The sequence below is a fragment of the Pseudomonas sp. GW823-FHT05G12 genome, from assembly GCF_058795575.1.
This window is the reverse complement of the sequence record NZ_CM179501.1, coordinates 1426958-1482365: the sequence shown is the minus strand read 5'-3', so window position 1 is coordinate 1482365 and position 55408 is coordinate 1426958. Positions and strand designations below refer to the sequence as shown.

Here is a 55408-nt window from a genome sequence, read left to right as displayed (position 1 = left end):
CCACCTGGTGCGCCTGGAAGGCGACGACGAAAGCGAAGCCTGCGCTGAAACCTATACCGGCCGCCCTGCTGCCGTCGCTTCCTGATCTTTTACGCAAGGGACAAGCCCATGAAACAGATTCACGTCATAGATTCCCACACGGGTGGCGAACCGACCCGCCTGGTGATGAAGGGCTTTCCGCAACTGCACGGCCGCAGCATGGCCGAACAGCGCGACGAACTGCGCGAGCTGCACGACCCATGGCGCCGTGCCTGCCTGCTGGAGCCACGCGGCAACGATGTGCTGGTCGGCGCGCTGTACTGCCCGCCGGTATCGGCCGACGCTACCTGCGGGGTGATCTTCTTCAACAACGCCGGCTACCTGAACATGTGCGGTCACGGCACCATCGGCCTGGTCGCCTCGCTACAGCACCTGGGCCTGATCACACCGGGTGTGCACAAGATCGACACGCCAGTCGGCCAGGTCAGCGCCACCTTGCATGACGACGGCGCCATCACCATCGGCAACGTGCCCTCCTACCGCTACCGCCAACAGGTTGCGGTGGACGTGCCCGGCCATGGCGTGGTGCACGGCGACATCGCCTGGGGCGGCAACTGGTTCTTCCTCGTTGCCGAACACGGCCAGCGCATCGAGCTGGATAACCGCGAGGTGTTGACCGAGTACACCTGGGCCATGCTCAAGGCCCTGGAAGCCCAGGGCATCACCGGCGAAAACGGCGCGCCCATCGACCACATCGAACTGTTCGCCGACGACCCCAACGCCGACAGCCGCAACTTCGTGATGTGCCCCGGCAAGGCCTACGACCGCTCGCCGTGCGGCACAGGCACCAGCGCCAAGCTGGCCTGCCTGGCCGCCGACGGCAAGCTTGCCGAAGGCCAGACCTGGGTGCAGGCCAGCATCACCGGCAGCCAGTTTCACGGCCGTTACGAGCGCGACGGCGAGCGTATTCGACCGTTCATCACCGGCCGTGCCCACATGACCGCCGACAGCACCCTGCTGATCGACGAACAGGACCCGTTCGCCTGGGGCATCTGACCCCGGTCTTTTCCCGACTGAACTTTGCCAGGAGTGACAACAATGAATGACAACATCTTCACCGGCACCATGCCCGCCCTGATGACCCCGTGCACCGCCGAGCGCAAACCGGACTTCGACGCCTTGGTGCGCAAGGGCCGCCAACTGATCGAAGCCGGCATGAGCGCGGTGGTGTACTGCGGCTCGATGGGTGACTGGCCGCTGCTGACCGAGGCCGAGCGCCAGGAAGGCGTGGCGCGCCTGGTGGCGGCCGGTATCCCGACCATCGTCGGCACGGGCGCAGTCAACACCCGTGAGGCAGTGTCGCATGCCGCCCACGCCGCCAAGGTCGGTGCCGCCGGCCTGATGGTCATCCCTCGCGTGCTCAGCCGCGGCGCCTCGCTGATCGCCCAGAAGCACCATTTCTCGGCGATCCTCGCTGCCGCACCGAAACTGCCGGCGGTGATCTACAACAGCCCTTACTACGGCTTTGCCACCCGCGCCGACCTGTTCTTCGAACTGCGCAGCCAGTTCCCCAACCTGATCGGCTTCAAGGAGTTCGGCGGTGGCGCCGACCTGCGCTACGCCGCCGAGCACATCACCTCCAAGGATGACGATGTCACCCTGATGGTCGGTGTCGACACCCAGGTGGTGCATGGCTTCGTCAACTGCAACGCCACCGGCGCCATCACCGGCATCGGCAATGCGCTGCCGCGCGAAGTGCTGCAACTGGTGAGCCTGAGCAAACAGGCCGCCAAAGGCGACGCCCGTGCCCGCCGCCTGGCGCGCGAGCTGGAAGCGGCGCTGGCGGTGCTGTCGTCGTTCGATGAAGGCTGCGACCTGGTGTTGTATTACAAGCACTTGATGGTGCTCAACGGCGACACCGAGTACAGCCTGCACTTCAACGAGACCGACGTCCTGACCGACGCCCAGCGCAACTATGCCGAACAGCAGTACGCGCTGTTCCGCAGCTGGTACGCCAGCTGGTCGGCTGAGCAGAACATCGCCTGAGCAGCCACTGCTCCCGCTGTGGGAGCGGGCGTGCCCGCGAATCAGGCAACCCGGTGCATGGCACCGGCTTCGCCGGTGTTCGCGGGTGAACCCGCTCCTACAGGGGTCGTAATCCCCCCATGCATCTGCATTAGATTTCCAAGGAGGCTACATGCCCCTCACAGGCAACCTGCTGATCGGCCAAAGGCCGGTAACCGGCAGCCGCGACGCCATCCGTGCCATCGACCCAGCCACCGGTCAGACGTTGGAGCCGGCCTACCTCGGCGGCACCGGCGAACACGTGACCCAGGCCTGCGCGCTGGCCTGGGCGGCATTCGATGCGTACCGCGAAACCTCGCTCGAACAACGAGCAGAGTTCCTTGAAGCCATCGCCACACAGATCGAGGCCCTCGGCGATGCCCTGATCGACCGCGCCGTGATCGAAACCGGCCTGCCCAAGGCGCGCATTCAGGGCGAGCGTGGCCGTACCTGCACCCAGCTACGCACCTTTGCCCGTACAGTGCGGGCCGGCGAATGGCTGGACGTGCGGGTCGACAGCGCCCTGCCTGAGCGCCAGCCCCTCCCCCGCGCTGATCTGCGCCAGCGCCAGGTGGCCCTGGGGCCAGTCGCCGTGTTCGGCGCCAGCAATTTCCCGCTGGCCTTCTCGGTGGCCGGTGGTGACACCGCGTCGGCATTGGCCGCTGGCTGCCCCGTGGTGGTCAAGGCCCACAGTGCCCACCCCGGCACCAGTGAGCTGGTCGGCCAGGCAGTGGCGCAAGCGGTGAAGCAGTGCGGCTTACCGGAGGGTGTGTTCTCGCTGCTTTATGGCTCGGGCCGTGAAGTGGGCATTGCCCTGGTCAGCGACCCACGTATCAAGGCCGTTGGTTTCACCGGCTCGCGCAGCGGTGGCATGGCGTTGTGCCAAGCTGCCCAGGCGCGCCCGGAGCCCATCCCGGTGTATGCCGAAATGAGTTCGATCAACCCGGTGTTCCTGTTCGACGCCGCCCTGCAAGCCCGTGCCGAAGCACTGGCACAAGGTTTCGTCGCCTCGCTGACCCAGGGCGCTGGTCAGTTCTGCACCAACCCTGGCCTGGTAATCGCCCGGCAGGGGCCGGCACTGCAGCGGTTCATCACCGCAGCCGCCGGGTACGTGCAGCAGGCCGCCGCCCAAACCATGCTCACCCCTGGCATTTTCAGTGCCTACCAGGCCGGTATCGCAGCCCTGGCAGACAACCCCTGTGCCCAGGCCATCGCCAGTGGCCAAGCCGGTCAGGGCCCCAACCAGTGCCAGGCACAGTTGTTCGTGACCCAGGCCGAAGCGTTTCTCGCCGACCCGGCGTTGCAGGCTGAAGTGTTCGGTGCAGCATCGCTGGTCGTTGCCTGCACCGACGATGAGCAGGTCCGCCAGGTAGCCGAACACCTGGAAGGTCAGCTGACCGCCACCCTGCAACTGGACGAGGCCGACATCGACAGCGCTCGCGCCCTGCTCCCCACCCTTGAGCGCAAGGCCGGGCGCATTCTGGTCAATGGCTGGCCAACGGGCGTCGAGGTGTGCGATGCCATGGTCCACGGCGGGCCGTTCCCGGCCACTTCCGATGCCCGTACCACCTCGGTGGGCACGGCGGCGATCCTGCGATTCCTGCGCCCGGTTTGCTATCAGGACGTCCCCGATGCGCTGCTGCCGCAGGCATTGAAACACGGCAACCCGCTGCAACTGCGGCGCCTGCTTGATGGTAAACGGGAAGACTGAGCATGGTCGAAACCGCTGAAACCGATATCGCCGTGGTGGGCGCCGGCATTGTCGGCGTCGCCTGTGCCCTGCAACTGGCCCGCCAGGGCCATCGGGTAACCCTGGTCGACCGCCAGGCGCCCGGCCTGGGCGCGTCCTTCGGCAATGCCGGGCACCTGGCAACCGAGCAAGTGTTCCCGATTGCCGACCTGTCGATCCTCAAGCGCCTGCCTCGCATGCTGCTCGATCCGATGGGCCCGCTGCGCCTGGACTGGAAGTACCTGCCCAAGGCCATGCCGTGGTTCACCCGGCTGCTGCTCAACCTGCGCCCGGCGCCGTTCCAGCGCAGCGTGGCGGGCATCCGCACGCTGAACGAAGGCAGCCTGGGCGCCTGGCAACGGCTGTTGGGCTCGATCGGGCGCAGCGAGTTGTTTCAAGAGGATGGTTCGTTGCTGGTGTTCGAGAAGCCTGAGTCACGCCAGGCGTTGGAGGCGTTGCGCACACGCATGCAACAGCAGGCGGTGCCGGTGGATTTCTGGACGGCCGAAACCGTGCGCGAAGCGGCGCCGCAACTCAGCCCGTCACTGTTAGGCGGCCTGTTCTTCCCGTGCACCGGGCACTTCATCGACCCTTATCGGGTGGTGTGCGAATTGTTCGAAGCGGCCAAGGCCAGTGGGGTGCGCTTTGTCCAGGCGCAGGTCGATGGCGGGCAGTTGCACAGTGCCGGCGTGAGCCTTGCCAGCGACCAAGGCATGCTCAATGCCCGCCAGGTGCTTGTCAGCTGTGGCGCCCATTCTGCAAAACTGACTGCCGCGCTGACAGGCACGCGGGTGCCGCTGGATACCGAACGCGGCTACCACCTGATGTTGCCGGGTGAGCACCAGCGCCTGCCGTTTGCAGTCACCTCGCTTGAGCGCAAATTCATCATGACGCCCATGGCCGAAGGCTTGCGCCTGGCGGGCACAGTGGAGTTTGCCGGGCTGCAGGCACCGCCGAGCATGCAGCGGGCATGGCAGTTGCACCGGTTGAGCAAGGGCTTGTTCCGGCACGACTTGAGCGCCGAAGGGGCAACGCCGTGGATGGGTTTCAGGCCTTCGTTACCGGACTCATTGCCCGTGATCGACAGGGTGTGCGATGGGCGGGTGCTGTTGGCGTTTGGGCATCAGCACCTGGGGTTGACCCAGGCGGCGGTGACGGCGGAATGGGTGGGGCGGTTGGCTGAGCAGGCTGGTGGGCCTGAGATGGGCGCATACCGACTGGACCGGTTTTAGCCTCTACCGGCCCATTCGCGGGCAAGCCCACTCCCACAGAGAGGGTGCAGTATCTGAAACCTGCGGTGTCTCTGTGGGAGTGGGCTTGCCCGCGAATGGGCTGCAAAGCAGCCCCTCCAAGCCTCAGCGGTAACGCTCGAGCCAGTGCGCATAAGGCGCCGGCAAGGTCCAGGACGCTTTTTCCACCCCCAGCTCCTTGGCCGCAAAGTAAGCCCAGTGCGGGTCGGCCAGGTGCGCGCGCCCTACCGAAACCAGATCCAGCTGGTTGGCCTGCAATGCGGCCTCCGCCAACTGCGGCGTACCAAAGCCCCACGCCGACGTCACGGGCAGCTTCGCTTCGCGGCGCACGCGCTCGGCAATCGGCCCCATGAACGCTGGCCCCCAGGGGATGTGGGTGTCGGGAATGGTGAAGCCGACACTCACGCTCAGCAGGTCGAGCCCACCGGCCTTGAAGCGGCGGGCCAGTTCGATCGACTCTTCCAGGGTCTGCTCATCGCGGCCATCGTATTCCAACACACCAAAGCGCGCGGTCAGCGGCAGGTTCTCCGGCCACACTTCGCGCACGGCGGCCAGTGTTTCCAGCAGGAAGCGGCTGCGGTTGTCGAAGCTGCCACCGTAGGCATCGGTGCGCTTGTTGGAGTGCTCGGAGAAGAAGCTCTGGCCCAGGTAGCCATGGGCGAAATGCAGTTCTATCCACTCGAAGCCGGCATCACGCGCACGGCGGGCGGCATCGACGAAGTCCTGCTTGACCCGGGCGATATCGTCCAGCGTCATTTCGCGTGGCACTTTCGGCAGATGCGCGCCAAAGGCAATCGCAGACGGGGCAATGGTCTCCCAGCCGCGCGCGTCGTCGGCGGCAATGTGGTCGTCACCCTCCCACGGGCGGTTGGCGCTGGCCTTGCGCCCGGCGTGGGCGATCTGGATACCCGGCACCGAACCGGCAGCCTTGATGGCCTGCACCACCGGTACGAACGCCTGAGCGTGGGCATCGCTCCAGATACCGGCGCAACCGGGGGTGATACGCCCTTCCGGCGCCACAGCAGTGGCTTCGACCACCAGCAAGCCGGCACCACCACGGGCCAGGCCGGCCAGGTGTACGTGGTGCCAGTCGTTGATCATGCCGTCTTCGGCCATGTACTGGCACATCGGCGGAATGGCGATACGGTTACGCAGGGTGACGTCTTTGAGGGTGTAGGGTTCGAACAGTGCGGACATGGGAAACTCCGGGTTCAGTTGAATACTGTTGTTCGATCATAATCGAACTATGGCAATTAATGAAACCCCCGTTATCATGTCAACCATGCGAGCCTATAAACATCCCAACCCCGAAGACCTCATCCTTGAACGCCTGCTCTATGCGCTCAGCGACCCCGTTCGCCTGGAAATCGTCCGCCACCTGGCCGGTGTGGCCGAGGCCAGCTGTGGCGAGCTGGACGGAGGCCGGCCGAAGTCGAGCATGTCCCACCACTTCCGTGTGTTGCGTGATGCAGGGCTGGTGCAAACCCGCAATGTGGGGACTACCCATATGAATTCGCTGCGTAGCGAGATGCTGGGCGAGCGGTTTCCCGGGCTGCTGGAGTGCATACTGCGCCAGCAGTGATACCTGTGCAGGCCTCTTCGCGGGTGAACCCGCTCCTACCAGGGATGGCGATAAGCCTGAGGGTTGCGCTGGGCTTGGCAACAAAAAAGCCACGAGGTCTCCCCCGTGGCTTTCTTTCACAACAATGGCCGATTACAGCGCCATGTCGTTCTCAGGCTTGCTCTCGACCGGCTTGCTTGCCGCGCCACCGAATTCAACGCTGGCGTCGATCACCGGCGGTTTACCCAGTTGCAGCACTTCAGCGGTGTAGTTCCACTCTTTCTGGGTGGCCGCTGCCGAATCGTTCAGCTTGGTGCCGTAGCTCGGCACGATTTCCTTGATCTTGGCCTGCCACTCTGGGGTAGCGACCTTCTCCTTGAACACCGTTTCCAGCACGTGCAGCATGATCGGCGCAGCGGTCGAAGCACCCGGCGATGCACCCAGCAGGCCCGCGATGGTGCGGTCTTCGGACGCCACCACTTCAGTGCCCAGCTTCAGCACGCCGCCCTTCTCGGCATCACGTTTGATGATTTGCACACGCTGGCCGGCCTGCCACAGGCGCCATTCTTCTTTCTTGGCGTTCGGGAAGTAGGTGCGCAGGGCTTCGAAGCGGTCATCGTCAGACAGCATCAGCTGGCCAGCGAGGTACTCGACCAGTGGGTACTGGTCGATACCGACTTTGGTCATCGGCCACACGTTGTGGGTGGTGGTGCTGCTCAGCAGGTCCAGGTACGAGCCGTTCTTCAGGAACTTGGTCGAGAAGGTAGCGAACGGGCCAAACAGGATGACGCGCTTGCCGTCCAGCACACGAGTGTCCAGGTGCGGGACCGACATGGGTGGCGCACCGGTCGAGGCGATACCGTAGGCCTTGGCCATGTGCTGCATGGCCACGGTCGGGTTCTCGGTCACCAGGAACGAACCGCCCACCGGGAAGCCTGCGTATTCCTTGGCTTCCGGAATACCCGACTTCTGCAGCAGCTTCAGCGCGCCGCCGCCGGCACCGATGAACAGGAACTTGGCGTCGGTGGCCGACTCGGTACCGTCCTTCAGGTTCTTGTATTCGACGTGCCAGGAGCCGTCCTTGTTGCGGGTGATGTCCTGCACTTCGCTGGACAGCTTCAGCTCGAAACCTTTCTGGGTCTGCAGGTGGCCAACGAACTGGCGGGTGATCTCACCAAAGTTGACGTCGGTGCCGATTGGCGTCCAGGTCACGGCCAGCTTCTGGTTCGGGTCGCGGCCCTCCATCATCAGCGGGACCCACTTGGCGATCTGCGCGTGGTCCTCGGAGTACTGCATCGGACGGAACAGCGGGCTGGCCTGCAGTGCGTCGTAGCGCTTCTTGAGGAACTTGATGTTGTCATCGCCCCACACGAAGCTCATGTGCGGGGTGGTGTTGATGAACGAGTGCGGGTTCTTCAATACGCCCTGGCGTACTTGCCACGACCAGAACTGGCGGGAAATCTGGAAGGCTTCGTTGATTTCGATGGCCTTGGAGATGTTGACGTTGCCGTCTTTGTCTTCCGGGGTGTAGTTCAGCTCGGCCAGCGCGGAGTGGCCGGTACCGGCGTTGTTCCAGCCGTTGGAGCTTTCTTCGGCCACGCCATCCAGGCGCTCGACCATTTCCATCGACCAGCTTGGCTCCAGCTCGTGCAGCCACACGGCCAGGGTGGAGCTCATGATGCCGCCGCCGACCAGCAGCACGTCTACTTTCTTGGTTTCTGCAGCGTGCGCTTGCATGACGCTTGCAGCGACCGCCAGACCCAGCAAGGTCTTGCCAGCTTTCTTGAACATTGATCAATTCCAGTCAGGAGAACAGAGTGAGGGCCTGTGGCTGGCCCCGGTAAAGCGTGTTCTTCAGCGCAGGCTTTTTGTTGATCATTGTTCAGCAGCCAGAGAACCAGAAAACGGCTCGGCCTTTGGTCGAATTGACCGACAAGGCTGAATCGTTTTTCCGATTGTATCTGAAATGCCAGCACAAACAAATTGCAGGCCGGAGCGTCAAGGCGACCGGTTGCCCCAGCGGCAGTTTGTCACGTCACAAACAAAAACCCCCGGCCATATGCATGACCGGGGGCCTTGGATCACGCCGCAAGCGTCGCGATCAGGGTACCGCCAAGATTACTGCTGCTGAGGCAGTTTATCGATCGGGCCGCAGCCACCGATGATCTTGGAGATGGAAACCGAAGGGTGGAACAGGTAGTCGTAGGTGCAGTTTTTCGGTTGGTTGTAAACCTGGCCAGTGCAACCCGACAGCAGGGCGACACCCGAAACGACGGCAACGGCTACGGTGGCCTTGAACAGCTTTTTCATTACTCAATCCTTTAAATGAATCATCTTCGACCATCGTCTGATGGCCGCGGAATCATACAGACTCCAGGCATTGGATCCAAGCCGCGCTTGGCACAGGTTCTTTGCAACTGTGCAACAACAGGTTGAAAAGCGCGCCTTTGGCGACGATAGTTCAGAGCACTGCCTTCGCAATACCCAACAGGAACTCACCATGCTTGGCGTCACCGACTACGGCGCATTCGTCATCGCCTTCCTCATTCTTCTGGCCATCCCCGGCCCGGGCAATTTCGCCCTGATCACCGCCACCGGCAAGGGCGGTATCAAGGCAGGCCTGGCCGCGACCTGCGGCGTTATCGTGGGTGACCAGGTGCTGCTGTGGCTGGCGGTAGCCGGCGTCGCCACCCTGCTGGCCACCTACCCTGCCGCCTTTCATATGGTGCAGTGGGCGGGGGCTGCATACCTGGCCTACCTGGGCCTGCGCATGCTGCTGAGCAAACCCGGTGGTGCAGCACACACCTGCCGCATGGACAACGGCCAGTACCTGCGCCAGACCATGATGATCACTCTGCTCAACCCCAAGGCGATCATGTTCTACATGGCGTTTTTCCCGCTGTTCGTCGACCCGGTGAAGCACCAAGGGCTGGTGACGTTCGGTTTCATGGCGGCGACAGTGGCGGTGGTGACCTTCCTGTATGGGCTGATTGCCGTGGTGCTGACCCATCAACTGGCCGAGCGCATGCGCGCCAGCCCGCGGATTGCCAATATGTTCGAGCGGCTGGCGGGGGCTTGCCTGGTGGGATTCGGCATCAAACTGGCGGCGATGCGCTGATCCCAAGCCCGCCAGGGTCCGGGCGCGCCTGACAGCAACCCTAAAAAAGCCCCCGGCAACTCATGGTTCCCGGGGGCTTGTTCACTCAGCCATTACCCAGTCAATTGGTTTCCAGCTGATAGGCCTTGCTCACGAACAACGCCGCAAACAGGCTCTTGCCTTCCTTGAAGATGTACTGCTCTTCGAAACTGCCGTCTTCGACCAGCTTCTGCCCGATGGCGCATTCCGAATCGCTGTGGTTCTTGGCCTTGGCGCCAAAGTCACTGCTCCACGACGACAGCCCAACCTCCTGGCAGAAGGCTGCGAACTTTGCCTTGGGGACTTGCTGCTGGTATTCGCTGAAAGCCTCTTTCAGCGATTTGAAGCCGCTGTAACTTACCGAGTAGTTCTCGACCTTGGCCTTGCGGGCAAAGCCGCTCACCGCTTCAGCCAACACCGCCTGGCCGGAGTACGGGCTGTATGCCCCGATCAGCATCGCGCTCAGGGCACTCTTGAGCTGGGTTTCGACATCGTCCAGCTCCGGCAGCGACTGGAAGTCGGCCTTGCGCACGATTTCCCCCACCTTGGAGCCGTCGTTGCGGTGGGTGACCACGAACGCCATCGAGCCTTCGCCATCGCTGGAGCGCTTGATGGTGAAGTCCAGGTCGACCGTGGTACCAAAGTCACCCGTGCTGCTGACCAGAAACGCGCCAGTTACTGGCTGGCGCACCGCCATGTTGGCGCCCCAGGTGAAGTTCGACGGGGCGGCCCGACCATTGGCGGCCAGCTCGGCACGTGGCTGGACTTCGTCGCTGACATCAGCCACCAGCACGACTTCGGCACCCTTGCTGGCAACGTAAGGGTTGCTCATCTGCATGCCCAGCAACTGGATATGAATGCTGCCATCCTTGCTGTCTCCGTCATGGGCCAGCTTCAGCGCATCAGCCTTCAGGTACACCCCGGCCACATTGCGGCTGACATTGAGCTGGTACTTGGCCCAGCCCGCCAGGCCTTCCTCAGCCGAACTACCCTGTACGGACTCCATCAAGCCCGACAGGCCGCGCAGGAACTGCTGGGCGCCATTGGTCTGCGCCGCCGCCACGCGGATCTCCGGGTCGGCTACCGTCAGGTTGCCGGAAAACGCCGAGTAGGAAATGTCCCCCTCAGACAGCACATCCTCAAGAAAATAGCGCTCCTTGAAATCGTCGTAGTAGGCCAGCGCAGCCTTCTTGCCCGAGCTGGCGACCATCGCATAGCCACCACCGAGCACCAGCACCGCTGCGGCCACACCGCCAATCAGCAGCTGCTTCTTGTTCATCTGTTTGATCATGGTGTTTGCCTCACTGGACCATGGCGGAAGCGTTGTTCCAGTCGTTCACGTACTTTTGGGAGACCTCGGGGGTCCAGCTGAAATCGATACCGGCGTTGGGGAATTCCTTGGCCAGCACGGCGCCGAACGACACGCGGTCGGCACAGTGGTCCTGTTTGCAGGCCTCGGGTTCACCGGCGCTGTAGGCACGGTAGGTAGGCACGGCGCGGCCGTCGTCCAGCGGGTAGTACGGCGTGGCGTTGGCCACCTGGGTCACGTACCAGCCTTCGCTGTATTCCTCGTCCGCAACCAGGCGACCGTTGCTCGGGAAGTCGATGCTGTAGAAGTCACCTTTCTTGCCGGTGACGTGCACCATCATCGGCACTACGCTGGCCGAGGTCGCAGGGTTTTGCTGCTCCAGTGGCGAAGCGAAGCGCACCTTGATACCGGCCATCTGCGCCAACGCCTCGGTTTCGCGCCCCTTGAAGTCGCTCATGCCGTCCTGCAACTGCTGGTAACGTTCCAGCACACGGGTGTGCACGCGGGCCAGTTCCTGTTGGCGCTGACGCTGCTCACGCACACGCTGCTGCTCACGCTGTACCGCCCAGTTGGCACCGTCGCGCACATCGAAGAACAGGCCTTGGCGGTTGATGCCGATGCGGTTGCGGGTGATTTTCTGCGCGTCGTTGCCCCAGATGTTGTTCGAGATCGCCGACAAGTCTTTGACGATGAACAGGTTGGCCACATCGGTGGTGGTCGGCGAGGTGGTCTTGATCAGGTCGAAGATTTCCAGCGCAGCTTCCTTGTACTTGGTCGCGTCCAGGGCAAACGACTCGTCCGGGGTGACCGCGACGTAGTAAGGGTCGCTGCTGAACGGGCGGAGCACGCCGTAGCTGGAGCGGGTGAACGTCAGGTACACCTTCATCTGCCGGCCGGGGATCTCACCGACCAGGAACGCGGCCTGGTCAGCTTGCGGCGTGAGATAAGAAACGGCCTTGTCCTTTACCGCAGGCTCAAGGTTCTTGTTGAAGATCAAACCACTCGGGTGAGCATAAACGCGGGTCCAGTTATCACCCCGGTAGGTACCCACAGCCTTCCAGCTGATCTTGTCGAAGCTGCCTTCACCAAAGCCGGACGCCGGGCACGGCATGGCCGGGGTGGTGCCGAACGACAGGGTGTCGCCATCGCCGATGATCGAGGTACTGAGCACCCATTTGCAGCCGGTGCCGTCCGTTACCTGCATCAGGTTGCGGTTTTCCAGGACCACCGAGCGACCGAAGTCCGAAGTGGGGGCTGCGGCGACTGCTGTGGCAGGTGCCGGAGCGGGCGGCACAACAGGGGCTGCTGCCGGAGCTTCGGGGGCCGGGGCTGGCTCTGCGGCTACGGCTGGCGCGGGCGCGGGGGCCGGAGCGGGTTTTGCCTGCGCAGGTGCGGCTTCGACCACTGCCGGCGCCGCTGCAGCAGCAGGGGCTGGGGCTGGGGCTGGGGCCGGAGCAGGTGCCGGTGTCGGTGCAGCAGCAGCCGGTGCTTCTGGCTGCGCAGGTGCAGGAGCGGGGGCAACTGCTGCAGCCGGCGCCGGGGCGGCAGTGGCAGGCGCAGCAGCCAGAGTTACCAGCCCCAGGTTGCTGGCATTGCCCGAGCCGCTGGCGTACAGGTTGCCCTTGGCATCGACCGCCTTCCAGTTCACCTTGGCAGTCGAGCAGTCCTTGGCGAACACGAACGGCAGCTTGGTCAGCAGGCCTGACAGCAGTTCCTGGTTATCCCAGGCCGGGCGGGTGATGGTCAGGTCTACCTGGGGTTTGCACCAGGTGGTGGCATCCCCGGGCACTTCGACCTTGATGTTGTCTTTCTTGGAAAAGGCCAGCTCGTGGGCGAACGCCTGCGGTACCAGACCACAAGCGCCGATCACAGCCAGCGCGAGCGCGTGCTTTTTCATGGAGTTCCTCAGATCAGTTCCCAGGTGCCGTTGGCTTGTTTGCAGAAGGTGTTCTGCTCTTGTTCGGTCTGGCCGCTTTGCGATTTCAGGCTGACGGTGACCGGGCGGCAGGCCGCTTCGGCGGCAACTGTCTGGGTTGGCAGCGACTGCACCGAGTCCAGGTCGAAGCCTTGGGTTTCCTTGCTGGCGGCAACGTCCAGCTCGTCCAGGTTGACGGCTGGCGTTACACGCTTGGCAACCGCTTGCGCCTTGGGCTCGACGTAGTTCTTGTGCACATAGCCCACGGTCACACCCTTGCGGCCGACCAGAATCCAGTCACCGGTGGAGCCCACGGCGGTAAATTCGGTGTGGTTCTTCAGGCTGCCGACCTTCTCACCAGCCTGGTTAGGCGCGGCACGCACGTTGAGGTTGTCGCTGATGGTCACATACGGCTCGTTGATCAGCTTCATCGACGGCACCGCCTGGATCTTCGGCGCGCGCTTGACCTCGACCTGCTTGGTCTTGGTGTATTCCTTGCCCGGCACGATCTGCGCGGTGGCGCCGGAGTGGTCGGACTTCCAGGTCACTGGCTGGGCACTGGCAGTGGTTTGCTGCTGGCTCAGTACTTCCTGCGTACGCAGCGCCAGGGCTTGCTGGTCCTTTTCATCGAGCATGTGGCCGATGCGGTTGCCCACGTAGGCGCCAATGCCACCTGCGATCAGCGCGGCGGCGATCTTGCCGTTGCCACTGCCCATGGTCGAGCCGATGGCCACACCGGCCAGGCCACCGATCACGGTGCCCGCTTGCTCTTTGCTGATCCCGAGCTGTGCACAGGCCGTGGTAGAGGCGATGGCGACCGCCAGAAGGGACGCGACGAATTTCTTACGCAAGTGGAGCACTCCATTTTCGGTGGGGCGCACAGCCGCGTACCGCAGCCAATGGTTGGCGGCAGCATTCGAGTTTGTGCGGGGTTTTCAGAAAGTGTGCAGCACTGGCCGCAGACGACAATTCAGCCGTCCAGCGAGGGGCGCAGGGGGAGACCAGTACGGCGCAAAGCATCCAACGAATCCATGTCAGGAAGAGTTCATCGCCCAGCGCGCGTAATCATTACGGCGTGTGGCCTGGGCGTGAGTGGCGTATCAGAGCGCCGCATTGTAGCCCAAGGTGCCATTGGCAGTTCAAGACAAAATGTTGCAGGAAGCCTGTCTGATTGATTAGTAGAAATCCGTCCTACAACTTGAGCTCAGAATTATCCCCTTCCTTGTAGGGCGTTTCCCAAACATACTGCCAACCCGCTCAAACGGTTGCGACGGATTCGGTCGCGCTCTAGTCTCGGCTCGTCGTTGCAAAATCAACGGCCGGCTTTGACAGGCCGACGATTTCCCGCACACGTGCACTGTTTATGGCGGCTGTACGTGGGGCACCTTCGTGTGCGCCGAGTTACTCCGGGATCCTCGGTCTGTCAACCCATGTACAGCTGCCACCCTCTTGTTTGACAGCAAGCTTGCGGCAGCTCCAATGATCCTGGAGATGTTTATGCGCAAGATGGTCCCTGATCCACCCCTCGATACCACCCAGTTCCTGCAAGACACCCTGGTCCAGTCCTCAGAGTACGTACTCTGCGCCCTGTCCGTGGCCCGCCAATCCGTGCAACTCAAACCCACCGCCCACAGCTCGATCGTGATGCAGGCCGTGATCCATGAAATGGAAGCGGTACAGGGGCTGGTCGAGTCGGCGTTGATGCAGTTGCAGATGCGGCCGCATTTACCCACAGAGCCTCACACCTTGCATTAGCAGGTCAGGCCTCTTCGCGGGCACGCCCGCTCCCACAGGGTCACCACAGCCGTCACGCACTGCACAGTACCTGTGGGAGCGAGCGTGCCCGCGAAGAGGCCAGCCCAGGCAACCCAGAATCCAGGGAAACAAAACAATGCCCACCGACAACACAACAGAACCCACCACAGTCGGCAAGACCTGCTTCTACCAAGGCGAAAACAACACCCACCCGCTGTTCCGCATCGAACCCGGCATCCCCTGCCAGGACGCCCGCGAACAGGCGTCCGAACTGATGGGTTACGTGCGCGACCTGATCATCACCGGCCTGATGGACGGCGACCAGAAACTGATCTGGGCCTCGCATTACCTGAGCGCGATGGCCAAGGCGCTGTTGGATGATGCTGAGTTGGGGATGATGAAAAAGTAAGTGCGAGGAAGCCCTGGAAACGCAAAATATCCCGGGGCTTCACCGGTCGCATCATGTCGCAAGCGCACCTAAGCGAGCCCCCACGCTGACAGCTGGAGTGCGACATTCTCTACCTCCATGTAGTCCATTTCCCAAACGCTCAGCAAACCCGCGCTATCCGTTGCCAGCGCTCCGCTCGCGCCCTAGCCTCATCACGTCGCGGCCAAACCAAGCGCCGACGATGGGAGGCGAACATCGCTGCAGGCGTATACACCCGTTGCGTAATGGGCAACCCACTCCGTTTATAGAGCCGCAGGCCCACTCGGCCGCTCACTCATCGACAAGGAGTAGCCAGTAGGCTACATTCAATGCATGCCGAATCAGATAGACACAACGTCTGAATTTGACGATTGGCTAGATGGCCTAAAAGATCCAATTGGCAGAGGTGCTGTTTCATTGAGGATTGCCCGAGCAGAAAACGATTGCTTCGGTGATATCGAATCCGTTGGCGAGGGTATCAGTGAGATGCGCGTATTTGTAGGCCCCGGATATCGAATCTACTTCGTTCGAACGGGCGCAATCCGCTACCTGATGCTCTACGGTAGCGATAAAACAGATCAACGCAGAGCCATCAAACGAGCAAAGGAAATTTTTGATGCTTTACGAGGTAAAAAATGATGAGCAAAAAAATTTCGCCGCAAGACATGCCAATCCTTGATCTGGATTTGAGCAAAACAAAACGCTTCGAGGCCTCCCGGTTTCTCGACAGCCCGGAAACCATCGCGGCATTTCTGGCAGAAGCAATGAAGGCTAATGACGCTCAGACCCTGATGCATGCATTGGGTGAAGTGGCAAAAGCCAAGGGCGTGAATCAGTTTGCGCAAGACGCAGGGGTCAATCGAGAGTCTCTTTATAAAACGCTGAAGGGCGGAGAAAAGACCCGTTTCACTACTATTCAAAAACTGATGGTTGCCTTAGGCGTAGAGCTCACAGTCAGGCCGCTCGAGAAGCTTCCGGGCTCTTGATTTAAGCGCTCGGGCAATTAGCATGCTGGCTGTAAATCTTTGCCTTCCATAACGAAAAAGCCCCCGGTAGCTTTCGCTTCCAGGGGCTTGATCTTGTATGGCGGAGAGATAGGGATTTGAACCCTAGGTACTGTTGCCAGTACAACGGATTTCGAATCCGTCCCGTTCGACCACTCCGGCATCTCTCCAATGCCGCGCATCATACCAGCGTTCTTTTAAAACGCAAATCTTTTTTTCAAAAAAACCGCGTGGTATCAGGCGCTTGCGTGAACGTGCCGCTTACAGCGGCACGCCCAGGCGCTTGGCAACTTCTTCGTAGGCTTCGATCACGTCGCCCAGGCCCTGACGGAAGCGGTCCTTGTCCATCTTCTTGCGGGTTTCTTTGTCCCACAGGCGGCAGCCGTCCGGGCTGAACTCGTCGCCCAACACGATCTGGCCGTGGAATACGCCGAACTCCAGCTTGAAGTCGACCAGCAGCAGGCCGGCGTCATCGAACAGCTTGCTCAGCACTTCGTTGACCTTCAACGACAGCTTCTTCATTTCCACCAGTTGCTCGGCGGTGCCCCAGCCGAACGCGACAACGTGGGATTCGTTGATGAAGGGGTCGCCCTTCTCGTCGTTCTTCAGGAACAGCTCGAAGGTGGACGGCTCCAGCTTGATGCCCTCCTCCACGCCCAGGCGCTTGACCAGGCTGCCGGCAGCGTAGTTACGCACCACGCACTCGACCGGAATCATGTCCAGCTTCTTCACCAGGCACTCGTTGTCGCCCAGCAGCTTGTCGAACTGGGTCGGCACGCCGGCTTCTTCCAGTTTCTGCATGATGAAGGCGTTGAACTTGTTGTTCACCATGCCTTTGCGGTCGAGTTGTTCGATACGCTTGCCGTCGAACGCCGAAGTGTCGTTACGGAACAGCAGGATCAAGCGGTCGGCGTCATCGGTCTTGTAAACCGATTTGGCCTTGCCGCGGTAAAGTTCTTCGCGTTTTTCCATGATTGGGCTCCGCTTGCTTGAGGTGTTGGGCTAGGCGATTTCGCGCCAGTCGAGCCCGTGTTCCTGATTCGCCACCTGGAGCCAGTCCGGGTCGCACCCAAGGGTGTCGACGAAGCACTGGCGGGCCAAGTGTGGCAGGTTGTTCTTGCTGCTGAGGTGGGCCAGCACCAGGTGTTGCAGGTTGCTCCAGCCCAACTCGTGCACCAGGCGCGCGGCCTGGTGGTTGTTCAAATGCCCTTGCATGCCACCCACCCGCTGCTTCAAGAAGGCCGGATAGTGACCGCGTGCCAGCAGGTCGCGGCAGTGGTTGGCCTCGATCAGCAGTGCATCCAGGCCCTGGTAACGCTCCAACAGCAGCGCGTCGTACGAGCCCAGGTCAGTGAGCATGCCAAAACGCCGCCGACCATCGCTGACCACGTACTGCAACGGCTCGTAGGCGTCGTGCTCGACCCGCGCTGCGGTTACTTCCAGGCTGCCGATACGCAGGCTTTGGCCACACGCGAGAAAACCGGCCACCTCCACCGGCTTGCGCATGCCGCGCAAAGTCCCTTGGCTGAGGTAGACCGGTACATTGTAGCGCCGTGACAGCAAGCCGACCCCATGCACGTGGTCGGCATGTTCGTGGGTGACCAGCACTGCACTGAGCTGAGCTGCAGAAACCCCGAGCAGCGCCAGGCGCCGCTCGGTTTCACGCAGGGAAAAGCCGCAATCGACCAGGATGAACGTGTCACCACTGGCGATCAGCGTGCCGTTCCCTTGGCTGCCGCTTCCGAGTACCGCGAAGCGCACTTAGCCCAGGTGGTCCTGAATGGCGCTCAGCACGCGGCGGGCGACATCGGCCGGAGCCACGGTGTTGATGTTTTTCTCGACCGTGACCTGCACGCTCTCACCCACCTTGCTCAGGCGAACCTGGTAACGCTCGGCACGGGCTTCACGCTCTTCCTTGGTCGGCTCGCTGCCGAACAGGCGGCTGAAGAAGCCAGGCTGGTTCTGCTTGTCGTCAGGTTTTTCGGACAGGTTGATGTAGTACAGGCCCAGGCTGCGGTTGATGTCCTCAACACGCCATTCGCCACCCTGCTCCAGGGCACGGCCCACGCCAGACCAGGCGCGGTCCAGGTCGGAGCCCAGGTACAGCACCGGGTTGCCGCTGCCGTCTTCGCTCAGGCTGACGCGGCTTGGTGCGTCGAAATCGCGCGCGGCCAGCAGCGACACCGAACCGCCCTTCTCGGCGCTGCGGTTCATGCTGGCAAGCATTTCGTCGGCCAGCAGGGCATCGGTGCCGGTATTGATGGAGGTGGACGGGAACGCAGGCTCGGCAGTGCTGCCCGCCGGGCGCTCGACGCTGACCACATACACTTCGGAGGTATTGCGCTGCACGCCAGGCTCCATGCGCACACGTACGCGCACCTCGCTGTCGCCGCTGCTGGCAGTGCTGGCCAGACGCTGGCCAAGCGATGCCGACAGTTCATCGAAACGCTGCCAGGCGGTGTTGAACTCACCCGTCTGCGGGCGCTCTTCAGCAATGCGGAAGCCGTTATCCTCGAAGAACTGCCGGGCAACCGGCCACACTTCGGCTGGCGAATGCTGGGCCAGCACCCAACGGCTGCTGCCGCTGCGCTGCAGGCTGTAGTCGGTGACCTGGGCGGCACCGCCCGTCAGCGGTTGCGGGCGAGGCACTTCGAACTCACCCTTGACGGTATCGTCAGCGACGTTACGCGGAATCGGCAGCAGCGGATCAAGGCGCTTGACGTTGCTGGCGTCCGGCGGCAGCTGCATCGGCGCGGTCGGGTGCGCCTGCAGGTAGTCACTGCCGCGGTCGCGGAAATAGCCATCCTCGCCCCACAGCCAGCCACACCCACTGGTGTTGGAGATAATCAGGGCAAGGGCGGAAAGACCAGCCAGTCGCTTCATGCGGTGTACTTCCTCTTAAACCAGTACGCCGGACTGGCGCAAGGCAGTACGGACTTTTTCGTGGCAGCCTTCGCTCAGCCAGGTCAGTGGCAGGCGAATACCTTTTTGCATCAGGCCCATTTCGACGAGCGCCCATTTCACCGGGATCGGGTTGGACTCGCAGAACAGGTCCTTGTGCAGCGGCATGAGTTTTTCGTTGATTGCGCGGGCCTTCTCGGCATTGCCCTCAAGGGCGGCCTCGCACAGGTCCGCCATTTCGCGCGGAGCGACGTTGGCGGTGACGGAGATGTTGCCCTTGCCGCCCATCAGGATCAGCTCGACGGCAGTCGGGTCGTCGCCGGACATGACGATGAAGTCCTTGCTGACGCCATCGAGAATGGCCTTGGCGCGGGCCAGGTCGCCCGTGGCTTCCTTGATGCCGATGATGTTCGGCACGGTCGACAGGCGGATCACGGTCTCGGCCTGCATGTCGCAGGAGGTACGGCCGGGAACGTTGTAGAGGATCTGCGGGATGTCGACGGCTTCGGCAATGTGCTTGAAGTGCTGGTACAGGCCTTCTTGCGTCGGCTTGTTGTAGTACGGCACAACCAGCAGGCAGGCGTCGGCGCCAGCATTCTTGGCGTTCTGGGTCAGGTGCACGGCTTCGGCGGTGGAGTTGGCACCGGTGCCGGCGATGACCGGAATTGGTTTGGCGCTGCGTTTGACGCGCTCGACCACGTGCTTGATGACCAGGATGTGTTCTTCGACATCCAGCGTGGCCGACTCACCGGTGGTGCCGACAGCGACGATCGCATGGGTGCCGTTTTCCAGGTGGAAGTCTACAAGTTTGTCGAGGCTGCCCCAGTCAACACGCCCTTGTGCATCCATGGGTGTGACCAATGCCACCATACTGCCCGCAATCATGTAACTGCTCCTGCCGGAAAAAGAGAGCGGTAATGGTACTGGGGGCATCGACCTTGCACAAGCGAAGCAGGCGGGTGGAGCATTCCCCTCGGCGGCTTATTTCGCTACCCTTGGCCCTTTGATCGGTGCAGCGCGGCCCGCCGGGCCGTCGACCTTGCTCCCCGCCAGCGTCCAAGACCTCGCATGCGAGCCCCGGGCCCTGCCGACAGGAGGCTTTTGCCCGTCCTGTGCCGACCGCTCATCGCTTTAGGAATGCTGCATGTCCACCCCCACCGTCCGCGAACAATTCCTTGTCATCAGTGCCCTGGGCCCTAACCCCATGGAGCTGGCCAACGTCCTCAGCCGCGCTGCCTTCGAAAACCGCTGCGCGGTGGTCACCTCGCGCCTGAGCCGCCACGGCGAGACCAGCGCCCTGGTGCTGCAGGTGGGCGGCAGCTGGGATGCACTGGCACGTCTCGAATCCACCCTGCCAGGCCTGGGCAAGAAGCACGGCCTGACCCTCGACGTGGTCCGCAGCGCGGACCAGGAAGTGCGCCCGCAGGCCCTTCCGTATGTGGCCTACGTCAGCGCTGCCTACCGCCCGGACATCATCAACGAGCTGTGCCAGTTCTTCCTTGACCACCGCGTCGAGCTGGAAGCCATGACCTGCGACACCTACCTGGCGCCGCAAACCGGTAGCAGCATGCTCAACGCCCAGTTCACCGTGATTCTGCCGGCCGGCACGCAGATCAGCTGGCTACGCGACCAGTTCCTGGACTTTGCCGATGCCCTGAACCTCGACGCACTGATCGAGCCATGGCGTCCCCAGAACCCTATGTAAGGAAACCGATCATGGCTGTAGCACTCGACCAACCTGTCGCCGACTTCCAGGCCCAGGCCACCAGCGGGCAAACCGTCAGCCTTGCCGAACTCAAGGGCCAGCAGGTGGTGGTGTACTTCTACCCCAAGGACAGCACCCCAGGCTGCACCACCGAGGGCCAGGGCTTCCGCGACCAGCACGACGCCTTCGCCGCGGCCAATACCGTGGTATTCGGTGTGTCGCGTGATGGCATCAAGTCGCACGAGAACTTCAAGGCCAAGCAAGGCTTCCCGTTCGAGCTGATCAGCGACAAGGACGAGGCCCTGTGTCAGCTGTTCGACGTGATCAAGCTGAAGAAGCTGTATGGCAAGGAATACATGGGCGTTGACCGCAGCACTTTCCTGATCGACAAGGACGGTGTGCTGCGCCAGGAATGGCGTGGCGTGAAGGTGCCAGGGCATGTGGATGCCGTATTGGCGGCCGCCCAAGCCTTGAACAAGGCTTGAAATTGAATGGGGCTGCCTTGCAGCCCTTCGCGGGCACGCCCGCTCCCACTGGAATTGTGCAGGGCCCAGTGGGAGCGGGCATGCCCGCGAAGGGCCGCAGAGCGGCCCCAATTACATTCAAAGCATCGGTGAAACGCTAGGCTCCTGCTTGGGCCACGCATCCAGCACGGCCTTGATCAGCGTCGCCAGCGGGATGGCGAAGAATATCCCCCAGAACCCCCACAGACCGCCAAACAGCAGCACCGCGCAGATAATCGCCACCGGGTGCAGGCTCACCGCTTCGGAGAACAGCAGCGGTACCAGCACATTGCCATCCAGCGCCTGGATGATCGCGTACACCGTCATCAGGTAGATGAACTGGTCGCCCCAGCCCCACTGGAACAGCGCAATCAGGGTGACCGGCACGGTCACGACCACCGCGCCCACGTAAGGCACCACCACCGACAGCCCCACCAGCAACGCCAATAGCGCTGCGTAATTGAGCCCCAGGCTGATGAAGGCGATGTAAGTGGCAATGCCGCAGATCAGAATCTCGATACCCTTGCCACGGATGTAGTTGGCGATCTGCCGGTTCATCTCGCTGCCCACCCGGTTCAGCAAGGTGCGCTGGCGCGGCAGGTAACCGCTGACCCAGCGGCCAATGAGTTCGCGATCCTTCAGGAAGAAGAACACCAGAATCGGCACCAGCACCAGATAGATCATGGCATTGACCAGCAGTGGCAGGCTGGACAGCGAGAAGGTCAGCGCCCATTGACCAAACTTGCCAATTTCACCGCGCACCGACTCGATGGCGTGCAATACCTGCTCATCCGACACCAGGTGCGGATAACGCTCCGGCAGCAGCAGCAACAACGACTGCCACTTGCCGAGCATGCCCGGCAGCTCGTTGAACAGCGTGATCAGCTGGTGCCACAGCAGCGGTACCAGCACCAGCATGAACACCGCCAGTGCGCCCATGAACAAAGCGAACACCAGCATCACCGCCAGCCGTGTAGGTACGCGCACGCGCTCCAGGGCGTTGACCAGCCCCTGCATCAGAAACGCCAGCACCATGCCCGCCAGCACCGGCGCGAGCATGCCGCCCAGGGTGAGCACGGCGGTAAAAGCCAGGAACAACAGGACCGCCAGCACCACCGCTTCCTCATCGGAGAAGTAGCGCTGCACCCAGTCGCGAAGCACTTTGAACATTGACGATCCTTGGAAAAGACTCAGGCCTTGCGCAGCCAGTAAGTATAGGTACCGGCCTCGGCCGTTTCTTGCAGCAGGGTATGACCGGCCAACTGGGCGAAAGTGCGGAAGTCGCGCTGGGAGCCTGCGTCCGTGGCGATTACCTTGAGCACCGCGCCACTGGCCAGGCGATTGAGTTCCATCTTGGCCTTGAGCAGTGGCAAAGGGCAATTCAGCCCGCTGGCGTCCAGTTCGGCGTCGCAGGTCAGGGTGTTACTCATTGCAGGGTCTCCAAAGGCATCGCCAGGCTGCTTCTTGGCACGGCTGGCTAGGATAGCGCCACTGGTCGTCAACGTGTGAGCCCGCTACAGTAGTTATCTTTGATCCGACGCGAGCTTCATGCATGAATCTACTGCGCCCTACCCTGCTGACGCTGGCCTGCCTGATGGCCCTTCCCGGCCATGCTGACGACCTGCCATCACTGGGTGATGCCAGTTCTGCGATCGTCTCGCCGCAACAGGAGCACCAACTGGGCCGTGCCTGGCTCAGCCTGCTGCGCGGCCAGGTCAATCAGCTCAATGACCCACAGCTCAAGGACTATGTCGAAACCAGCGTGTACAAGCTGGCCGAAACCAGCCAGCTGCAGGACCGGCGCCTGGAGTTCATCCTGATCGACAGCCGCGAGCTGAACGCCTTTGCCGCCCCGGGTGGCATTGTCGGGGTCAACGGTGGGCTGTTCCTCAACGCCCAGACCGAGGGCGAATATGCCTCGGTACTGGCCCACGAACTGGCGCACTTGTCGCAACGCCACTTCGCGCGGGGTGTCGAGGCCCAGCAGCGCATGCAGCTGCCGATGATGGCGGCGCTGCTGGCCGGCATCGTGCTGGCCGCAGGTGGTGCCGGCGATGCGGGCATCGGCATGATTGCCGGCACCCAGGCAGCGGCCATTCAGGAGCAACGGCGCTTCTCGCGCCAGAATGAACAGGAAGCCGACCGCATCGGTATCCAGAACCTGGAAAAAGCCGGCTACGATCCACGCAACATGCCGACCATGTTCGAGCGCCTGGCACGCCAGTATCGCTATGACGCCAAACCGCCGGAATTCCTGCTGACCCACCCGGTGACCGAATCACGTATTGCCGACACCCGTAACCGCGCCGACCAAGCGCCCAAGGGTGGCATTGAAGACAGCATGCGCTACCAACTGATCCGCGCCCGGGTGGCACTGATCTACGAGGGCACACCGGGGCTTGCCGCCAAGCGCTTCCGCGCCCAACTGGACGAAGACCCAAAGCTGGACGCCGCACGTTATGGCCTGGCCTTGGCACAGATCAAGGGCGGGCAATTGAACGAGGCCCGTGAAATGCTCAAGCCGCTGCTGGCCAAGGCGCCTAACGACATCACCTACAACCTGGCACAGATCGACCTGGACATCACCAACAACCGTCTTGCCGACGCCCAGCAGCGCGCCGAACGGATGCAGGGGCTGTACCCGGGCAACTACCCGTTGAAACAGGTGCGTGCCGACCTGCTGGTGAAACAGAACAAGCCGGCTGAGGCCGAGAAGGTGTTGAACGAGCTGGTGAAGAGTCGGCCGGATGACCCGGATGTGTGGTACGACATGGCCGAGGTGCGTGGCTTGTCGGGCAATACCATTGGCTTGCACCGGGCGCGTGCCGAGTACTTCACGCTGGTCGGCGACTTTGATCAGGCAATCCAGCAGATGGATTACGCCAAGCGTCGGGCGGGCGGTAACTTCCCGCTGGCCTCACAGATTGACCAGCGCCAGCGCGAGATCATGGAGCAGCGGCGCATGGTTCAGGAAATGATGGGGCGCTGAAGGCGATTCGCGGGCAAGCCCGCTCCCACAGGTACTCCACCGCCTTGGTAAACGGTGCAATATCTGTGGGAGTGGGCGAGCCCGCGAAGAGTATGACGCGGTCTGGCGTCAGGCATTACCAGACAGCTTCAGCCGCGCCGCCTGGGTAAAGTCCAGCATGCGATTAAGCGGCTTGATCGCCTTGGGCACCAGCGCCGGGTCAACGAAAATCTCGTTGGTGCCATTACGCAGGCAATCCAGCACCCGCTCCAGGGTGTTCATCGCCATCCACGGGCAATGCGCACAGCTGCGGCAGGCCGCGCCGTTGCCGGCGGTGGGGGCTTCGACGAATTCCTTGTCCGGGCACAGCTGCTGCATCTTGTAGAAGATGCCGCGGTCGGTGGCGACGATGAAGGTTTTGTTCGGCAGGGTCTGGGCAGCCTTGATCAGCTGGCTGGTGGAGCCCACCGCGTCGGCCAACTCGATCACCGCTTCCGGCGACTCGGGGTGCACCAAGATCGCAGCATCCGGGTACAGCGCCTTCATGTCGGCCAACTGGCGCGACTTGAACTCTTCGTGAACGATGCAGGCACCGTCCCACAGCAGCATGTCGGCACCGGTTTGCTTCTGGATGTAACGGCCCAGGTGCTGGTCCGGGCCCCAGATGATGGTTTCGCCGTTGTCCATCAGGCTTTCGACAATTTCCAGCGCGCAGCTCGAAGTCACTACCCAGTCGGCGCGTGCCTTCACCGCTGCGGACGTGTTGGCGTAGACCACCACGGTGCGCTCTGGGTGCTGGTCGCAGAAGGCCGAGAACTCTTCCACCGGGCAACCCAGGTCGAGCGAGCAGGTGGCCTCCAGTGTCGGCATTAGCACGCGCTTTTCCGGGGTGAGGATTTTTGCCGTCTCGCCCATGAAGCGCACACCGGCCACGATGACCGTTTCGGCCGGGTGGTTCTTGCCGAAACGGGCCATTTCCAACGAGTCGGATACACAGCCGCCGGTTTCTTCAGCCAGCGCCTGGATGACCGGGTCGCAGTAATAATGGGCAACCAGCACGGCATTCTGGGCTTTGAGCTCGGCAGCGATGGCCGCACGGTATTCGGCCTCCTGCTCGGCTGTCAGCGGGTTGGGCTGTTTGGCGTCGAGGTGGGCCTGAACCAAAAGGCGTTCGGAAATCTGGGTCATGATCGCTGGACCTGCAGGCGCGCTTGCGCGTCAAATCGAGTGTATCACCCGGCCCTGGCAGATCGGCTAAGGGTGCCGGACGGCATGCTGACCGTCACGGCCCTCTGCGGGCGCGGATTATTATCGGAGGCCGAAGGCTACAGACAATCCAGCGATTACTAAAGGGGTTTTTGTAGTGCTTGTGCGGGCCCCTTCGCGGGTGAACCCGCCCCTACACTGTGAAATCCTCGTAGGAGCGGGTTCACCCGCGAAGAGGCCGCAACAGTAGAAACCATCACCCCTGCGGCGACAGGGCCCCCAGATGCGCCGCCATGAACATGGCAAATTCTTCCACGGTCATTTTTCGGCCATTGAAATCGACCATGCCATCGGCATAGTGCAGGCTGCTGACCACATCATCGCCCTGCACGGTGGCCATGCCGCTCTGCAGCGCCATCATGCCGACCATCTCCCCCGCCTGGCTCGACTGCATGGCAATCGCTTGGGCGTCGGTCTGGCCATCCAGCAACGCCTGCAAGGTCGCCAGGTCACCGATCATCGGCTTGGACAGCGACAGCTTGCCTTTCACCTCGGTGATGATCTGCTTGCTCAGCTGGTCCGGCGGCAGGTCGAAGCTGGCCGGCGCGGCGAGGTCCATCGACAGGTTGAAGCGGCTCTCGCCATTGGCGGTCTTGAACGACAGGTTTTCCACCGCCAGCTTGGGCTTGGCGGCCAGCAATTTCTGCAAGTCACCCTGGAAGCGGGCCTTTTCGGCGTCGTCCATCTGGATCTGCGGCACCGGCTGGCCAGCCGCACTGGCGGCCTCGAACTCCGGCAAGTGCGACTGGTACCACTTCGACAAGGCCTGCAGCGCCGGGGCGTTTACCGAAGTCACGCTCACCGCCATCTGCGCCTTGCCTACCGCACGGCCATCCCAGCTGATGTCACCGACCTTGTACTCCGCGCGGCCACCTACGGTGTCCGTGCCGTCGAGGGTTTGCAAGGCGTTCTGTTCCAGGCCCTTGATCAGCAGCACCTGCTGTTTCGGCCCAAGGGTGACCTTGGTTTCGGCCAACGCCAGATCGACGTTGCCGACATAGATGGCATCGTGCGCGGTGGCGGCGAGGTTACCGCCAAACGTCAGCCCTTTGAGCTCGAAGGTGGCCGGCGGCTGGTCGTCATGCACCCATTTCATCACCAGTCTGTCGGCCTGGCCCTGGAACTTCGAGGCCTTGCCCTCCTTGTCCCCACTGACTTCGAACTGCATGCCCGAGAAGTCAAGGCTGTTGCCATCCGCTTCGTCAAACTTGAGCGGCGCCAGCTGAACCTGACTGACCACATTGCCGCCGTAACCCAGGCTGGTCTGCGCGCTGATCGGGGCCTTTTCACCCGCAGCGGCGAACCATGGCGCAACGGCGTCATCCTTCTGCAGCGTGCTGTTGCTGACCGCCATTACCGGCATCAGCTTCAGTGACCTGACCCTCGACCACGGAAACGGGCCGTGCTCGATCTGGTCGGTCACGCCCACGTCAAAATTGATCACCTCGCCCTGACCCACGTTGACGTCGCGAGCCTTGAGCCGGTACTGGGCAGTGCTGCTGAAGAGATGCTGCTCCAGCGACACACGCTCGATGCTCATGCTACCACCGGTACTGACCAGGGCCTTTTTGAGTTCGGCGTTGCTGCGTGCAAGGGCGTTGTCCAGCTCTGCCGGCAGCTGCTTGCCGGTGTACCAGGCGCCTGCGGTAGTTGCGACGGCAATGGCGATAGCCAGGCCGGAAAGGATGCCAACTGATTTCTTCATGAATAGAACCGATTGCTGTCCGTAAGGGCTTCGAAGGCGGCCAGAGGCCACGCAGAATTCGAAGAGTACCACCCCCGATTGGGCCGAGTGCTGGCCCAGGTCGAGAAATGCCATTTTTCGGACACATCCGACATCACGCTGCGGCAAGCAAAGGGCTCGTTAATTTTTACGAACACACAAATTGATCATAATCGCAAAAAAACGCGCAAAAACCGAACAAACCCCGTATTTCATCGATAGATATTTCAATCCGGCAACATCTTGTCATGTTTAACTTGACACCCACCTACCCATCGTTTTTTATTTTCACCACTTTGCGCGCCCCACCGCGCCTTCCGCCGCTCCAACATAAAAGGTGAACAACATGGAGCCCACCCGCTCGCCCTTGCCGCATGCGCAATACACCGTGCCCGTCGTTTACGCCCAGCAGCAGGAGCCATGCCAGCATGCAGCCTGACCACAGCGCTTCCGGCAACGGCCAACTCCGCAAAACCCTGCGCCTCTGGCACGTGATCATCATCGGCCTGGCCTACCTGACCCCGATGACCGTGTTCGATACCTTCGGCATCGTCAGCGGGATTACTGCCGGCCATGTACCCAGTGCCTACATCCTGGCACTGGCCGGCATCCTGTTCACCGCGGTGAGCTATGGCACCCTGGTAAAACGCTTCCCGCAGTCGGGCTCGGCCTACACCTACACCCAGCGCGCGATCAACCCGCACGTGGGCTTCCTGGTGGGCTGGTCTTCGTTACTGGACTACCTGCTGCTGCCGATGGTCAACGCACTACTGGCCAAGCTGTACCTTTCGGCCATGTTCCCGGAAGTACCTGAGTGGATGTGGGTGGCCGGCTTCGTCACCCTGATCAGCCTGATCAACATGCGCAGCGTGAACCTGGTGGCGCACTTCAACCTGCTGTTCGTGGGTGTGCAGGTGGCGATCATCGCCGTGTTCATCTACCTGTGCGTACGCGGCCTGGACCAGGGTGAAGGGCTGGGTACCACCTGGAGCCTGATACCGTTCGCCGACAGCCAGACCCAGTTCAGCGCCCTGGCCGCCGGTGCGACCATCCTGTGCTTCTCGTTCCTGGGCTTTGACGCAGTCACCTGCCTGTCCGAGGAAACCCGCGATCCGGCCAAGACCATTCCCCGGGCGATCTTCCTCACCGCACTGATTGGCGGTGTGGTTTTCATCACCGTGTCGTACTTCATCCAGGCCTACTTCCCGACCATGGCCCGCTTCCACGACCAGGAAGCAGCCCTGCCGGAAATTGCCCTGTACGTTGGCGGCAAGCTCTTCCAGTCGATCTTCATCGCCTGCACCGTGATCAACACCATCGCCTCGGGCCTGGCCTCGCAAACCAGCGTGTCACGCCTGCTGTATGTAATGGGCCGCGACAACGTGATCCCGGCCAGCGTCTTCGCCCGCCTGCATTCGCGCTACAAGACGCCAGTGCTGAACATTGCCGTGGTAGGGCTGATTTCGCTGTCGGCAATCTTCTTCGACCTGGTCACCGCCACTTCCATCATCAACTTCGGCGCTCTGGTCGCGTTCAGCTTCGTCAACCTGTCGGTGATCAACCACTGCTACCTGCGCGAAGGCAACCGTAAAGGCCTGGCCAACCAGCTGAAGTACCTGGTACTGCCGACCATCGGCTTCTGCATCATCGTCTCGCTGTGGCTGGACCTGAACGCACATTCGCTGATGTTTGGCGGTATCTGGGCTGCGCTCGGGCTGGTCTATCTGGGCTGGCTGACCAAAGCCTTCCGCGCGGCACCGCCCAACTACGTCGCCGAATGACCCACGCTGCCAACAACGCCCGCGCCTGATCGCGGGCGTTGCATTTGTTCGAAAAGGAAAGCCCTCATGCCGCTGCGTCGCCTCTCCATCCAGTGGAAGATCACACTCCTCGCCGGCCTGTGCCTGCTGGCCATTGTCGCCTTGCTGGTAGCCACCTCGCTGACCCAGGCCCATCGCAGCGCCGCCCTGGTCAACCAGGCCAACACTGCCATGCTCGAAGACAGCGCCCGCCAGCGCCTGCAGGCCCACGCCGAAACCCAGGCCTTGCGTATCCAGCGCTACTTCATGGACGCCTACCAGTACGGCAATGGCTTTGCCCGCCTGGTACAGGTGCTGAAGGATCGTGGTGGTAGCGACCTGCGCGCCGAACTGACCCGCCAGGCGCGTGCCAGCCTGGCCGGCAACCCGGATGTGATCGGCCTGTACCTGGTGTTCCAACCCAATGCCCTGGACCAGCAGGACAGCCACTACCTCGGCCAGGACGCCATGGGCAGCAATGAGAGCGGGCGTTTCTCGCTGTACTGGTCCCAACCAAGCCCCGGCACCCTGGAACTTGAAGCCATGCCGGAAACGATGCTCGGCGACACCAGCATCGGCAGCAACGGCGCGGCGAAGAACCGCTGGCTGACCTGCCCGCAGGACACCGCCAGGACCTGCATGCTCGAACCGTACCTCGACGAGGTCAACGGCCGTCAGGTGCTGATGACCAGCATCGCTCTGCCATTGCTGGAACACGGCAAGGTAGTCGGCGTGGTCGGCGTGGACATCGGCCTGGCCAACCTGCAGCAACTGAGCGTGGACGGCCGCCGCGATCTGTTCGACGGCCAGGGCCAGGTGAGCATCGCCACCGCCGCCGGCCTGCTGGCCGGCAACAGTCGCGACGACAGCGTGCTCGGCAAGCCTATGGACAAGGCGGTAGCCGACGGCCTGCTGCGCGTGGCCCACCCCTTCACGCCAATCCCTGACACAGCCCCGTGGCAGGTAGTGCTGGAACTGCCGGAAAGCGTGCTGCAGGCCCCTGCCGTCGCCCTCAACCAGCGCCTTGATGCCCATAACCAGAACGCCAACCTCACCAGCCTGCTGATAGGCCTTGGCACGGCAATCGTGGGTTTGCTGCTGGTGTGGCTGACCGCGCGCGGCGTTACCCGGCCAATCCTGGCCGTGGCTGCACGCCTGGAAGACATTGCCAGTGGCGAAGGCGACCTTACCCGTCGCCTGGACTACGCCCACCAGGATGAACTGGGCCAGCTCACCGGCTGGTTCAACCGTTTCCTCGACAAGTTGCAACCGGTCATTGCCCAGGTCAAAGGCTCGCTGCAGGAGGCCCGCAATACCGCCGACCAATCGGCCGCCATTGCCAGCCAGACCAGCGACGGCATGCAGCAACAGCATCGCGAAATCGAACAGGTGGCCACAGCGGCCAACGAAATGAGCGCCACCGCCCTGGATGTCGCCCACAATGCCTCGCAGGCGGCCCAGGCCGCACGCGCCGCGGATCAGGCCAGCCAGGAAGGCTTGCAACTGGTGGACAGCACGCGCCAGGGCATCGACCGCCTGGCCGCAGGCATGAACACTGCCATGGACGAGGCTCGTGCACTGGAAGACCGCAGCGGGCAAATCGGCTCGGTGCTTGAAGTGATCCGCACCATTGCCGAGCAAACCAACCTGCTGGCACTGAATGCCGCCATCGAAGCGGCCCGCGCAGGCGAAGCCGGGCGTGGCTTCGCCGTGGTTGCCGATGAGGTGCGCGGCCTGGCCCAGCGCACGCAGGTTTCGGTGGAGGAAATTCGCCAGGTCATCGAAGGCCTTCAGCAAGGCACCCAGGACGTGGTCGGGGCCATGCATGCAGGCCAACGCCAGGCCCTGGACAGCGCCGCACGCATGGAGCAGGCATTACCGGCACTGCAGCGTATTGGCGAGGCCGTGGCGGTGTTCAGCGACATGAACCTGCAGATTGCCTCGGCGGCGGAAGAGCAGAGTGCGGTGGCCGAGGAAGTGAACCGTAACGTGGCCGGCATTCGAGACGTGACAGAATCACTGGCCGGGCAGGCCGATGAATCGGCACGCATCAGTCAGGCCCTGAACCGGCTGGCCAACCAGCAGCAGGCGCTGATGGAGCAGTTTCGCGTCTAGCCTGTCAGGGCCTCTTCGCGGGCACGCCCGCTCCCACAGGTTCGGCGTGCCCTAAGGGGCTGTGCAGTTCCTGTGGGAGCGGGCGTGCCCGCGAAGAGGCCCTGACAGGCACCGCACCATTGTTATTTTTGAGCACAACTTATGCCTAATCCAACCCGATCCACCTTCTTCGACATCACCAGCGAACAAGGGCTTTTACGCACCTCGATCGCCGCGACCCTGTTCATCGCCACCATCGGCATCGCCTTCGGCCTTGCCTCCGGCTCGTTCTCCATCGTCTTCGACGGTGTGTACTCGCTGGTCGACGCCAGCATGAGCGGGCTGTCGCTGGTGGTGGTCAAGCTGATCACTTCGCACACCACCAGCGTGCAGATGTCGCGCAAGCTGCGCGAGCGCTTCACCATGGGTTTCTGGCACCTGGAGCCCATGGTACTGGCACTCAACGGCATTCTGCTCGGCGGCGTGGCCATCTACGCGCTGATCAACGCCGTCAGCAGCCTGCTGCAAGGCGGGCGCCACCTGGAGTTCGGCATTGCCATGGTCTACGCGGCGCTGACGGTGATCACCTGTGTGACAATCGCCGTCATCGAGGCCCGCGCCAACCGTAAACTGAAATCAGACTTCGTGCGCATGGACGTCAAGGGCTGGGTGATGTCGGCCAGCATCACTGCCGCACTGCTGATCGCCTTCTGTTTTGGTTATGCCGTGCAGGGCACTGCGCTGGAATGGGTATCACCCTATATTGACCCGGCGGTGCTGGCGCTGGTGTGCCTGGTGATCGTGCCGTTGCCGATGTCGGTGGTGCGTCAGGCCCTGTCTGAAATCTTCCTGGTCACCCCCGGCGACCTCAAGCTGCACGTAGATGAGGTGGCCAAGGCCTTCGTCGCTCGCCACGGCCTGCAGTCTTACCGCGCCTATGTCGCCAAGGTCGGGCGTTCGCGGGAGATTGAGCTGTATTTCATCGTGCCCAAAACCATGGCGGCGAAGACCATCGATGAATGGGATGCCTGGCGCAACGAGATTGGCGACGCGGTAGGCGGCGAAGGGCCGGACCGCTGGCTGACAGTGGTGTTCACTGGCGACCCGGAATGGGCCGAGTAATGTGTGGGCGCTCTGCGCCCTTTTCCGAAACCCGTAGCGCAAACGAAAAAGCCCGCGACCATTTCTGGTAGCGGGCTCTAACGTACTGCGTATGGTGGGTCGTGTAGGATTCGAACCTACGACCAATTGGTTAAAAGCCAACTGCTCTACCAACTGAGCTAACGACCCATTTGATGGCGCGTATAATACTGATTTCTAACGAGAATTCAACACCCCATCACGATTTTTTCAAAAATACCGAGTCGGGTCTTCGATACCGGCGGCCTTGAAACCATCGGCCCGCAGGCGGCAGCTGTCGCATTTGCCACAGGCGCGACCGTCATCGTCGGCCTGGTAGCAGGAAACGGTCAGGCTGTAGTCCACACCACGGGCCATACCGGCCTGCACGATCTGCGCCTTGCTCATGTTCTGCAGCGGCGCCTGGATGCGGAAGCCCTGCCCTTCTACGCCAGCCTTGGTCGCCAGGTTGGCCATGCGCTCGAAGGCCTCGACGAACTCGGGTCGGCAATCCGGGTAGCCGGAGTAATCCACGGCGTTGACGCCAATGAAGATGTCGCGCGCTTCCAGTACTTCGGCCCAACCCAGCGCCAGCGAAAGGAACACGGTGTTGCGCGCCGGCACATAAGTGACCGGAATGCCTTCACCCGGGGCTTCCGGCACGTCGATGCTGCTGTCGGTCAATGCAGAACCGCCGATGCCGTCGAGGTTCAGCCCAATCACCTTATGCTCGACCACACCCAGGTCGCGGGCCACGCGGGCAGCGGCGTTCAGCTCGGCGCGATGACGCTGGCCGTAATCAAAGCTCATGGTGTAGCAGCTGTAGCCTTCGGCCTTGGCCATGGCAACCACGGTGGCCGAATCCAGGCCGCCGGACAACAGGATTACTGCGCGTTTTTCTGTCATGTGTACGTGCTCCTCAATCAACGTCCGGGCTCGTCGTTCCACAGCAGCTTGTGCAGCTGCAACTGGAAGCGTACAGGCAGGTTGTCAGCAACGATCCAGTCAGCCAGGTCACTGGCGTTCACCTGATGATGGCTGGGTGAGAACAACACCTCACCGGCACGCTCGGCCAGGTTGTACTGGATCAGCTTGGATACCGCCCAGTCATAATCCTCGCGGGAACAGATGACGAACTTGACCTGATCGTTGCGTGTCAGCTGCTCGATGTTCTCGTAGCGGTTACGGTGCGACTCTTCGGAGCCTGGGGTTTTCAGGTCGACCACACGGCTGACGCGGGTGTCGGTGCCAGCAATATCCAGCGCGCCGCTGGTCTCCAGCGACACCTCGTAACCGGCATCACACAGCCGCTGCAGCAACGGCAAGGCGTTGGGCTGAGCCAGTGGTTCGCCACCGGTGACACAGACGTAGCGCGGTTTGAAGCCGGCCACTTGTTCGAGGATCGAATCAAGGGTGCGTACGGTACCGCCACTGAAGGCATAGGCACTGTCGCAGTACTGGCAACGCAGGGGGCAACCGGTGAGGCGCACAAATACCGTGGGCAGCCCGGCCGTTCGCGTCTCACCCTGCAAAGAGTAAAAGACTTCGGTGATGCGTAATGTGTCTTGCATGATCGCCACGGGCGTGACAGCTAAACAGGCTGTCCGCCTCCGTCAGGCACTGTCGCGGACTCGACATAGCGTTATCCGCAGCAGCGTGTTTACGAAAAAAGGGCAGTGATTCTAACGAAAAAACCCGCGACTGGCGCGGGTTTATTTCGAGCGGTACAGCGACAACGCCTAGAGCTTCTGCAGGTCACGCTGGGCCAGTTGAGCGGCAGAGGTGCCGGGGTACTGGGTGACGACCTGCTGAAGGATGCCTTTTACCTTGTCGGTATGGCCCATACGGCGCTCGACATCAGCCAGTTTGTACAGCGAATCTGGCACCTTGCTGTGCTTCGGGTACTTTTGGCTGACTTGGGCAAAGGCCTGGCTGGCGCCTTGCAAGTCACCCTTGGCCAGGTTCACTTCACCCAACCAGTACTGGGCATTACCGGCGTACTGGCTGTTGGGGTACTTGCGCAGGAAGGCGTTGAACGCCTGGCTGGCCTTGTCGAAGTCTTTCTGTTTGATCAGGTCGAAAGCTGCGTCGTAATAGAGCTTCTCTTTCGCCGGATCACCGGGCTGGCTACTGCCGGCCGGTTGTTGCGCAGCAGCACCTGCTGCGGCATCGGGGGCGGCATTGGACGCACCACCACCGGAGGAATTGTCAGGGGTTGCGGCAGGCGCAGCGCCACTGTTGATGCGACGGTCCAGGTCCTGGTAACGCTCCAGGTTTTCCTGCTTCATGCGGGACACATCGTTTTGCAGCTCTTCGATGATGCCTTGCTGGCGGGAAAGCTGATCCTGCATCTGTTGCAGCTGCATGAACAGCTGGCCCTGTGCAGAGGCAGGGGCCGAAGCCCCTGACCCGGCATAGGCGCCGCTCGTGCCATAACCCGCAGGCGGATAGCTGCCTGCGTTGTCATCTACTACAGGGACCTCAGCCCAGGCCGCAAGCGGCAGGCTGAGTGCGAGGACGGTTACTACACGGCGGCACATACGCATAAGAACTTACTTACGCAGTTCTACGCGACGGTTCTGAGCCCAGGACTGCTCGTCGTTGCCGGTAGCAACTGGACGCTCTTCGCCGTAGGAAACCAGTTCCAGCTGAGCAGGGGAAACGCCCTGCAGAACCAGGTAGCGCTGAACGGCTTTCGCACGACGCTCACCCAGAGCCATGTTGTACTCGCGGGTGCCGCGCTCGTCGGTGTTACCTTCCAGAACAACACGGTTGCCGTTGGCTTTCAGGTCCTTGGCGTGAACGTCCAGAGCGCGCATGGCTTCTGGCTTCAGGTCCGAGCTGTCGTATTCGAAGTAGAAGGTGGTGATTGCGCGCAGGGCGGCTTCTTCGCTCAGGGAGCCGTCAACAGCGCCAGTGTTGGCACCGTAGCCAGCGTTAGGGTCTACAGCAGCGCCTTCGCCTGCGTTATCACCGCCCTTCGAGGAGCAACCTACAGCTACGGCCATGGCCAGAGCCAGCGCAGCAAATTTACCAAACTTCAGCATTTCCATCGTGAAACTCCTAATGAAACCCCAGTGTGTTAAGCAAAATGTATTACGCCGCAATCAGTTCAGGTAAGGGGACCAGGACGGTTCTCTGACTTCGCCTTGAGCGGTAGGAAGTGGGAGCCTCACGCGGCCGTTCAGCGACACGAGCATCAAGACTCCCCGGCCCTGCTGGCGGGTGGCGTAGATTAGCATGGTGCCGTTTGGCGCAACAGTGGGAGACTCATCAAGACTTGTTTCAGACAGAATCTTTACACTTCCGCGTTGCAAGTCCTGTGCCGCCACTTTGAAGTTGGTAAAGCCCTGTTGGCGATGAATCATTACCAGGGTCTTTTCGTCCGCCGAAAGTTTCGGGTTGGCGTTGTAGTTACCTACGAACGTTACGCGCTCGGCACCACCACCACTGACCGACTGTTTATAGATCTGCGGTTTGCCGCCACGGTCGGAAGTGAAGTAGAGGGTGTTGCCATCTTTGCCCCAGAACGGCTCGGTATTGATACCCGGGCCTGCGGTAACACGGCTGATCTGGCGCGAGGCCACGTTCATCACGTAGATGTCCGGGTTGCCGTCCTTGGACAGCACGAACGCCAGGCGCGAACCGTCCGGCGACCAGGCTGGCGCACCGTTCAGGCCTTCGAAGTTGGTCACCTGCTCGCGGCGGCCAGTATCGATGTTCTGCACGAAGATACGTGGGCGCTTCTGCTCGAACGAAACGTAGGCGATACGTTTGCCATCTGGCGCAAAGCGCGGCGACAGGATCGGCTCACGCGATTGCAGCAGGGTCACCGCACGCGCACCGTCGTAGTCCGAACGCTGGAGGGTGTAGCGGGTGTTGTTGGTGGAGAAACGCTCGGCCGTCACGTACAGCATGCGCGTAGAGAACGCGCCCTTGATGCCGGTGAGCTTCTCGAACGACTGGTCGGCAATGTAGTGCGCCATGTCGCGCAGCTGGTCGGTGCTGCCCGCCACGCTGCCGGTCAGCACTTGCTGCTCGGTGGCGACGTTGAACAGCGCGTACTGCACCTGCAGGCGACCGCCCGACGGCACGATGCTGCCGACCATCACGTACTGTGCACCCAGCGCTTTCCAGTCACGGAAGATCACTTCGCTGGCTTGCGACGGCTGGCTGATCATGTTCTGCCGCGGAATTGGCGAGTAGTAGCCAGAGTTGCGCAGGTCGTTGCCGATGATGTCGGCGATGTCTTCAGGCAACACGCTACCGCCCTGCAGACCGAACGGTACTACCGCGATGGGCGTGGCCCGGTCGCTGCCGCTGGTAACCAGGATGTTCTTTTCTTCTGCCACCGCCATGCCTGCCACGCAGCAGAGCATGACCAGCAGTCCTCTCAGACGTTTAATCACAACGCTAGATCCTCAGGTGTAAATGTCATCTTGAACGAACGATATTGGTTGAAATCGCTCGGCTTCATACCCTGCATCTCGGTCAAACGACCAATGTTCTTCACCGCAGCCACCGCCGAACTGTCATACGGGCCGTCACCACTGGACCGGGCCACGCTGACGCTGGTGATGGTACCGTCCGGCAACATGTTGATCTGCAGGACCACCGTCATGCCCTTGCGCGCGGAAGGCGGACGTGCCCAGCCCTCGGCCGCGCGCATGCGGATCAGGTCGTCGAAGTCGCCGGCCACCTGGTCACCCTGCTCGTCGGCCAGCGCCTGCTGCCGCTCGGTGGTATCGGACAACAGCTCGGCCAGTGCCTGGGCTTTCTTGTCTTCTGCCGCCTTGCGGGCCGCTTCCTGTGCCTTCTTCTTCTGGGCATCTGCAGCGGCCTTTTTCTTGGCCTCTTCAGCTGCCTTCTTCTTCGCGTCCTCGGCCGCCGCTTTCTTCTTGGCGTCCTCGGCTGCTTTCTTCTTGGCCTCTTCGGCTGCCTTTTTCTTGGCGTCCTCGGCGGCTTTCTTCTTCGCCTCTTCAGCGGCCGCTTTCTTGGCCTCTTCTTCGGCTTTTTTCTTGGCTTCGTCCTCGGCCTTCTTCTTGGCGATGTCGGCCTGCTGTTTCTCGGCAGCTTTCTTCGCCTCGTCGGCCTTCTTGGCTTCGGCAGCTTTCTTGGCCTCGGCAGCCTTGGCGGCTTCAGCGGCCTTGGCAGCATCCTCGGCTTTTTTCGCCTCGGCGGCTTCGCGGGCCTCTTCGGCCTTTTGAGCGGCGTCAGCTTTCTTTTGTTCCGCGGCCTTCACGGCCTCCTGCTCGACCTTCTTCTGTTCCAGCTGCTCGACTTCGGTCTGGCGCGAAGCGGTTTTCTTCGCCTCCCCGGCAATCTTCTGATTGGTCTGGGTGGTTGCCTGGCTCTTGGACTTGAGCTGGTACAGGGTAGCCTGAACGATCGGCTTGGAAGGCGGCAGCTCCGGCGTCATGGCAAAACTGACGAACAGCAGGGCGAACACCAGCACATGCAGGCCGATGGCCCAGACACTGGGCCAGAAGTAGCTTTCCGAGGCGGATGGCTCTCGCTGTTGCATCAGGGCGCCTCGGTAATCAGGCCAACGTTACCGACACCGGCCTTCTGCAACCCGCCCATGGCACCCATGACCGCGCCATAGTCGACAGCCTTGTCGCCACGAATGAACACCTGGGTCTGCTTGCCCTGGTCACGGCCGGCAGCAATGATCTTGGTCACGGCGTCGGTCATGGCCGGCAAGGTCATGGCTTTGTCCATCTGCTTGTCGGTATCGACTTCGCTGCCGAGGTTCCAGTAATAGGTTTTATCGGCCTTGATGGAGATGGTGAGGATCTGGACGTTGTTGTCCTGCGGCAAGGCTTCGCTGGAAACCTTGGGCAGGTCGACCTTCACGCCCTGGTTGAGCATGGGCGCCGTCACCATGAAGATGACCAGCAGCACCAGCATCACGTCGATGTAGGGCACCACGTTCATCTCGGCGACGGGCTTGCGTTTGTGGCGAACTCGGGCCATGGGCTTCTACCTGATTACTCTTCGCTGGTGTGCACTTTGCGGTGCAGGATCGCCTGGAACTCGTCGGCGAAGGTGTAGTAACGGCCGATCAGTACTTCACTGCGCGCGGCGAAACGGTTGTAGGCAATAACAGCCGGGATTGCCGCGAACAGGCCGATGGCGGTAGCGATCAGTGCTTCGGCGATGCCCGGAGCAACGGTAGCCAGGGTGGCCTGCTGGGCGCTGGCCAGGCCGCGGAAGGAGTTCATGATGCCCCACACGGTGCCGAACAGGCCGATGTACGGGCTGGTCGAACCAACGGTGGCCAGGAACGGCAAGCTCTGCTCGAGTTTTTCTTCCTCGCGCGAGATGGCCACACGCATGGCACGGCCAACACCTTCCATGACGGCGTCCGGGTCAACACCCGGCTGCTGGCGCAGGCGCGAGAACTCCTTGAAACCGGCACGGAACACCTGCTCCACGCCGGAGTCCGGGTCTGGGTTGCTGCCTGCCTGGCGGTACAGCTTGGACAGGTCGATGCCCGACCAGAAGCGCTCTTCGAAGGCATCCAGCGCACGACGACCGGCGCGCAGCATGGTGCTGCGCTGGAAGATCATGATCCATGAGGTGACCGAGGCGGCCACCAGGGTCAGCATTACCAGCTGTACCACCACGCTGGCATTGCTGACCAGACTCCACATGGAGGTATGGTCGACGACGTTAGCTTCCACGCTTATTCTCCTGCATTCGATTGATTACCCGAGCCGTCCGCCGCAAAGGCGTCGCGCAGCTGGGGGGGTAGGGCTCGGGGTTTGAAAGTGTCGGCGCGCACGGCAGCCACCAGGAACTGCCCTTCGCAAAGCAGCGTTTCATCCTTTTCCCGCCAGACCTGCTGTACGAAACGCAAGCTGGCGCGATTGAGTTCAAGGACCTGCGCGGTCACCCGCAATTCGTCATCCAGCCGCGCCGGCGCGTGATAGCGCGCTTCGCTGGAATGGACCACGAACAGCAGGTTGTCTTCAGCCAGTTGCGACTGGGAAAAGCCCAGGTGCCGCAGGCGTTCGGTGCGCGCGCGCTCCATGAATTTCAGGTAGTTGACGTAATACACCACGCCGCCCGCATCGGTATCCTCGTAATAGACGCGACACCGATGTGCGAACGGTTCGAGCTGATTTTGCGCGCGCATACTCTAGTGCTTACTCCTCAGCTTGCCAATCCGCTGTGGCAACTGTTTTTTCTTCATTAATGTCTTATTGCCAGCGCACCAGGGGCATGCCAGCGGTAGGACCACAAAAAGTCGCTTTCGATCTGTCATTCATCGCCTGGCTCGGAAAAATCCCCCCCCTCCCCCAAGCGCCCGGGAATATTCAGCCCAAAGTGCAGGTAGGCATGCCGGGTGACCACGCGGCCGCGTGGCGTGCGCATGATGTAGCCCTGCTGAATCAGGTACGGCTCAAGCACATCTTCGATGGTATGACGCTCTTCGCTGATGGCTGCAGCCAGGTTGTCCACGCCCACCGGGCCGCCATCGAACTTCTCGATCATGGTCAGCAGCAGGCGACGGTCGGAATGGTCGAAACCCCGCTCGTCGACATCCAGCAGGTTCAGCGCCATGTCAGCCACGGCCTTGGTGATCTGGCCCTTGCCGCGTACCTCGGCATAGTCACGCACGCGGCGCAGCAGGCGGTTGGCGATGCGCGGCGTGCCACGGGCACGGCGGGCGATCTCGTAGGCACCCTGGTCTTCGATGGCCAGGCCAAGGATGTTGGCCGAGCGGCTGACGATGGTGCTCAGATCCTTGTCGTTGTAGAACTCCAGGCGCTGGACGATACCGAAGCGATCACGCAGTGGGTTGGTCAGCATGCCGGCACGGGTAGTAGCCCCCACCAGGGTGAAGGGTGGCAGATCGAGTTTGATAGAACGGGCTGCCGGGCCTTCGCCGATCATGATGTCGAGCTGGAAGTCCTCCATGGCCGGGTACAGCACCTCCTCGACAACAGGCGACAGGCGGTGGATTTCGTCGATGAACAGCACGTCGTGCGGCTCGAGGTTGGTCAGCATGGCTGCCAGGTCACCGGGGCGCTCGAGAATCGGCCCCGAAGTGCTCTTCACCGACACGCCCATTTCATGGGCGATGATGTTGGCCAGGGTGGTCTTGCCCAGGCCGGGCGGGCCGAAGATCAGCGTGTGGTCAAGCGACTCGCCGCGGCCGCGGGCGGCCTGGATGAACAGCGCCATCTGCTCGCGCACCACCGGCTGGCCGATGTACTCGTCCAGGCTCAGCGGGCGAATCGCACGGTCCTGGACTTCTTCGCGGTCGCGGCCACTGGCGGCGATCAGGCGGTCGGCTTCGATCACTTGGAAATCATCCCTTTCAGGCTGCGGCGGATCAGCTCTTCACTGCTCAGGCCGGCCTTGTCCTTGATCGCGGCGATTGCCTTGCTGGCTTCCTGCGGCTTGTAGCCCAGCGAGACCAGGGCACTGACTGCATCGGCCTCGGCACTGGACTCGCTGGCGACCGGTAAAGGCCCATCGGACACCAGGGTGAACATGGCCGGCGAGGTTTCCCAGGCCTTGAAACGGTCCTTGAGCTCGACCAGCAAGCGCTCGGCGGTTTTCTTGCCGACGCCCGGTACGCGCACCAGGGCTGAGGTGTCCTGGGCCTGCACGCAGCGCACCAGTTCATCCACTTCCAGCCCGGACATCAGCGCCAGGGCCAGCTTCGGCCCTACGCCGTTCAGGCGGATCAGCTCGCGGAACAGCTCGCGCTCGCGCTTTTCGGCAAAGCCGTAGAGCAAGTGGGCATCTTCGCGCACGACCAAGTGGGTATGCACCGTGACGGTTTCACCCACTTTGGGCAGACGGTACAGCGTGGTCATGGGAACTTCCAGTTCGTAACCCACGCCGTTGACGTCGATAATCAGGTGAGGCGGTTGTTTTTCCGCCAGGGTGCCGCGCAAACGTCCAATCACGTTCCGATCCTTCCTCTCGGGGAGCCGGTCAAAGACCGCTCAACCCTATCAGCAAATGCAGCGGGTGAATGTATCACCCGAACAAAATGTGTATCAGCGCATGAAGCGCTTACAGACGCAAGCGCCCGCCGCGTCGCCGCGCTGTGCTCAAGCCATGCGGCACCAGGCTGGAGCGGGTGTGGGCGTGGCACAGAGCGATGGCCAGGGCATCGGAAGCGTCGATCTGCGGTTTCTGCGTCAATTTCAGCAGGTGCATGACCATCATCATCACCTGCTCCTTGTTGGCCCCACCCGTGCCGGCCACGGCCTGCTTGACCTGGGTGGCGCTGTACTCGGCGATCTCCAGGCCGGCCTCGGCGGCGGCGACGATAGCCGCGCCACGTGCCTGGCCAAGCTTGAGCGCCGAATCGGCGTTGCGGGCCATGAACACCCGTTCGATGCCCATGGTCACCGGGCCGTGCTGGGCAATGATTTCACTGACACCACGAAAAACAATCTGCAGCCGCTCGTGCAGCTCACCGCTGCCGGTGCGGATGCAGCCCGACGCCACGTACTCGCAACCACGGGCGGTCTGGCGTACCACGCCATAGCCGGTGATGCGCGAGCCGGGGTCGATACCTAGAATCAGAGTCATAAAGCCCGTCGAAAAAATGATGCATCTCTACAAACTGCGCCGGCCCTTTCGCGGGTAAACCCGCTCCTACAGGTACTGCACCACACTTGAAATGGGCGTAATACCTGTAGGAGCGGGTTTACCCGCGAAAGGGCCGGCACAGGCGCTATCAAACGCTCAGAGTTGGCACAAAATGCCAAATCACCTTAGCCAAGGTTTTCCATGATCTCGTCGGAAATCTGGGCATTGGAATAGACGTTCTGCACGTCGTCCAGGTCTTCGAGCATGTCGATCAGCTTGAGCACCTTCTCGGCACCGTCCTGGTCGAGCTCGGCACTGGTGGTCGGCTGCATGACGATTTCCGCGTCAGCGGCCTTGAAGCCTGCCTCTTCCAGGGCATTACGCACGGCATAGAAGCTGTTGAACGAGGTGAACACGTCGAACGAGCCGTCGTCATTGGCGACCACGTCGTCGGCATCGGCCTCCATTGCCGCTTCCATCAACGCGTCCTCTTCCACGCCCGGGGCAAAGCTGATCTGGCCTTTGCGCTCGAACAGGTAGGCCACCGAACCGTCAGTACCCAGGTTGCCGCCACACTTGGTGAAGGCATGACGCACGGCCGCGGCGGTACGGTTGCGGTTGTCGGTCATGGCTTCGACCATGATCGCCACGCCACCCGGGCCGTAACCTTCGTAGCTCAGCTCTTCGACATTGTCGCTTTCATTGGTGCCAGCACCACGGGCCACAGCGCGATCGATGATGTCGCGGCTCATGTTGGCGCCCAACGCCTTGTCCAGGGCCAGGCGAAGACGCGGGTTGGATGCCGGATCAGGGCCACCCTGCTTGGCAGCGACCGTCAGTTCACGGATCCACTTGGTGAAGACCTTGCCTCTCTTGGCATCCTGGCGCTCTTTGCGGTGCTTGATGTTCGCCCACTTGGAATGACCAGCCATAACGACTCCGAATCCTTTGAATCACAAACGGCCCCGCCCCATGACGGGGCGGGACGGGAAAAAACCTGCGTCGAAACGCAAAGGCGCATCCATGTGGATGCGCCCGGGGACTGCTTACTCGACCTTGGTCTGTTCGCGCAGTCGGATGTGCAGTTCGCGCAGGGCCTTGGCGTCGACCATGCCAGGGGCCTGGGTCATGACGCATGCAGCGCTCTGGGTTTTCGGGAACGCGATCACTTCACGGATCGACTGGGCCCCGGTCATCAGCATGACCAGACGGTCCAGACCGAATGCCAGGCCACCGTGAGGCGGTGCCCCGAACTTCAGAGCGTCGAGCAGGAAGCCGAACTTCTCTTCCTGTTCTTCCGCCTCGATACCCAGCAGACGGAATACCGCCTGTTGCATCTCTTTGCGGTGGATACGGATCGAACCGCCACCCAGCTCGGTACCATTCAGAACCATGTCGTAGGCACGGGACAGGGCGGTGGCCGGGTTGGCCTCGAGCTCTTCCGGGGTGCACTTCGGCGCGGTGAACGGGTGGTGCAGTGCAGTGAAGCTGCCGTCTTCGTTCTCTTCGAACATCGGGAAGTCGACGACCCACATCGGCGCCCACTCGCAGGTCAGCAGCTCGAAGTCGTGACCCAGACGAATACGCAGCGCACCCAGGGCTTCGCTGACCACCTTGAACTTGTCGGCACCGAAGAACACGATGTCACCGTCTACGGCGCCAACGCGGTCGAGGATGTTGTTGAGGTTGGCCTCAGGGATGTTCTTGACGATCGGCGACTGCAGGCCTTCGACGCCCTTGGCGCGCTCGTTGACCTTGATGTAGGCCAGCCCCTTGGCACCGTAGATACCGACGAACTTGGTGTACTCGTCGATTTTGCTGCGCGGCATGCTGGCACCACCTGGCAGACGCAGGGCGGTAACACGGCACTTCGGATCGTTGGCCGGGCCGGCGAACACCTTGAAGTCGACATCCTTCAACTGGTCGGCAACGTCGACCAGTTCCAGCGGAATACGCAGGTCTGGCTTGTCGGAGCCGTAGCGGCGCATGGCCTCTTCGAAGGTCATGTGCGGGAATTCGCCGAATTCCAGGTCGAGCACTTCCTTGAACAGCTTGCGGATCATGCTTTCGGTCAGGCCCATGATCTCGCTTTCATCGAGGAAACTGGTCTCGATGTCGATCTGGGTGAATTCCGGCTGACGGTCGGCACGCAGGTCTTCGTCACGGAAGCACTTGGCGATCTGGTAGTAACGGTCGAAGCCAGCGACCATCAGCAGCTGCTTGAACAGCTGTGGCGATTGCGGCAGGGCGAAGAAGCTACCGGCGTGGGTACGGCTTGGCACCAGGTAGTCGCGCGCGCCTTCCGGGGTGGCACGGGTGAGAATCGGGGTTTCGACGTCGAGGAAGCCGTTTTCGTCGAGGAAGCGACGGATGCTGCTGGTGATGCGCGAGCGCAGGCGCAGCTTGTCGGCCATTTCCGGGCGACGCAGATCGATGAAGCGGTAACGCAGGCGGGTCTCCTCGCCGACGTCGGAGTATTCGTTCAGGGGGAACGGCGGGGTTTCCGCTTCGTTGAGCACGTTCAGCTGGTAGCCGAGGATCTCGATGGCACCGGAAGCCATGTTGGCATTCACTGCACCTTCAGGACGCTTGCGGACCTTGCCGGTGATCTGCACGACGTATTCGCTGCGCACACGGTCGGCGGCAGCGAAGGTTTCGGCGCGATCCGGGTCGAACACGACCTGGGCCATGCCTTCGCGGTCACGGATGTCGAGGAAGATCACCCCGCCGTGGTCGCGGCGACGATGGACCCAGCCGCAAAGGGTGACTTCCTGGCCGTCCAGGCTCTCGTTCAGTTGGCCGCAATAATGGCTGCGCATCATGATGGTGGTTTCGCTTCTCGTGATTCGTGTATTCGGTGGAGGCCTTGGCCGCCCGGAGGGCTAATACTGCAAGACCCGGTCACAGCATTCAACTCAGTCGGCCTTGTCGCCGCCTGCCAGATTCTTTTTCGCCCCGGTCTTGAAGTCGGTTTCGTACCAACCGTTACCGCTCAGGCGAAAGCCTGGCACCGACAGCAGCTTTTTCAGTGCCGGCGCCTGACAGGCCGGGCAATCGATCAGCGGCGCGGCGCTGATCTTCTGCAGCACTTCCATGCGGTGCTCGCAGGACGCACATTGATAGTCATAAAGGGGCATGGGTGTCTCTCGTCAACCATAACGCTGGCTGCCGGGGGGCAGCAAAAAGCGGGATTATATATGGTTAGCAAGCACTGCGCAGCCCGCCTGGCGATCAGCGCGCACTTGGCGGGTCCTGCAGCCACGCCACGCAGATTACCCGGATCAGCCCGCTGAAATTGCGCACTCCGCCCTGGCGCAGGTGCACCTCACGGTCCACGTAGGACAACACGGCACTGACCGAACAACGGTTGGCGGCGGCGATGCGCTCAAGGATACCCCAGTAGACAGCCTCCAGGCGCAGACAGGTAGAAAAGCCGTTGAGCCGCACGGAACGTGACACCGGCTGCGTCTGCAACATGTCGAAGTCCGCCTTGAACGGGTCGATGCACTGTTTTCCTGGCCAGCTGCCCTGGCCGGCCATACGCTTGTTCGCTTGCATCATGCGCCACACTTCCTCGTCACAGGTACCAGGTGACCTATGAAGCGCTGACGGGCGAGCTTAAAGCAGCGGCAAAATGTTCCTTCGCAAATACCAGATTGCCAGGCGGAGCCTGTGGGAGCAGGCAATGCGGTGGATGGCACCGGCTGCGCCGGTGTTCGCGGGCGCGCCCGCTCCCACAGGGGTTGCGCAAGCTTTCCGCCTTGAGCAACGGTTACTTGTCGTCGAGCAGTACCCGCAGCATCCAGGCGGTTTTCTCGTGAACCTGCATGCGCTGCGTCAGCAGGTCGGCGGTCGGCTCGTCACTGACCTTGTCCACCACAGGGAAAATGCTGCGCGCAGTGCGTACCACGGCCTCCTGCCCCTGAACAAGCTGGCGGATCATCTCGTCTGCCGGGGGGACGCCTTCCTCCTCCTTGATCGACGAGTGCCGTGCATAGAATGCATACGAACCCGGTGCCGGGAAGCCCAAGGCACGGATTCGCTCGGCGATCGAATCGACTGCCAGGGCCAGTTCGTTGTACTGCTCTTCGAACATCAGGTGCAAGGTGCGGAACGACGGGCCGGTGACGTTCCAGTGAAAGTTATGGGTTTTCAGATACAGCACGTAGGTATCCGACAACAGGCGGGACAGCCCATCGACGATGGACTTGCGATCTTCTTCACTGATACCGATATCGATTGCCATGAAGCTCCCCTTTCCACAAGGCTTGAGACTCAAGCGGGTGCCGACCACTGTAGCAACACTTGTCGCATGCCGCATGTGACATGGCGCAATACATTGCCCACTGGGCGGCCTGCGGTTTGAGTAGGCTGCGGCTTTACTGTTAAATAGGCAGTGTGCCACCCGTGCGGACTGTCATTGCCGGGTGCATAGGCTGGCCTGCCACGTGTTCGCGCTCTATATCTCATGCGCACCGTGCTGCCAGCTCTTCCTGTGATCGGCCTTATCAACAGTGAGCCAACCCCATGTTCAAGATCGTCCATCTGGTGACGGGCGTGGCAGCTTTGCTGCTATCGCTCATACCCAGCCTGAAAACCGATGCGACACCCTTCCTGCAACAACCCGACGCGGTCTACCTGGCCCTGCTCGGCCTGCTCAACCTTGTGCTGGCCCCGGTCGTGCCGCTGTATCATCGCGGCGCGCGGCAACAACTGCAGCACCTGGCCTGCGCCCTGCTGGTAGTCGCCGTCGTGCTGCAGACCCTGACGCTACTGGCCCGCCCCGAAATGGGCAACCTGGCAGCCCTGGTGTGTGCGGCGCTGGCCGTGGCCGTGCATCTGGCCGTGGGCTTTGCCCGCAGCCCGCGCAAGGCACGCGGCGCTCAACACGTGACACAAGATGCTGGCAACCGTGATACCGGCACCGTCAAATGGTTCAACACATCGAAGGGCTTTGGTTTCATCTCCCGAGACTCGGGCGATGACATCTTCGTGCACTTTCGGGCCATCCGCGGTGAGGGCCACCGCATTCTGGTCGAAGGCCAGCGCGTGGAGTTTTCGGTGATGCACCGCGACAAGGGCCTGCAGGCCGAAGACGTGGTTGCAGTAAACCGCCGTTGACCAACGGCTGACCGGCCGACGCTATCAACGGCAAACCAGCGCCCACAAGGGCCGTGCTGCACCTGAAGGCAGCATCATACCTGTGGGGGCTGGCTTGCCGGCGATAGCAGCCTGGAACAACTCAATAATGAGGAGGCGGGGCCTCTTCCCCTTCGCTGCCATACTGGCCAACCATCTCTTCATGACGCTTGATCAACTCGGCCATCTGCAATTGCAGCCGCTCGATCACCCGCGCCTGCTCCACCACCACGTCATTCAGCGCCTGGATAGTGTCATCCTGAAACGCCTGACGGGTTTCCAGTTCGACCATCCGCATTTCCAGTGTCATCTCAGGCCTCTTGGTATCCAGCAAGTTGTAGCCCGCGCAGACGCTGGCGAACAGCTTGCAGTTGATCATCGGTGTAGCCCACAGGCGCACACTTGCCCCATACCGGTGCCGGCCATGCAGCGTCGTCGCGCTGGCGCACGATCACATGCATGTGCAACTGGCTGACCACGTTGCCCAAGGTAGCCACGTTCATCTTGTCGGCCCCATAGCTGGCTTTCAACGCCTCTGCCAACAAGGTGGTTTCCTGCCACAACTGCTGTTGCTCTGCCGCATCCAGCTCGAACAGTTCACTGATACCAGCGCGCTTGGGCACCAGAATGAACCATGGGTAATTGGCATCCTTGCTCAGCAGCAACTGGCACAGCGGAAACTCTCCCAACACCAGCGAATCCTGCTGCAAACGCGAATCGAGGACGAACACGGCATATCTCCTTCAGGCAATACCATCCCGCTTCAGGCGGAAAACAGGCCAGCAAGGATACCTTGCACACTCCCGGTAACACAGCGCTACTTTTCGCACCAAAATGAGGCCACCTGCCCGCCCTCCCCACACTGACCACCCCACAAACGATGCTGGATGAACAAGTTGCGGTAACACTTTGACTCTAAAGGCAAGTTTTTAATTTCTAATGATTCTCGATCGCACAAATCACACAAGCAGCCTTCGTCCCGCATTTACGGGACTTTCCGACCCTCGGTAGCAGGTTTTGTGAAAATTTCATGAACTGTTGCGAATTTTGAGCACGCTTGTTGCATTCCCTTCACGCCAAGTCGGCACGACATCTGCAGTGGCAGGTGTACGCGACAAATAACAACAGCGACATGGGTTACCAGGGAGTTTCCTCAACCGGAATCGGTAGTTACAGATTCGTTACGGTGACAGGAATAGCGCTGAGGTTATACGGCCCCTCGATCGGGGCGTGATTTGCGACATGGAAATACTTAAAAGCGACATAGTGAAAAAGTTCCGCAAAGAGTGCTTATAGCCATATCGCCAACAACAGTCTGCGTGCTATACATTTTCGCCGACATAACAAGAAAGAGCTGCCCCATATAACTAAAAGACTTGGACGCAGCGGTACTCTTCCTAAAAAACCAAAGGAGCAAATCACGATGCGCGTGATGAAGTGGAGCATGATCGCCCTGGCCGTTTCGGCAGGGACCTCGCAGTTGGCAATGGCCTCGGCACAGGACGAGTCCAAAGGTTTCATCGAAGACAGCAAGCTGAGCGTCAAGACCCGCATGCTGTATTTCAGCCGTGACTTCCGTAACAACGAAGGCGGCCAGAGCCGTCGCGAAGAAACCGGCCTGGGCTTCGTCGGCACCTTCGAATCCGGCTTCACCCAAGGCACCGTGGGTGTGGGTGTCGACGCCATCGGCATGCTCGGCCTGAAACTGGACAGCGGCAAGGGCCGTGCCGGTACCGGCCTGTTCCCGACCGGTTCCGACGGCCGTTCGCAGGATGACTACTCCAAGGGCGGCGGCGCGGTCAAATTCCGCATCTCCGACACCGTGCTGAAAGTGGGTGACCAGTTCACCGCGCTGCCGGTCTTCGCCACCGATGACAGCCGCCTGCTGCCAGAAATCGCCCAGGGCACCCTGATCACCAGCAACGAGATCGAAGGGCTGACCCTGCACGCTGGTCACTTCACCAGCCTGACTGCCCAAGAACAAACCAACCGCGACAGCTTCGGCCTGAAGGAAGCCAACGTGGTCGGCGGCACCTACGCCTTCACCGACAACCTCAGCACCAGCCTGTACTACTCGAAGGTTGAAGACTACTGGCGCAAATACTACGCCAACGTCAACTGGGCGCTGCCGATCTCCGACAATCAAGGCCTGGTGTTCGACTTCAACATCTATGACACCAAGAGCGAAGGCTCTGCCGAGTACCGCGCATTCGATGGCGAGAAGCTGGACAACCGCGCGTTCAGCCTCTCCGGCGCCTACAACATCGGCGCTCACACCTTCACCCTGGCCTACCAGAAAGTCACCGGCGACGGCGACTATGGTTATGGTATCGACGGTGGCGGCACCATCTTCCTGGCCAACTCCGTGGCCCGCTCCGACTTCAACGCCGAAGACGAGAAATCCTGGCAGGCTCGCTACGACCTGAACTTTGCCGAATACGGCATTCCAGGCCTGACCTTCATGACCCGTTATGTACGCGGTTCCGACGCCAACGTCGCCGGCACCACCAACGGCAAAGAATGGGAACGCGACGTCGACATCAAGTACGTGCTGCAGGAAGGCCCGGCGAAAGACCTGAGCTTCCGCGTGCGTCAAGCAACCTACCGTTCTTCCGATGGTGTCTACTACGATTCCCCATCGATCGACGAACTGCGCCTGATCGTGGAGTACCCGCTGAGCATCCTGTAAGCCTGGCTTGCAGTGCCCCGCACCTGAAAAAGCCCGGCAATCACGCCGGGCTTTTTCTTGGCTGACAAGTGTCACGCCCTGGGGCATCCTGTACGCCTTCGTTTCCCCCCCGTACAATGCGGGGCTATTTCAACGTCTTAGGCAATCGACACGGCTAACCATGCGCACCAGTCAATATTTGCTCGCCACCCAGAAAGAAACCCCTGCCGACGCAGTGGTCATCAGCCATCAGCTCATGCTGCGTGCCGGCATGATCCGCAAACTGGCCTCCGGCCTGTACACCTGGCTGCCGATGGGCTTGCGGGTAATGCGCAAGGTCGAAGCCGTGGTGCGTGAGGAAATGAACGCCGCCGGCGCCCTGGAAGTGCTGATGCCGAGCATCCAGCCCGCCGAGCTGTGGCAGGAATCCGGTCGCTGGGAGCAATACGGCCCTGAGCTGCTGCGCCTGAAAGACCGCCACCAGCGTGACTTCTGCGTCGGCCCTACCCACGAAGAAGTGATCACCGACCTGGCCCGTAACGAGCTGTCCAGCTATAAACAGCTGCCGCTCAACCTGTACCAGATCCAGACCAAGTTCCGTGACGAGATCCGCCCACGCTTCGGCCTGATGCGTGGCCGCGAGTTCATCATGAAGGACGCCTACTCGTTCCATGCCGACCAGGCTTCCCTGCAGGAAACCTATGATCGCATGCACCAGGCGTACACCAATGTGTTCACCCGCCTGGGCCTGGACTTCCGTCCTGTGCAGGCCGACACCGGCTCGATCGGTGGCAGCTACTCGCACGAGTTCCACGTGCTGGCCGAGTCTGGCGAAGATGACGTGATCTTCAGCGACAGCTCCGACTACGCCGCCAACATCGAGAAGGCCGAAGCCATCCCGCGTGAAACCGTGCGCCCTGCCCCTACCGAGGAGCTGCGCCTGGTCGACACCCCGAATGCCAAGACCATCGCCCAGTTGGTGGAAAACCACGGCCTGCCGATCGAAAAGACCGTCAAGACCCTGATCGTACGCGGTGCCGAAGAGGGCAAGCTGATTGCCCTGATCGTCCGTGGCGACCACGAACTGAACGAAATCAAGGCCACCAAGCTGGAACAGGTTGCCGACCCACTGGTCATGGCCACCGAAGCCGAACTGCGCGACGCCATTGGCGCCGGTGCCGGCTCGCTCGGCCCGCTCAACCTGCCACTGGAGATCATCATCGACCGCTCGGTTGCCCTGATGAGCGACTTCGGCATCGGCGCCAACATCGACGACAAGCACTACTTCGGTGTGAACTGGGAGCGCGATCTGCCGGTGCCACAGGTTGCCGACCTGCGTAACGTGGTCGAAGGCGACCCAAGCCCGGACGGCCAGGGCACCCTGGTTATCAAGCGCGGCATCGAAGTGGGCCACATCTTCCAACTGGGCACCAAGTACAGCGAGGCGCTGAAGTGCCAGGTGCTGGGCGAGAACGGCAAGCCGGTCGTGCTGTCGATGGGTTGCTACGGCATTGGCGTGTCCCGTGTGGTTGCAGCTGCCATCGAGCAGAGCTATGACGACAAGGGCATCATCTGGAACGACGCCCTGGCTCCGTTCCAGATTGCCCTGGTCCCACTGCGCTACGAAACCGACGTGGTCCGCGAAGCAACCGACAAGCTGTATGCCGAACTGACTGCCGCCGGCTATGAAGTGCTGCTGGACGACCGCGACAAGAAAACCAGCCCAGGCATCAAGTTTGCCGACATGGAGCTGATCGGCATCCCACACCGCATCGTCGTCAGCGATCGCGGCCTGGCCGAAGGCAACCTGGAGTACAAGCACCGCACCGAGCAGGACGCCCAGGCGTTGCCGCTCAATGAAGTGCTGACCTTCCTGCAGGCCCGCGTTCGCCGCTGATAACCAATGCACGAGTGATCATGTACAAGCGAAGTACCTTTACCCTTGGGGGCGCCGCACTGTGCGGCGCCCTGCTCGTCAGCGGCTGCGCCAACCAGATGTCCCAGCGCAGCGACCATGAGGAGCGCGTCGAGCGCAAACTGCTCGAGCATACCCTGCAGATCGATGTCGGCGAGCCGAAGGTGATGGAGCTTCCGCAGCGACGTGTGCGCGTGCATGAGCAAAAGCGCTTCGAAGTCACCGAATTCGAAGTGACCCGTCGTTATGACCGCTATACGCCTTACCAACCCTGGCGGGAGATCTACGAGATCCCGCTGGGTGCAGTGGCCGTGGTGGCGGGTGTCGGCGCCAATGTGGTCAACGTCTTTGCCTTGGGCAACCTGCCGCAAAGTATCACCCACGACTGGCTCAGTTATGGCGTGGATGGGCTCAACCCGTTCATGAACGTGCCATCCAACGGCCGCGCCCAGCAGAACCTGGCCGGGATCAGCGAAGTGCAGAAAGGCAAGCGCGAGGAATCCATCAGCCTGCCCTGGAGCGAGCGCCTGGTCGAGGTCAAGGCCGGCAAGATGACCCACGAGCTGACCACCGACCGCAACGGCGTGCTGCGCCTGAACCTGCTCGACAGCCCGTTCTCCGAGCAGAACCTCAACCACGTCGGCACCCTGCACCTGCAAGTACTTGACGAGGACAATGCGGTACGAGGCGATGCCAGCCTGTTGGTCAGCGCCACCCTGCGCAATAAGCTGCTCGAAGCCCATGAGCTGATCTTCGATGACCTCGAAGATGATGATGTCGGCCAGTGGGTGCACCGGGTCAAGCGCCTGTCCGAACTGGGCCTTGAAGAGGAAGCCAGTGAAATGGAACAGAGCCTGATCGAGCTGACCCGCAACGATCCGGAGCTGCAACAGGAGTTCCTGCAGTCGCTGACCAAGGCCACTGGCCGGTTGGTGGCGGATCCAGGCGTGCATTAATAGAAGGGGCTGCATTGCAGCCCCTTTCATTTAGGCGGGAACAGCTCCAACTGTTCATGCGCGCCCCGCAAGTCTCGCAACCTCACCCCTACCCCTAGCAAGCGAACCGGCTTGCCGCCACGGGCGAACGCCTGCCCTAGCAATTGCCGATAACTCTCCAGGTCCCGGCCGGCCCCGGCCTGCTCCATGGTGGTCTGGCTGAAGTCATGGAACTTGACCTTGACGAACGGCTTGTCTGGCCGGTAACTGCTGTCCATTCGGGCGATGCGTTCGTTCAGGCTAGCCAGCAGCTCTGGCAGCCGCGCCAGGCAACTGGCCAGGTCTGGCAGGTCGGTGTCGTAGGTGTTTTCCACACTCACCGACTGGCGTCGGCTGTCGTTATGCACCGCACGCTCATCGATCCCCCGTGCCAGCCCCCACAACCGCTCGCCAAAACTACCGAACTCGCGCACCAATGCCAGCCGTGACCACTCACGCAAATGCAGGCAGGTTTCGATGCCCAGCCGCGTCAGTTTGTCGGCCGTCACCTTACCCACCCCATGCAACCTGGCCACCGGCAAGGCTGCAACGAACGCTTCCACTTCATTTGGGGTAATCACGAACAGCCCATTGGGTTTGCGCCAGTCACTGGCGATCTTGGCCAGAAACTTGTTAGGCGCCACCCCTGCCGACACGGTGATATGCAGGGTACGGGCAACACGCCGGCGAATATCCTCGGCAATGCGCGTGGCGCTGCCCGAATACCACTGGCTGTCGCTGACATCCAGATAGGCTTCGTCCAGGGACAAAGGCTCGATGAGCTCTGTGTAGTCGCGAAAGATCGTGTGGATTTCCCGCGAGGCCTCACGGTAGGCCTCGAAGCGCGGCTTGACGATCAACAGGTCGGGGCAAAGCTTCAGCGCATGCCGCGATGACATGGCCGAGCGCACACCATAGGCACGCGCTTCATAGTTGCAGGTGGCGATTACCCCGCGATGGTCGGGCGAGCCCCCCACCGCCATGGGGCGACCGGCCAGGCGCGGGTCGTCACGCATCTCGATCGCAGCGTAGAAACAATCGCAGTCGACGTGGATGATCTTGCGCAAGGACATGGACGACCGTCAGCACTGTAAATTCATACAGATAGTATCGCATGCGCCCTCCTCTGAAACAGCTCACCTGCTTTGCTACACGATAATCGGCCTGAAAGCCCCGCCGTGACTGAGCTGTACACTGTTATGAAGCGCTAAGGGTTTGAACAAAAAAGGTTTTTCCAAAACAATTGCTTGACATCAGTGCGTAAATCCGTAGAATTCGATCTCACAGGCGCGGGATGGAGCAGCCTGGTAGCTCGTCGGGCTCATAACCCGAAGGTCGTCGGTTCAAATCCGGCTCCCGCAACCAGATTCGAGAAAAGGCCATTGTTAACGCAGTGGCCTTTTTCTTTGCCCGTAAAAAAGCCTTTTCGAAAAAACCTCGAAAAATCAAAGCCTAGCGCTTGACATATTAACTACACGCTGTAGAATCCGCCCCACTGACGCGGGATGGAGCAGCCTGGTAGCTCGTCGGGCTCATAACCCGAAGGTCGTCGGTTCAAATCCGGCTCCCGCAACCAGATTCAAGAAAAGGCCACTGTTAACACAGTGGCCTTTTTCTTTGTCTGCAGATAAGCATTTTCGAAAAAACTTCGACAAATCAAAGCCTAGCGCTTGACATAGAAACCACACACTGTAGAATCCGCCCCACTGACGCGGGATGGAGCAGCCTGGTAGCTCGTCGGGCTCATAACCCGAAGGTCGTCGGTTCAAATCCGGCTCCCGCAACCATATTCGTCAGAACAAACCCCGCCTGTGTAAAAGCAGCGCGGGGTTTGTTGCTTTATACCTCCCTGACTTTCGTCGCCTCGATTTTCCCTCCCCTCATGCCAACCCGCAGGCTTGAGATGTCGTGCCCAGGATGAACTATCTTTAACCCTGCCAAGCCGCTGCAAACGCCTGAGGCCGGAGTAACATTGGATACGTTTTCCTAAGGGACTTTCACTTGGCCGCACCTTTCCTTCACCTCGCGCTGCATGCCCGGGGCAACTCATGACTTCGCACAATCCCGAACCTCCGGTGCCACTCGCTACGGCGCTACCCGGTGCTGTGCAGCGCCTGCCCCTACTCGAACGCCTGAGTCGCTACCGCCAGCCCATAGGCCTGATGGTGACCCTGCTACTGTTCACGATGGCCTTAATTGCCTGCCGCCACCTGCTGAGCGAGCTGGACATCTATGCCTTGCACGATGCCATGCTCAGCGTGCCGACCCAGTCATTGCTGGGCGCCTTGCTGGCAACGGTGATCGGCTTTGTGATCCTGCTGGGCTACGAGTGGTCGGCCAGCCGCTATGCAGGCGTGAAACTGCCAGCACGCAGCTTGGCACTGGGCGGCTTCAGCGCCTTTGCCATCGGCAACGCCATCGGCCTGTCGATGCTCTCTGGCGGCTCGGTTCGCTATCGCCTGTATGCACGGCAAGGGCTTGGTGCTGGCGAAGTCGCACGCATGACCGTGTTTGCCAGCCTGTCACTGGGCTGCGCGCTGCCGCCCCTGGCCGCCTTGGCGACATTGAGCAACCTGCCCGCGGCCTCGACAGCGCTCGGGTTGGCGCCCGGCCTGCTGGCAGCTGTTGCCAGCGCCGTGCTGGTGGTGTCTGCCTTACTGGTAATTGGCTTGTACCGCCGACGCCTGGCCGAGCAACCGGCGGCCAATAACCTGCTCGTTCAACTGGGGCGGCGCACACTTCGCCTGCCGGATGCACGCCTGGCGGCCCTGCAATTGCTGATTACCGCGCTGGATGTGGCGGCGGCTGCCACCGTGCTCTACCTGTTGCTGCCCGAAGCCCCTCCTTTCGGCGCGTTCGTGCTGGTGTACCTGCTGGCCTTGGCTGCGGGCGTGCTCAGCCACGTACCGGGCGGCGTCGGGGTGTTTGAAGCGATCCTGCTGGC

General features: G+C 61.6%; 56 protein-coding genes and 5 tRNA genes (2 of these 61 cut by a window edge). 25 read left to right on the top strand and 36 right to left on the bottom strand.

Features of this window, described 5'->3' with window-relative positions; all coding sequences use genetic code 11:
- From AC3RCM_RS06790 to AC3RCM_RS06770, 5 genes are all read left to right on the top strand, one after another.
- Positions 1 to 85: the end of an APC family permease gene (locus tag AC3RCM_RS06790; RefSeq protein ID WP_064491360.1), read on the top strand. Its footprint begins 1529 nt before the window's first position; 85 of the gene's 1614 nt are visible here — the last part of the coding sequence; its start codon lies off the left edge, out of view; it ends in the stop codon at positions 83 to 85.
- A gap of 23 nt (positions 86 to 108) precedes the next feature.
- Positions 109 to 1035: a 4-hydroxyproline epimerase gene (locus AC3RCM_RS06785; RefSeq protein WP_064491361.1), complete on the top strand. Its 927-nt coding sequence runs from the start codon at positions 109 to 111 to the stop codon at positions 1033 to 1035.
- A 42-nt stretch (positions 1036 to 1077) separates the two neighbouring features.
- Positions 1078 to 2025, top strand: coding sequence for a dihydrodipicolinate synthase family protein (locus AC3RCM_RS06780; protein WP_064491362.1), 948 nt, complete (start codon positions 1078 to 1080; stop codon positions 2023 to 2025).
- A gap of 151 nt (positions 2026 to 2176) precedes the next feature.
- Positions 2177 to 3754 (top strand): aldehyde dehydrogenase (NADP(+)), encoded by a 1578-nt coding sequence (locus AC3RCM_RS06775; protein ID WP_492629444.1) that lies wholly within the window; start codon positions 2177 to 2179, stop codon positions 3752 to 3754.
- Positions 3755 to 3756: 2 nt separating this feature from the next.
- Positions 3757 to 5004, top strand: coding sequence for an NAD(P)/FAD-dependent oxidoreductase (locus tag AC3RCM_RS06770; RefSeq protein WP_279840615.1), 1248 nt, complete (start codon positions 3757 to 3759; stop codon positions 5002 to 5004).
- 123 nt (positions 5005 to 5127) lie between these two features.
- Here the strand turns inward: AC3RCM_RS06770 and xenA are convergent, their stop codons facing one another.
- Positions 5128 to 6219, bottom strand: coding sequence for a xenobiotic reductase XenA (gene xenA, locus AC3RCM_RS06765; protein ID WP_014755670.1), 1092 nt, complete (start codon positions 6217 to 6219; stop codon positions 5128 to 5130).
- A 49-nt stretch (positions 6220 to 6268) separates the two neighbouring features.
- On the opposite strand from xenA, the gene AC3RCM_RS06760 reads away from it, so the two are divergent.
- On the top strand, positions 6269 to 6604 hold the full coding sequence (locus tag AC3RCM_RS06760; RefSeq protein WP_020193084.1) for an ArsR/SmtB family transcription factor: 336 nt from the start codon (positions 6269 to 6271) through the stop codon (positions 6602 to 6604).
- A gap of 132 nt (positions 6605 to 6736) precedes the next feature.
- On the opposite strand, the gene mqo is transcribed toward AC3RCM_RS06760, so the two are convergent.
- Together mqo and AC3RCM_RS06750 are read right to left on the bottom strand one after the other, a co-directional pair.
- Complete coding sequence (mqo, locus tag AC3RCM_RS06755) at positions 6737 to 8374, bottom strand: malate dehydrogenase (quinone) (RefSeq protein WP_010952387.1); 1638 nt, start codon at positions 8372 to 8374, stop codon at positions 6737 to 6739.
- A gap of 327 nt (positions 8375 to 8701) precedes the next feature.
- The gene (locus AC3RCM_RS06750; RefSeq protein WP_003254720.1) at positions 8702 to 8893 is read right to left on the bottom strand and encodes a YhfL family protein; all 192 of its coding nucleotides are present in this window, start codon (positions 8891 to 8893) and stop codon (positions 8702 to 8704) included.
- 190 nt (positions 8894 to 9083) lie between these two features.
- Between AC3RCM_RS06750 and AC3RCM_RS06745 the strand changes: the two genes are divergently transcribed.
- A complete protein-coding gene (locus tag AC3RCM_RS06745; protein ID WP_049587971.1) occupies positions 9084 to 9701 on the top strand; it encodes a LysE family transporter in 618 nt (205 codons plus the stop codon).
- Between the two features lie 100 nt (positions 9702 to 9801).
- Here the strand turns inward: AC3RCM_RS06745 and AC3RCM_RS06740 are convergent, their stop codons facing one another.
- From AC3RCM_RS06740 to AC3RCM_RS06730, 3 genes are read right to left on the bottom strand one after another with little or no spacing between them, the layout of a single operon-like run.
- Positions 9802 to 11010 (bottom strand): hypothetical protein, encoded by a 1209-nt coding sequence (locus AC3RCM_RS06740; RefSeq protein WP_104886566.1) that lies wholly within the window; start codon positions 11008 to 11010, stop codon positions 9802 to 9804.
- A gap of 10 nt (positions 11011 to 11020) precedes the next feature.
- The gene (locus AC3RCM_RS06735) at positions 11021 to 12925 is read right to left on the bottom strand and encodes a hypothetical protein (protein WP_492629443.1); all 1905 of its coding nucleotides are present in this window, start codon (positions 12923 to 12925) and stop codon (positions 11021 to 11023) included.
- An 8-nt stretch (positions 12926 to 12933) separates the two neighbouring features.
- Positions 12934 to 13794, bottom strand: a complete 861-nt coding sequence (locus tag AC3RCM_RS06730) for an SH3 domain-containing protein (protein WP_003254727.1) — start codon at positions 13792 to 13794, stop codon at positions 12934 to 12936.
- Between the two features lie 646 nt (positions 13795 to 14440).
- Here AC3RCM_RS06730 and AC3RCM_RS06725 point away from each other — a divergent pair.
- From AC3RCM_RS06725 to AC3RCM_RS06710, 4 genes are all read left to right on the top strand, one after another.
- Positions 14441 to 14698 carry a hypothetical protein gene (locus AC3RCM_RS06725; protein ID WP_054889139.1) on the top strand — a complete coding sequence of 86 codons (258 nt, stop codon included), beginning with the start codon at positions 14441 to 14443 and terminating at the stop codon, positions 14696 to 14698.
- A gap of 136 nt (positions 14699 to 14834) precedes the next feature.
- Positions 14835 to 15107 (top strand): DUF3077 domain-containing protein, encoded by a 273-nt coding sequence (locus AC3RCM_RS06720; RefSeq protein WP_012051485.1) that lies wholly within the window; start codon positions 14835 to 14837, stop codon positions 15105 to 15107.
- A gap of 351 nt (positions 15108 to 15458) precedes the next feature.
- Positions 15459 to 15764, top strand: coding sequence for a type II toxin-antitoxin system RelE/ParE family toxin (locus tag AC3RCM_RS06715; protein WP_041168334.1), 306 nt, complete (start codon positions 15459 to 15461; stop codon positions 15762 to 15764).
- Entirely contained in the window at positions 15761 to 16111 is a 351-nt protein-coding gene (locus AC3RCM_RS06710) for an addiction module antidote protein (RefSeq protein WP_012051484.1), read from the top strand. The genes AC3RCM_RS06715 and AC3RCM_RS06710 overlap by 4 nt, the downstream gene beginning before the upstream one ends.
- 98 nt (positions 16112 to 16209) lie before the next feature.
- On the opposite strand, the gene AC3RCM_RS06705 is transcribed toward AC3RCM_RS06710, so the two are convergent.
- The 5 genes from AC3RCM_RS06705 to dapA all read right to left on the bottom strand — a co-directional run bounded on the left by AC3RCM_RS06705 (position 16210) and on the right by dapA (position 19915).
- A tRNA-Ser gene (locus AC3RCM_RS06705) sits at positions 16210 to 16299 on the bottom strand.
- Between the two features lie 91 nt (positions 16300 to 16390).
- Positions 16391 to 17101, bottom strand: a complete 711-nt coding sequence (gene purC / locus AC3RCM_RS06700; RefSeq protein ID WP_003254733.1) for a phosphoribosylaminoimidazolesuccinocarboxamide synthase — start codon at positions 17099 to 17101, stop codon at positions 16391 to 16393.
- Positions 17102 to 17131: 30 nt separating this feature from the next.
- Positions 17132 to 17890: an MBL fold metallo-hydrolase gene (locus tag AC3RCM_RS06695; RefSeq protein WP_014590006.1), complete on the bottom strand. Its 759-nt coding sequence runs from the start codon at positions 17888 to 17890 to the stop codon at positions 17132 to 17134.
- Positions 17891 to 19012: an NlpB/DapX family lipoprotein gene (gene bamC, locus AC3RCM_RS06690; protein ID WP_064492889.1), complete on the bottom strand. Its 1122-nt coding sequence runs from the start codon at positions 19010 to 19012 to the stop codon at positions 17891 to 17893. It abuts the gene before it with no gap.
- Positions 19013 to 19027: 15 nt separating this feature from the next.
- Positions 19028 to 19915, bottom strand: coding sequence for a 4-hydroxy-tetrahydrodipicolinate synthase (dapA, locus tag AC3RCM_RS06685; protein ID WP_003254739.1), 888 nt, complete (start codon positions 19913 to 19915; stop codon positions 19028 to 19030).
- A gap of 259 nt (positions 19916 to 20174) precedes the next feature.
- Between dapA and AC3RCM_RS06680 the strand changes: the two genes are divergently transcribed.
- Both AC3RCM_RS06680 and AC3RCM_RS06675 read left to right on the top strand, forming a co-directional pair.
- Entirely contained in the window at positions 20175 to 20735 is a 561-nt protein-coding gene (locus AC3RCM_RS06680) for a glycine cleavage system transcriptional repressor (RefSeq protein WP_003254741.1), read from the top strand.
- An 11-nt stretch (positions 20736 to 20746) separates the two neighbouring features.
- The gene (locus tag AC3RCM_RS06675; protein WP_003254742.1) at positions 20747 to 21220 is read left to right on the top strand and encodes a peroxiredoxin; all 474 of its coding nucleotides are present in this window, start codon (positions 20747 to 20749) and stop codon (positions 21218 to 21220) included.
- A 117-nt stretch (positions 21221 to 21337) separates the two neighbouring features.
- On the opposite strand, the gene AC3RCM_RS06670 is transcribed toward AC3RCM_RS06675, so the two are convergent.
- Positions 21338 to 22408, bottom strand: a complete 1071-nt coding sequence (locus AC3RCM_RS06670; RefSeq protein WP_003254744.1) for an AI-2E family transporter — start codon at positions 22406 to 22408, stop codon at positions 21338 to 21340.
- Positions 22409 to 22428: 20 nt separating this feature from the next.
- Positions 22429 to 22668: a sulfurtransferase TusA family protein gene (locus AC3RCM_RS06665; protein ID WP_003254745.1), complete on the bottom strand. Its 240-nt coding sequence runs from the start codon at positions 22666 to 22668 to the stop codon at positions 22429 to 22431.
- Positions 22669 to 22790: 122 nt separating this feature from the next.
- Here AC3RCM_RS06665 and AC3RCM_RS06660 point away from each other — a divergent pair, with 122 nt between their 5' ends.
- Positions 22791 to 24227 carry a M48 family metalloprotease gene (locus tag AC3RCM_RS06660; RefSeq protein ID WP_492629442.1) on the top strand — a complete coding sequence of 479 codons (1437 nt, stop codon included), beginning with the start codon at positions 22791 to 22793 and terminating at the stop codon, positions 24225 to 24227.
- Positions 24228 to 24335: 108 nt separating this feature from the next.
- Here AC3RCM_RS06660 and nadA read toward each other — a convergent pair whose 3' ends face one another.
- Both nadA and AC3RCM_RS06650 read right to left on the bottom strand, forming a co-directional pair.
- Complete coding sequence (nadA, locus tag AC3RCM_RS06655) at positions 24336 to 25394, bottom strand: quinolinate synthase NadA (protein WP_003254747.1); 1059 nt, start codon at positions 25392 to 25394, stop codon at positions 24336 to 24338.
- A 274-nt stretch (positions 25395 to 25668) separates the two neighbouring features.
- Positions 25669 to 27177 carry a YdgA family protein gene (locus AC3RCM_RS06650; RefSeq protein ID WP_104887846.1) on the bottom strand — a complete coding sequence of 503 codons (1509 nt, stop codon included), beginning with the start codon at positions 27175 to 27177 and terminating at the stop codon, positions 25669 to 25671.
- A 446-nt stretch (positions 27178 to 27623) separates the two neighbouring features.
- Between AC3RCM_RS06650 and AC3RCM_RS06645 the strand changes: the two genes are divergently transcribed.
- From AC3RCM_RS06645 to AC3RCM_RS06635, 3 genes are all read left to right on the top strand, one after another.
- Positions 27624 to 28976, top strand: coding sequence for an APC family permease (locus AC3RCM_RS06645; RefSeq protein ID WP_010952372.1), 1353 nt, complete (start codon positions 27624 to 27626; stop codon positions 28974 to 28976).
- Between the two features lie 66 nt (positions 28977 to 29042).
- The gene (mcpU, locus tag AC3RCM_RS06640; RefSeq protein ID WP_492629441.1) at positions 29043 to 31109 is read left to right on the top strand and encodes a methyl-accepting chemotaxis protein McpU; all 2067 of its coding nucleotides are present in this window, start codon (positions 29043 to 29045) and stop codon (positions 31107 to 31109) included.
- Between the two features lie 141 nt (positions 31110 to 31250).
- On the top strand, positions 31251 to 32210 hold the full coding sequence (locus AC3RCM_RS06635; RefSeq protein WP_010952370.1) for a cation diffusion facilitator family transporter: 960 nt from the start codon (positions 31251 to 31253) through the stop codon (positions 32208 to 32210).
- A 92-nt stretch (positions 32211 to 32302) separates the two neighbouring features.
- On the opposite strand, the gene AC3RCM_RS06630 is transcribed toward AC3RCM_RS06635, so the two are convergent.
- The 18 genes from AC3RCM_RS06630 to AC3RCM_RS06545 all read right to left on the bottom strand — a co-directional run bounded on the left by AC3RCM_RS06630 (position 32303) and on the right by AC3RCM_RS06545 (position 46014).
- Positions 32303 to 32378, bottom strand: a tRNA-Lys gene (locus AC3RCM_RS06630).
- A 60-nt stretch (positions 32379 to 32438) separates the two neighbouring features.
- Positions 32439 to 33131: a 7-cyano-7-deazaguanine synthase QueC gene (queC, locus tag AC3RCM_RS06625; protein ID WP_076403786.1), complete on the bottom strand. Its 693-nt coding sequence runs from the start codon at positions 33129 to 33131 to the stop codon at positions 32439 to 32441.
- Complete coding sequence (gene queE, locus AC3RCM_RS06620; protein ID WP_003254753.1) at positions 33131 to 33778, bottom strand: 7-carboxy-7-deazaguanine synthase QueE; 648 nt, start codon at positions 33776 to 33778, stop codon at positions 33131 to 33133. The genes queC and queE overlap by 1 nt, the downstream gene beginning before the upstream one ends.
- 168 nt (positions 33779 to 33946) lie before the next feature.
- Entirely contained in the window at positions 33947 to 34753 is an 807-nt protein-coding gene (gene ybgF, locus AC3RCM_RS06615; RefSeq protein WP_003254754.1) for a tol-pal system protein YbgF, read from the bottom strand.
- A 6-nt stretch (positions 34754 to 34759) separates the two neighbouring features.
- Positions 34760 to 35260 (bottom strand): peptidoglycan-associated lipoprotein Pal, encoded by a 501-nt coding sequence (gene pal, locus AC3RCM_RS06610; protein WP_003254755.1) that lies wholly within the window; start codon positions 35258 to 35260, stop codon positions 34760 to 34762.
- A gap of 54 nt (positions 35261 to 35314) precedes the next feature.
- Positions 35315 to 36586, bottom strand: coding sequence for a Tol-Pal system beta propeller repeat protein TolB (gene tolB, locus AC3RCM_RS06605; RefSeq protein WP_012051477.1), 1272 nt, complete (start codon positions 36584 to 36586; stop codon positions 35315 to 35317).
- Between the two features lie 26 nt (positions 36587 to 36612).
- Positions 36613 to 37731 carry a cell envelope integrity protein TolA gene (tolA, locus tag AC3RCM_RS06600; RefSeq protein WP_014755591.1) on the bottom strand — a complete coding sequence of 373 codons (1119 nt, stop codon included), beginning with the start codon at positions 37729 to 37731 and terminating at the stop codon, positions 36613 to 36615.
- The gene (gene tolR, locus AC3RCM_RS06595; RefSeq protein WP_003254760.1) at positions 37731 to 38183 is read right to left on the bottom strand and encodes a protein TolR; all 453 of its coding nucleotides are present in this window, start codon (positions 38181 to 38183) and stop codon (positions 37731 to 37733) included. The genes tolA and tolR overlap by 1 nt, the downstream gene beginning before the upstream one ends.
- A 14-nt stretch (positions 38184 to 38197) precedes the next feature.
- Entirely contained in the window at positions 38198 to 38893 is a 696-nt protein-coding gene (gene tolQ, locus AC3RCM_RS06590; RefSeq protein WP_010952367.1) for a protein TolQ, read from the bottom strand.
- A gap of 2 nt (positions 38894 to 38895) precedes the next feature.
- Positions 38896 to 39348: a tol-pal system-associated acyl-CoA thioesterase gene (ybgC, locus tag AC3RCM_RS06585; RefSeq protein WP_003254764.1), complete on the bottom strand. Its 453-nt coding sequence runs from the start codon at positions 39346 to 39348 to the stop codon at positions 38896 to 38898.
- Between the two features lie 125 nt (positions 39349 to 39473).
- Positions 39474 to 40520, bottom strand: coding sequence for a Holliday junction branch migration DNA helicase RuvB (gene ruvB, locus AC3RCM_RS06580; protein WP_003254766.1), 1047 nt, complete (start codon positions 40518 to 40520; stop codon positions 39474 to 39476).
- Positions 40517 to 41134 carry a Holliday junction branch migration protein RuvA gene (ruvA, locus tag AC3RCM_RS06575; RefSeq protein ID WP_003254768.1) on the bottom strand — a complete coding sequence of 206 codons (618 nt, stop codon included), beginning with the start codon at positions 41132 to 41134 and terminating at the stop codon, positions 40517 to 40519. Before ruvA ends, ruvB begins: the two co-directional genes overlap by 4 nt.
- 109 nt (positions 41135 to 41243) lie before the next feature.
- Positions 41244 to 41768, bottom strand: a complete 525-nt coding sequence (gene ruvC, locus AC3RCM_RS06570; RefSeq protein WP_003254769.1) for a crossover junction endodeoxyribonuclease RuvC — start codon at positions 41766 to 41768, stop codon at positions 41244 to 41246.
- 185 nt (positions 41769 to 41953) lie between these two features.
- On the bottom strand, positions 41954 to 42700 hold the full coding sequence (locus AC3RCM_RS06565) for a YebC/PmpR family DNA-binding transcriptional regulator (RefSeq protein WP_003254770.1): 747 nt from the start codon (positions 42698 to 42700) through the stop codon (positions 41954 to 41956).
- A gap of 114 nt (positions 42701 to 42814) precedes the next feature.
- Complete coding sequence (aspS, locus tag AC3RCM_RS06560) at positions 42815 to 44590, bottom strand: aspartate--tRNA ligase (protein WP_004575741.1); 1776 nt, start codon at positions 44588 to 44590, stop codon at positions 42815 to 42817.
- Positions 44591 to 44683: 93 nt separating this feature from the next.
- On the bottom strand, positions 44684 to 44905 hold the full coding sequence (locus AC3RCM_RS06555) for an FmdB family zinc ribbon protein (RefSeq protein ID WP_010952365.1): 222 nt from the start codon (positions 44903 to 44905) through the stop codon (positions 44684 to 44686).
- Positions 44906 to 44999: 94 nt separating this feature from the next.
- Positions 45000 to 45329: a ribbon-helix-helix domain-containing protein gene (locus AC3RCM_RS06550; RefSeq protein WP_064492886.1), complete on the bottom strand. Its 330-nt coding sequence runs from the start codon at positions 45327 to 45329 to the stop codon at positions 45000 to 45002.
- Positions 45330 to 45540: 211 nt separating this feature from the next.
- Positions 45541 to 46014, bottom strand: coding sequence for a Dps family protein (locus AC3RCM_RS06545; protein ID WP_010952363.1), 474 nt, complete (start codon positions 46012 to 46014; stop codon positions 45541 to 45543).
- Positions 46015 to 46295: 281 nt separating this feature from the next.
- Here AC3RCM_RS06545 and AC3RCM_RS06540 point away from each other — a divergent pair, with 281 nt between their 5' ends.
- Positions 46296 to 46889: a cold-shock protein gene (locus AC3RCM_RS06540; RefSeq protein WP_492629440.1), complete on the top strand. Its 594-nt coding sequence runs from the start codon at positions 46296 to 46298 to the stop codon at positions 46887 to 46889.
- Between the two features lie 121 nt (positions 46890 to 47010).
- Here the strand turns inward: AC3RCM_RS06540 and AC3RCM_RS06535 are convergent, their stop codons facing one another.
- Together AC3RCM_RS06535 and AC3RCM_RS06530 are read right to left on the bottom strand one after the other, a co-directional pair.
- Positions 47011 to 47217 carry a SlyX family protein gene (locus AC3RCM_RS06535; RefSeq protein ID WP_010952361.1) on the bottom strand — a complete coding sequence of 69 codons (207 nt, stop codon included), beginning with the start codon at positions 47215 to 47217 and terminating at the stop codon, positions 47011 to 47013.
- Between the two features lies 1 nt (position 47218).
- Positions 47219 to 47638 (bottom strand): HIT family protein, encoded by a 420-nt coding sequence (locus tag AC3RCM_RS06530; RefSeq protein WP_010952360.1) that lies wholly within the window; start codon positions 47636 to 47638, stop codon positions 47219 to 47221.
- Between the two features lie 692 nt (positions 47639 to 48330).
- Between AC3RCM_RS06530 and AC3RCM_RS06525 the strand changes: the two genes are divergently transcribed.
- The 3 genes from AC3RCM_RS06525 (at position 48331) to AC3RCM_RS06515 (ending at position 52446) form a co-directional block, all read left to right on the top strand.
- Positions 48331 to 49596, top strand: a complete 1266-nt coding sequence (locus AC3RCM_RS06525; RefSeq protein WP_012051471.1) for an OprD family porin — start codon at positions 48331 to 48333, stop codon at positions 49594 to 49596.
- A 160-nt stretch (positions 49597 to 49756) separates the two neighbouring features.
- Entirely contained in the window at positions 49757 to 51472 is a 1716-nt protein-coding gene (locus AC3RCM_RS06520) for a proline--tRNA ligase (protein WP_014589990.1), read from the top strand.
- Between the two features lie 20 nt (positions 51473 to 51492).
- Positions 51493 to 52446: a hypothetical protein gene (locus AC3RCM_RS06515; protein ID WP_014589989.1), complete on the top strand. Its 954-nt coding sequence runs from the start codon at positions 51493 to 51495 to the stop codon at positions 52444 to 52446.
- Between the two features lie 26 nt (positions 52447 to 52472).
- Here the strand turns inward: AC3RCM_RS06515 and dinB are convergent, their stop codons facing one another.
- The gene (gene dinB, locus AC3RCM_RS06510) at positions 52473 to 53531 is read right to left on the bottom strand and encodes a DNA polymerase IV (protein WP_165366994.1); all 1059 of its coding nucleotides are present in this window, start codon (positions 53529 to 53531) and stop codon (positions 52473 to 52475) included.
- 221 nt (positions 53532 to 53752) lie between these two features.
- On the opposite strand from dinB, the gene AC3RCM_RS06505 reads away from it, so the two are divergent.
- The 4 genes from AC3RCM_RS06505 to mprF all read left to right on the top strand — a co-directional run.
- Positions 53753 to 53829: transfer RNA gene (locus tag AC3RCM_RS06505), tRNA-Met, on the top strand.
- Positions 53830 to 53963: 134 nt separating this feature from the next.
- Positions 53964 to 54040 (top strand) — tRNA-Met (locus AC3RCM_RS06500).
- Positions 54041 to 54174: 134 nt separating this feature from the next.
- Positions 54175 to 54251 (top strand) — tRNA-Met (locus AC3RCM_RS06495).
- Positions 54252 to 54512: 261 nt separating this feature from the next.
- Positions 54513 to 55408, top strand: the start of a protein-coding gene (mprF, locus tag AC3RCM_RS06490) for a bifunctional lysylphosphatidylglycerol flippase/synthetase MprF (RefSeq protein ID WP_020189841.1). The gene runs 1747 nt beyond the window's last position; only the first 896 of its 2643 coding nucleotides appear in the window; it begins with the start codon at positions 54513 to 54515; its stop codon lies off the right edge, out of view.

Bases quoted from the DNA above. Each gene is read 5' to 3' on its own strand.
- AC3RCM_RS06665 (WP_003254745.1), bottom strand. From the start codon at position 22,668: ATGAGTAACACCCTGACCTGCGACGCCGAACTGGACGCCAGCGGGCTG.
- aspS (WP_004575741.1), bottom strand. From the start codon at position 44,590: ATGATGCGCAGCCATTATTGCGGCCAACTGAACGAGAGCCTGGACGGC.
- tolA (WP_014755591.1), bottom strand. From the start codon at position 37,731: ATGCAACAGCGAGAGCCATCCGCCTCGGAAAGCTACTTCTGGCCCAGT.
- AC3RCM_RS06770 (WP_279840615.1), top strand. From the start codon at position 3,757: ATGGTCGAAACCGCTGAAACCGATATCGCCGTGGTGGGCGCCGGCATT.
- AC3RCM_RS06545 (WP_010952363.1), bottom strand. From the start codon at position 46,014: ATGGCAATCGATATCGGTATCAGTGAAGAAGATCGCAAGTCCATCGTC.
- queE (WP_003254753.1), bottom strand. From the start codon at position 33,778: ATGCAAGACACATTACGCATCACCGAAGTCTTTTACTCTTTGCAGGGT.
- AC3RCM_RS06520 (WP_014589990.1), top strand. From the start codon at position 49,757: ATGCGCACCAGTCAATATTTGCTCGCCACCCAGAAAGAAACCCCTGCC.
- AC3RCM_RS06735 (WP_492629443.1), bottom strand. From the start codon at position 12,925: ATGAAAAAGCACGCGCTCGCGCTGGCTGTGATCGGCGCTTGTGGTCTG.
- AC3RCM_RS06715 (WP_041168334.1), top strand. From the start codon at position 15,459: ATGCCGAATCAGATAGACACAACGTCTGAATTTGACGATTGGCTAGAT.
- pal (WP_003254755.1), bottom strand. From the start codon at position 35,260: ATGGAAATGCTGAAGTTTGGTAAATTTGCTGCGCTGGCTCTGGCCATG.
- AC3RCM_RS06720 (WP_012051485.1), top strand. From the start codon at position 14,835: ATGCCCACCGACAACACAACAGAACCCACCACAGTCGGCAAGACCTGC.
- AC3RCM_RS06750 (WP_003254720.1), bottom strand. From the start codon at position 8,893: ATGAAAAAGCTGTTCAAGGCCACCGTAGCCGTTGCCGTCGTTTCGGGT.
- AC3RCM_RS06670 (WP_003254744.1), bottom strand. From the start codon at position 22,408: ATGTTCAAAGTGCTTCGCGACTGGGTGCAGCGCTACTTCTCCGATGAG.
- AC3RCM_RS06635 (WP_010952370.1), top strand. From the start codon at position 31,251: ATGCCTAATCCAACCCGATCCACCTTCTTCGACATCACCAGCGAACAA.
- tolR (WP_003254760.1), bottom strand. From the start codon at position 38,183: ATGGCCCGAGTTCGCCACAAACGCAAGCCCGTCGCCGAGATGAACGTG.
- AC3RCM_RS06660 (WP_492629442.1), top strand. From the start codon at position 22,791: ATGAATCTACTGCGCCCTACCCTGCTGACGCTGGCCTGCCTGATGGCC.
- AC3RCM_RS06725 (WP_054889139.1), top strand. From the start codon at position 14,441: ATGCGCAAGATGGTCCCTGATCCACCCCTCGATACCACCCAGTTCCTG.
- AC3RCM_RS06650 (WP_104887846.1), bottom strand. From the start codon at position 27,177: ATGAAGAAATCAGTTGGCATCCTTTCCGGCCTGGCTATCGCCATTGCC.
- tolB (WP_012051477.1), bottom strand. From the start codon at position 36,586: ATGCTCTGCTGCGTGGCAGGCATGGCGGTGGCAGAAGAAAAGAACATC.
- AC3RCM_RS06785 (WP_064491361.1), top strand. From the start codon at position 109: ATGAAACAGATTCACGTCATAGATTCCCACACGGGTGGCGAACCGACC.
- AC3RCM_RS06555 (WP_010952365.1), bottom strand. From the start codon at position 44,905: ATGCCCCTTTATGACTATCAATGTGCGTCCTGCGAGCACCGCATGGAA.
- bamC (WP_064492889.1), bottom strand. From the start codon at position 19,012: ATGAAGCGACTGGCTGGTCTTTCCGCCCTTGCCCTGATTATCTCCAAC.
- AC3RCM_RS06680 (WP_003254741.1), top strand. From the start codon at position 20,175: ATGTCCACCCCCACCGTCCGCGAACAATTCCTTGTCATCAGTGCCCTG.
- AC3RCM_RS06540 (WP_492629440.1), top strand. From the start codon at position 46,296: ATGTTCAAGATCGTCCATCTGGTGACGGGCGTGGCAGCTTTGCTGCTA.
- AC3RCM_RS06710 (WP_012051484.1), top strand. From the start codon at position 15,761: ATGATGAGCAAAAAAATTTCGCCGCAAGACATGCCAATCCTTGATCTG.
- xenA (WP_014755670.1), bottom strand. From the start codon at position 6,219: ATGTCCGCACTGTTCGAACCCTACACCCTCAAAGACGTCACCCTGCGT.
- mcpU (WP_492629441.1), top strand. From the start codon at position 29,043: ATGCCGCTGCGTCGCCTCTCCATCCAGTGGAAGATCACACTCCTCGCC.
- ybgC (WP_003254764.1), bottom strand. From the start codon at position 39,348: ATGCGCGCGCAAAATCAGCTCGAACCGTTCGCACATCGGTGTCGCGTC.
- AC3RCM_RS06745 (WP_049587971.1), top strand. From the start codon at position 9,084: ATGCTTGGCGTCACCGACTACGGCGCATTCGTCATCGCCTTCCTCATT.
- AC3RCM_RS06525 (WP_012051471.1), top strand. From the start codon at position 48,331: ATGCGCGTGATGAAGTGGAGCATGATCGCCCTGGCCGTTTCGGCAGGG.
- AC3RCM_RS06760 (WP_020193084.1), top strand. From the start codon at position 6,269: ATGGCAATTAATGAAACCCCCGTTATCATGTCAACCATGCGAGCCTAT.
- AC3RCM_RS06740 (WP_104886566.1), bottom strand. From the start codon at position 11,010: ATGATCAAACAGATGAACAAGAAGCAGCTGCTGATTGGCGGTGTGGCC.
- ybgF (WP_003254754.1), bottom strand. From the start codon at position 34,753: ATGCGTATGTGCCGCCGTGTAGTAACCGTCCTCGCACTCAGCCTGCCG.
- dapA (WP_003254739.1), bottom strand. From the start codon at position 19,915: ATGATTGCGGGCAGTATGGTGGCATTGGTCACACCCATGGATGCACAA.
- AC3RCM_RS06780 (WP_064491362.1), top strand. From the start codon at position 1,078: ATGAATGACAACATCTTCACCGGCACCATGCCCGCCCTGATGACCCCG.
- AC3RCM_RS06535 (WP_010952361.1), bottom strand. From the start codon at position 47,217: ATGACACTGGAAATGCGGATGGTCGAACTGGAAACCCGTCAGGCGTTT.
- purC (WP_003254733.1), bottom strand. From the start codon at position 17,101: ATGGAAAAACGCGAAGAACTTTACCGCGGCAAGGCCAAATCGGTTTAC.
- AC3RCM_RS06775 (WP_492629444.1), top strand. From the start codon at position 2,177: ATGCCCCTCACAGGCAACCTGCTGATCGGCCAAAGGCCGGTAACCGGC.
- AC3RCM_RS06550 (WP_064492886.1), bottom strand. From the start codon at position 45,329: ATGATGCAAGCGAACAAGCGTATGGCCGGCCAGGGCAGCTGGCCAGGA.
- AC3RCM_RS06565 (WP_003254770.1), bottom strand. From the start codon at position 42,700: ATGGCTGGTCATTCCAAGTGGGCGAACATCAAGCACCGCAAAGAGCGC.
- nadA (WP_003254747.1), bottom strand. From the start codon at position 25,394: ATGACCCAGATTTCCGAACGCCTTTTGGTTCAGGCCCACCTCGACGCC.
- AC3RCM_RS06675 (WP_003254742.1), top strand. From the start codon at position 20,747: ATGGCTGTAGCACTCGACCAACCTGTCGCCGACTTCCAGGCCCAGGCC.
- ruvC (WP_003254769.1), bottom strand. From the start codon at position 41,768: ATGACTCTGATTCTAGGTATCGACCCCGGCTCGCGCATCACCGGCTAT.
- AC3RCM_RS06515 (WP_014589989.1), top strand. From the start codon at position 51,493: ATGTACAAGCGAAGTACCTTTACCCTTGGGGGCGCCGCACTGTGCGGC.
- mqo (WP_010952387.1), bottom strand. From the start codon at position 8,374: ATGTTCAAGAAAGCTGGCAAGACCTTGCTGGGTCTGGCGGTCGCTGCA.
- AC3RCM_RS06645 (WP_010952372.1), top strand. From the start codon at position 27,624: ATGCAGCCTGACCACAGCGCTTCCGGCAACGGCCAACTCCGCAAAACC.